The sequence below is a fragment of the Streptomyces sp. NPDC007025 genome (genome assembly GCF_042869455.1).
Lineage (GTDB): Bacteria > Actinomycetota > Actinomycetes > Streptomycetales > Streptomycetaceae > Streptomyces.
Genome location: NZ_JBIAFT010000004.1, coordinates 399714 through 440320, shown reverse-complemented (window position 1 = coordinate 440320; position 40607 = coordinate 399714). Strand labels below are relative to the sequence as shown.

General features: G+C 71.7%; 35 protein-coding genes and 1 pseudogene. 24 read left to right on the top strand and 12 right to left on the bottom strand.

What is annotated here, in order from left to right; translation table 11 throughout:
• Window positions 1–349 precede the first annotated feature (349 nt).
• On the top strand, window positions 350–979 hold the full coding sequence (locus tag ACFYMO_RS10735; RefSeq protein ID WP_366773202.1) for a GPP34 family phosphoprotein: 630 nt from the start codon (window positions 350–352) through the stop codon (window positions 977–979).
• A 98-nt stretch (window positions 980–1077) separates the two neighbouring features.
• Window positions 1078–2016 carry an oxygenase MpaB family protein gene (locus ACFYMO_RS10730; protein WP_388545607.1) on the top strand — a complete coding sequence of 313 codons (939 nt, stop codon included), beginning with the start codon at window positions 1078–1080 and terminating at the stop codon, window positions 2014–2016.
• Here the strand turns inward: ACFYMO_RS10730 and ACFYMO_RS10725 are convergent.
• The gene (locus ACFYMO_RS10725; RefSeq protein WP_388545604.1) at window positions 1998–3395 is read right to left on the bottom strand and encodes an MFS transporter; all 1398 of its coding nucleotides are present in this window, start codon (window positions 3393–3395) and stop codon (window positions 1998–2000) included. The genes ACFYMO_RS10730 and ACFYMO_RS10725 overlap by 19 nt on opposite strands.
• Before the next feature lie 103 nt (window positions 3396–3498).
• Between ACFYMO_RS10725 and ACFYMO_RS10720 the strand changes: the two genes are divergently transcribed.
• On the top strand, window positions 3499–4467 hold the full coding sequence (locus tag ACFYMO_RS10720; protein WP_366773205.1) for a LysR family transcriptional regulator: 969 nt from the start codon (window positions 3499–3501) through the stop codon (window positions 4465–4467).
• Window positions 4468–4509: 42 nt separating this feature from the next.
• Here the strand turns inward: ACFYMO_RS10720 and ACFYMO_RS10715 are convergent, their stop codons facing one another.
• Window positions 4510–5265, bottom strand: a complete 756-nt coding sequence (locus tag ACFYMO_RS10715) for an SDR family oxidoreductase (RefSeq protein ID WP_366773206.1) — start codon at window positions 5263–5265, stop codon at window positions 4510–4512.
• A gap of 218 nt (window positions 5266–5483) precedes the next feature.
• Here ACFYMO_RS10715 and ACFYMO_RS10710 point away from each other — a divergent pair, with 218 nt between their 5' ends.
• Together ACFYMO_RS10710 and putP are read left to right on the top strand one after the other, a co-directional pair.
• Window positions 5484–6131, top strand: coding sequence for a TetR/AcrR family transcriptional regulator (locus ACFYMO_RS10710; RefSeq protein ID WP_366773207.1), 648 nt, complete (start codon window positions 5484–5486; stop codon window positions 6129–6131).
• Window positions 6132–6376: 245 nt separating this feature from the next.
• Complete coding sequence (putP, locus tag ACFYMO_RS10705; protein WP_366773208.1) at window positions 6377–9958, top strand: sodium/proline symporter PutP; 3582 nt, start codon at window positions 6377–6379, stop codon at window positions 9956–9958.
• Between the two features lie 274 nt (window positions 9959–10232).
• Here the strand turns inward: putP and ACFYMO_RS10700 are convergent, their stop codons facing one another.
• The 3 genes from ACFYMO_RS10700 to ACFYMO_RS10690 form a co-directional block, all read right to left on the bottom strand.
• Entirely contained in the window at window positions 10233–10751 is a 519-nt protein-coding gene (locus ACFYMO_RS10700; RefSeq protein WP_366773209.1) for a hypothetical protein, read from the bottom strand.
• Between the two features lie 117 nt (window positions 10752–10868).
• Complete coding sequence (locus ACFYMO_RS10695) at window positions 10869–11219, bottom strand: hypothetical protein (protein WP_388545599.1); 351 nt, start codon at window positions 11217–11219, stop codon at window positions 10869–10871.
• Between the two features lie 192 nt (window positions 11220–11411).
• Window positions 11412–11885, bottom strand: coding sequence for a carboxymuconolactone decarboxylase family protein (locus tag ACFYMO_RS10690; protein ID WP_366773211.1), 474 nt, complete (start codon window positions 11883–11885; stop codon window positions 11412–11414).
• A 190-nt stretch (window positions 11886–12075) separates the two neighbouring features.
• On the opposite strand from ACFYMO_RS10690, the gene ACFYMO_RS10685 reads away from it, so the two are divergent.
• From ACFYMO_RS10685 to ACFYMO_RS10660, 6 genes and pseudogenes are all read left to right on the top strand, one after another.
• The gene (locus ACFYMO_RS10685) at window positions 12076–12495 is read left to right on the top strand and encodes a hypothetical protein (protein ID WP_366773212.1); all 420 of its coding nucleotides are present in this window, start codon (window positions 12076–12078) and stop codon (window positions 12493–12495) included.
• 143 nt (window positions 12496–12638) lie between these two features.
• Entirely contained in the window at window positions 12639–13790 is a 1152-nt protein-coding gene (locus ACFYMO_RS10680; RefSeq protein ID WP_366773213.1) for a PLP-dependent cysteine synthase family protein, read from the top strand.
• Window positions 13787–15049 (top strand): MFS transporter, encoded by a 1263-nt coding sequence (locus ACFYMO_RS10675; protein WP_366773214.1) that lies wholly within the window; start codon window positions 13787–13789, stop codon window positions 15047–15049. The genes ACFYMO_RS10680 and ACFYMO_RS10675 overlap by 4 nt, the downstream gene beginning before the upstream one ends.
• Window positions 15050–15426: 377 nt before the next feature.
• Window positions 15427–16419, top strand: coding sequence for a cytochrome c oxidase assembly protein (locus ACFYMO_RS10670; RefSeq protein WP_366773215.1), 993 nt, complete (start codon window positions 15427–15429; stop codon window positions 16417–16419).
• A gap of 69 nt (window positions 16420–16488) precedes the next feature.
• Complete coding sequence (locus ACFYMO_RS10665) at window positions 16489–17073, top strand: methyltransferase (protein WP_366773216.1); 585 nt, start codon at window positions 16489–16491, stop codon at window positions 17071–17073.
• A gap of 425 nt (window positions 17074–17498) precedes the next feature.
• A pseudogene (locus ACFYMO_RS10660) lies at window positions 17499–18000 on the top strand (hypothetical protein).
• A 123-nt stretch (window positions 18001–18123) separates the two neighbouring features.
• Here the strand turns inward: ACFYMO_RS10660 and ACFYMO_RS10655 are convergent.
• From ACFYMO_RS10655 to ACFYMO_RS10645, 3 genes are all read right to left on the bottom strand, one after another.
• Window positions 18124–18699: a hypothetical protein gene (locus ACFYMO_RS10655; RefSeq protein ID WP_366773217.1), complete on the bottom strand. Its 576-nt coding sequence runs from the start codon at window positions 18697–18699 to the stop codon at window positions 18124–18126.
• A 67-nt stretch (window positions 18700–18766) separates the two neighbouring features.
• Window positions 18767–19261: a cupin domain-containing protein gene (locus tag ACFYMO_RS10650; RefSeq protein ID WP_366773218.1), complete on the bottom strand. Its 495-nt coding sequence runs from the start codon at window positions 19259–19261 to the stop codon at window positions 18767–18769.
• Between the two features lie 52 nt (window positions 19262–19313).
• Window positions 19314–19685 carry a DUF4267 domain-containing protein gene (locus ACFYMO_RS10645; protein ID WP_366773219.1) on the bottom strand — a complete coding sequence of 124 codons (372 nt, stop codon included), beginning with the start codon at window positions 19683–19685 and terminating at the stop codon, window positions 19314–19316.
• A 141-nt stretch (window positions 19686–19826) separates the two neighbouring features.
• On the opposite strand from ACFYMO_RS10645, the gene ACFYMO_RS10640 reads away from it, so the two are divergent.
• On the top strand, window positions 19827–20717 hold the full coding sequence (locus ACFYMO_RS10640; protein WP_366773220.1) for a LysR family transcriptional regulator: 891 nt from the start codon (window positions 19827–19829) through the stop codon (window positions 20715–20717).
• Window positions 20718–21016: 299 nt separating this feature from the next.
• Here ACFYMO_RS10640 and ACFYMO_RS10635 read toward each other — a convergent pair whose 3' ends face one another.
• The gene (locus ACFYMO_RS10635) at window positions 21017–21298 is read right to left on the bottom strand and encodes a hypothetical protein (RefSeq protein ID WP_366773221.1); all 282 of its coding nucleotides are present in this window, start codon (window positions 21296–21298) and stop codon (window positions 21017–21019) included.
• Between the two features lie 289 nt (window positions 21299–21587).
• Between ACFYMO_RS10635 and ACFYMO_RS10630 the strand changes: the two genes are divergently transcribed.
• From ACFYMO_RS10630 to ACFYMO_RS10605, 6 genes are all read left to right on the top strand, one after another.
• The gene (locus tag ACFYMO_RS10630; RefSeq protein ID WP_388545590.1) at window positions 21588–22562 is read left to right on the top strand and encodes a hypothetical protein; all 975 of its coding nucleotides are present in this window, start codon (window positions 21588–21590) and stop codon (window positions 22560–22562) included.
• Window positions 22563–23718: 1156 nt separating this feature from the next.
• Window positions 23719–24243 carry a chloramphenicol phosphotransferase CPT gene (gene cpt / locus ACFYMO_RS10625; RefSeq protein ID WP_366773239.1) on the top strand — a complete coding sequence of 175 codons (525 nt, stop codon included), beginning with the start codon at window positions 23719–23721 and terminating at the stop codon, window positions 24241–24243.
• Between the two features lie 315 nt (window positions 24244–24558).
• Window positions 24559–25011: a hypothetical protein gene (locus ACFYMO_RS10620; protein WP_366773223.1), complete on the top strand. Its 453-nt coding sequence runs from the start codon at window positions 24559–24561 to the stop codon at window positions 25009–25011.
• 13 nt (window positions 25012–25024) lie between these two features.
• Window positions 25025–27253, top strand: coding sequence for a hypothetical protein (locus ACFYMO_RS10615; protein WP_388545587.1), 2229 nt, complete (start codon window positions 25025–25027; stop codon window positions 27251–27253).
• A gap of 18 nt (window positions 27254–27271) precedes the next feature.
• Complete coding sequence (locus tag ACFYMO_RS10610) at window positions 27272–28348, top strand: hypothetical protein (RefSeq protein WP_388545585.1); 1077 nt, start codon at window positions 27272–27274, stop codon at window positions 28346–28348.
• Window positions 28349–28813: 465 nt separating this feature from the next.
• Window positions 28814–31231 (top strand): HelD family protein, encoded by a 2418-nt coding sequence (locus ACFYMO_RS10605; RefSeq protein WP_388545582.1) that lies wholly within the window; start codon window positions 28814–28816, stop codon window positions 31229–31231.
• Window positions 31232–31605: 374 nt separating this feature from the next.
• Here ACFYMO_RS10605 and ACFYMO_RS10600 read toward each other — a convergent pair whose 3' ends face one another.
• Complete coding sequence (locus ACFYMO_RS10600; protein ID WP_019354305.1) at window positions 31606–31812, bottom strand: cold-shock protein; 207 nt, start codon at window positions 31810–31812, stop codon at window positions 31606–31608.
• A 306-nt stretch (window positions 31813–32118) separates the two neighbouring features.
• Between ACFYMO_RS10600 and ACFYMO_RS10595 the strand changes: the two genes are divergently transcribed.
• The gene (locus tag ACFYMO_RS10595; RefSeq protein WP_366773228.1) at window positions 32119–33555 is read left to right on the top strand and encodes an NAD-dependent malic enzyme; all 1437 of its coding nucleotides are present in this window, start codon (window positions 32119–32121) and stop codon (window positions 33553–33555) included.
• A gap of 425 nt (window positions 33556–33980) precedes the next feature.
• A complete protein-coding gene (locus tag ACFYMO_RS10590; RefSeq protein WP_016469244.1) occupies window positions 33981–34262 on the top strand; it encodes an HU family DNA-binding protein in 282 nt (93 codons plus the stop codon).
• A gap of 226 nt (window positions 34263–34488) precedes the next feature.
• On the opposite strand, the gene ACFYMO_RS10585 is transcribed toward ACFYMO_RS10590, so the two are convergent.
• A complete protein-coding gene (locus tag ACFYMO_RS10585; RefSeq protein ID WP_366773229.1) occupies window positions 34489–35226 on the bottom strand; it encodes an HAD family phosphatase in 738 nt (245 codons plus the stop codon).
• Between the two features lie 65 nt (window positions 35227–35291).
• Window positions 35292–36089, bottom strand: coding sequence for a GntR family transcriptional regulator (locus ACFYMO_RS10580; protein WP_366773230.1), 798 nt, complete (start codon window positions 36087–36089; stop codon window positions 35292–35294).
• A gap of 272 nt (window positions 36090–36361) precedes the next feature.
• Here ACFYMO_RS10580 and ACFYMO_RS10575 point away from each other — a divergent pair, with 272 nt between their 5' ends.
• From ACFYMO_RS10575 to ACFYMO_RS10560, 4 genes are read left to right on the top strand one after another with little or no spacing between them, the layout of a single operon-like run.
• Window positions 36362–37513: an extracellular solute-binding protein gene (locus ACFYMO_RS10575; RefSeq protein WP_366773231.1), complete on the top strand. Its 1152-nt coding sequence runs from the start codon at window positions 36362–36364 to the stop codon at window positions 37511–37513.
• Window positions 37513–38460, top strand: a complete 948-nt coding sequence (locus tag ACFYMO_RS10570; RefSeq protein WP_366773232.1) for an ABC transporter permease subunit — start codon at window positions 37513–37515, stop codon at window positions 38458–38460. The genes ACFYMO_RS10575 and ACFYMO_RS10570 overlap by 1 nt, the downstream gene beginning before the upstream one ends.
• A 14-nt stretch (window positions 38461–38474) precedes the next feature.
• Complete coding sequence (locus ACFYMO_RS10565) at window positions 38475–39320, top strand: ABC transporter permease (RefSeq protein ID WP_388545693.1); 846 nt, start codon at window positions 38475–38477, stop codon at window positions 39318–39320.
• Window positions 39317–40456: an ABC transporter ATP-binding protein gene (locus tag ACFYMO_RS10560; RefSeq protein WP_366773233.1), complete on the top strand. Its 1140-nt coding sequence runs from the start codon at window positions 39317–39319 to the stop codon at window positions 40454–40456. Before ACFYMO_RS10565 ends, ACFYMO_RS10560 begins: the two co-directional genes overlap by 4 nt.
• Window positions 40457–40607: the final 151 nt, after the last annotated feature.

The following is a 40607-nucleotide window of genomic DNA, read 5'->3' as shown; positions in this document are numbered from 1 at the left end:
GCCTCGCCTTCGTCGTCTCTGCGCGGCTGTCGCCGCGCGTGCGGGGGCTTCGCCACCCGCGGCCCCCTCTTCGCGGCGTGCGGGGTGCCCGGTGGGTGGGGATGTGCCCACGGAGGGCGTGGACCGCCTCGCCTTCGTCGTCTCTGCGCGGCTGTCGCCGCGCGTGCGGGGGCTTCGCCACCCGCGGCCCCCTCTTCGCGGCGTGCGGGGTGCCCGGTGGGGTGCGCGGCGTGCGGGTGGGGCGCTTCGCCGCTGATTCCTCGTGTTCGGTCTTTCCTTACGGCCCTGACCTGCTCTTTCCTCGCCTCCGGCAGCGTGCTGTGATGGGGGGATGCAACGGGTCGGGGTCATGGACAGTTTGCCGGCGCGGCTCTTCCTGCTCGCGTGCGAGGTGGAGAAGGAACAGCTCAAGTGGGGTGACCAGCTCGGGTACGCGATACGGGCCGGCACCCTCGCGGAGCTGGCGGCGCAAGGCTGCATCGTTGACGACAAGGGCAGGGTCCGGGCGGTGGGCGGCCACCGCACCGGCGACCCCGTGCTCGACGGTGCGCTCCGCGTCATCGCCGAGCATCCCCGCGCCCGCCGCTGGCACACCTGGGTGCAGCGGGAACGCCGCCAGACCTGCCTCGCCGTGGAGGAGCAGCTGGCCGCCGCCGGAGTGATCCGGGTCGAGAGCAGGGCGCTGCGCCGCAAGCGGATCACGGTGCGTGACCGGAGCGTGCCGGGAGCGCTGCGCGCGGAGGCCGTCGCGACGTTGACCGGCGGGGAGCCGGTGGCGCGGATCGAGCCGTCGCGGGCCGCGCTGGCCTCGTTCGCCGCGCTGGCCCGGCTCTGCCCGGAGCTGGGCCGGCGGGTGCGGCACCAGAATCGCCGCCGCCTCAAGGAGCTGACCGCGCGCGCGGGAGTCGCCGGGCCCGCGCTGAAGAAGGCGATGGACGCGCGAGCCGCGGCCAACAATGCGGGGGCCGCGGGGGGCTGATTCCGTCGCCCGGGGCATCTACCCTGGGCGCAGAGCCCTGCCCCGGCGCACAGCAGGCCCGCGGCCGGCGCACAGCAGGCCCGCGGAAGGAGTGCCGCATGGTCGCCCGCAGCGCACAACCGGCTCCGGAGCCCCTGGGCCCCTCGTCGCTGACCTGGAAGTACTTCGGGGACTGGCGCGGAGTGCTGCTGGCCCCGTGGGCCGGAGCGATGCAGAACATGCACCCGCAGCTCGGCGCGGGGGTGGCCGAGCACTCCCGGTTCTTCGAGGAGCGCTGGCAGCGGCTGTTCCGTTCGCTGTACCCCATCGGGGGCGTGGTCTACGACGGGCCACGTGCTGTGGAGACGGCCCGGCAGGTGCGCGGCTACCACCGCACCGTCCAGGGCACGGACGGCGCCGGCCGCCCGTACCATGCGCTCGACCCTGACACCTTCTACTGGGCGCACGCCAATTTCTTCGTGCTCACGCTGCTGGTCGCCGACCGGCTCGGTCCGGGCCTGACGGAAGCGGAGAAGCGGCAGCTGTTCGACGAGCATGTGCAGTGGTGGCGGCTGTACGGCATGAGCATGCGGCCCGTACCGACCGACTGGGAGGCGTTCCAGGCGTACTGGGCGCGGATGGCCGCGGAGGTGCTGGAGGACAACCGGCCCACCCGCGACGTGCTGGATCTGCGGATGCTCGCGAAACCGCCCGCGCTGCGGCTGCTGCCGGACGCGGTGTGGCGCCTGGTGCGGGGTCCGCAGGCGCGGGCCACGGTGTGGTTCACCGTCGGATTCTTCCCGCCCGCGGTCCGCCACCGCCTGGGCTACCGGTGGACCGACCGGGACGAGCGGCGGCTGCGCAGGATCGGGCGGCTCGTGCACCACGGCTGGAAGCTGGTCCCGCCCTCGCGCCGCTACCACCCCAGGGCGCGTGCGGGCTGGGAGCGGGAACGGGGCCGCAGGCCTCGCGGCGCGCCGCCGGTGGAGACGCCGGCCCGCAATCTGCCGCCGCCTCAGGAGCTCGATCTGCCCCAGCACTACGTTCCCCCGGTGTGAGCGGTCACCCGGGTGCGGCGAGCGGACACGGCCGGCAGGGTGGCGAGCGCCGTCGCCGCTGCCGCCGCCAGCAGAGGGACGCCGTAGGCCCAACCGGCGGAGCCGAGTGATTCCGCGGCCCGGCCCCCGGCGGCCGAGCCGGCGGCGATCCCGCCGAGCAGCGCGGTGACGGCGAGCGTCATGCCCTCGTTGAGCCGCCCGGCGAGCGTGAGCCGCTGGATCAGTGCCATGCCGGTGACCATCGTCGGCGCGGTCGCCATGCCTGCCACCAGGAGCGCCGCGGCCACCACGGGAAGCGGGGCGGTCAGCGCGGCGAGCAGCGGCAGGAGCGAGAGTGCGGCCATGGCGGCGGTGCAGCCGGCCAGTCGCCGCCGGTCGGAGCGGGCGGGCGGCAGGGTGCCGAACGCGAGCCCGGCGACGGCGGATCCGGCCGCCTGGCAGGCGAGGACGGCACCGCCCGCCGCCCGGTGCCCCTGCCCGTCCGCATAGGCGAGGGTGACCACCTCCAGCGCGCCGAACACGGCCCCGGTGGCGGCGAAGACGAGCAGCAGCGCCGGTATCCCGGGCCGTCGCAGCGGTGCGGATCCGGCCCGGTTCCGCACCCGGCCGGGCGGGGGTTCAGTCGAGCGCCGGCCCAGGAAGAGCAGCGTGCCGGTGAGCAGCAGCCCGCAGCCGGCCAGGGTGCCGGCCTCGGGGAAGAGCGCGGTGCACAGGAGGGTGGCGAGGACCGGCCCGAGCATGAAGCACAGTTCGTCGACGGCCTGTTCGAACGAGTTGGCGGTGTGCCGGGCGGCGGGGTCGCGGCGCAGCAGGTGCGCCCAGCGGGCGCGGGCCATGCCGCCGGTGTTGGGAGTGGTGGCGGTGGCGGCGTACGCGGCGAACAGTGTCCAGACCGGCGCCCGGGTGTGGACGCAGACCACGAGCGTCAGCGAGCCGAGCAGCGCGAGCAGAGTCGCCGGGAGAGCGGCCCGGGACTGCCCGTGGCGGTCGACGGCGCGTGCCACGAGCGGTCCGGACAGCGCGGTCGCCGCCAGGCCGGTCGCGGTGACGCTCCCGGCGAGCGCGTACGAGCCGTACGCGTCCGCGATCATCCACACGGCGCTGACGGTGAACATGCCCATGGGCAGCCGGGCGAGGACTCCGCCGAGCGTGAAGCCGGGGGCACCGGGGTGGGTGAACAGCCGGGCGTACGGGCCCGCGGGGCGCGGGGCCGCGCCGTCTGACGCTGCCGGGCCCTCGACTGGTGCCGGGCCGCCGGAGGGTGGCGGGCCGCCGTCGGTCCGTGCCGCGGAGGGCACGACCACCAGGGTGCCGCCGACGACGGTGTACCGCGGCCGGACCGGAGCGGGAGGACGAGGGGAGATGCGGGGGAGGGGCATGCGTCCAGCGTTGCCGCGGGCCACCGGTGCGGTCCAACACCTGTTGGCGACCCTTTCACGCATCTGTGTTGTGGATCGGGGGCCGTCCGCTTACCGTCTCCTGGTGCCCGACGACCTCTCCCCGCGCCGGCTGCGGGCGTTCGTGGCCGTTGCCGAGGAACTGCACTTCACCCGTGCCGCGGCCCGGCTGTACGTGGCCCAGCAGGCGCTCAGCCGCGATATCCGCGCGCTGGAGCGCGAGTTGGGTGCCGTGCTGTTCGTGCGCAGTACTCGGCAGGTGGAGCTCACGGCGGAGGGTGAGCGGCTGCTCCCGTACGCCCGCCGGACCCTGGCCGCCCACGACGAACTCGCCGCCGCCTTCGCTGGGGACGGTACGCGGGGCGGTCGGCCGCTGGCCGTCGATGTGGCGGCTCCGGTCTCCACCGGGCAGCGGGTGCTGGAGGCGGCACGCGAGGCGGCACCGGCCCTCGAGTTCGTCGCCCGCTACTACAGCGGGCTGACCGCGGCCGCCGCCGACATCCTCGCCGGCCGGCTCGATGTCGCCTTCGGCCGCGTCGCCGGGCTGCCGCCCGAGACCCTCTCCGGCCTGGAGCACGCCCTGGTGCGGTACGAGCGGACGGCCGTGCTGCTGCCGGAACAGCACCGGCTCGCCGGGCCGGCCGAGGTGCCGCTGGCGGAGCTGGCCGGCGAGACGCTGTACGCCGGTGCCGGGAACGACGGCACCGCCGAGTGGACCTCCTACGCGCGCGCCCTGTTCGCGGAGCGGGGCATCCGACTGGCCGCGCCCTTCCCGAAGATCGTAGGGGAGCGGGAGTTCGCCCGGGTGGTGCGGGCGAAGGGCTGGTCGGTGCTGGCGACATCGGTCTTCGTCGGAGTCGAGGGCATGGTCCTGCGGCCGCTGACCGCTCCGGTGCCGCTCTCCCCGGTGTCCATGGTGTGGCGCCGCGGGCTGCGGCACCCCGGCCTGACCGCCCTGCGGAAGGCGGCACGCGGGGAGGCGGCGGCCGGGGACTGGCTGCGGCGCCCTCCGGAGAGCTGGCTCCCGGTCCAGGACGAGGCCCTCCACCGCTGACCGACGCGTCGTTCCCCGGAGCGCCCGATCCCCCGTGCCGGGTCAGGCGTTGGCGCCCGCGTCCACCGTGAACACCGAGCCGGTGATGCCCGCGGCCTCCGGACCGGCCAGGTGGGCCACCATGGCGGCGATGCCTTCGGGGGCGCCGTAGCGGCCGAGCGCGGTCAGGGCGCGCTGTTCGTCGGCCCGGGAACCGTCCGCCGGGTTCATCTCGGTGTCGGTGGAGCCGGGCTGGATCAGGTTGGCGGTGATGTCGCGGGCTCCCAGATCACGGGCCAGCCCCCGGGTCAGGCCGCCGAGCGCGGACTTGGAGGCGGCGTAGAGCGTGATGCCGGGCCGCGGCACGCGCTCGGCCAGGTTGCTGCCGATCGTCACGACACGCCCTCCGGATGTCATGTGCGCGGTGGCGGCCTGGGCGGCGAGCAGTGCCGCGCGCACATGGATCGCCAGCGTGCGGTCGATCTCCTCCGGGGTGAGGTCCTCCAACGGGCCGTTCGGGAAGACGCCCGCGTTGTTGACGAGGATGTCCAGGCGGCCGAACTCCTGCACCGTGCGGTGCACGGCTGTCACCGGGTCGGTCGCCGATGCGCTGTCGGCCCGGACGGCGAGGGCCCGGCGTCCGGAGGCACGGAGGTCCGCGGCGACCCCGGCCGCCCGTTCCTTCGCGTCGACGTAGGTCAGCGCGACGTCCGCGCCGTCCGCCGCGAGGCGCCGGGCGACGGCCGCGCCTATGCCCCTGCTCCCGCCGGTGACCAGTGCTGCTCTGCCGCTGAGGGGGAGTGTCGATGCAGACGTCATGGCTGTCCTCGTTCCGGTGCGGAGGGTGGAGTCGGGCGCCCACCTTCTATGTAGCGAGCGCTACATAATTAAGCGACGAGTATCCTCGGTCGTCAAGACCTTTCGGTATCGAGCGCTAAACAAAGCCGCCGGTGCCACCGCGACCGGCGGTCGACGGCACGCAACGCCAGGACACGGCAGGACGACAGCGGCAGGACAACCGCAGGAAGGAGGCCGGGATGGCCACACGCGGACGGCCGCGCGCCTTCGACCGGGACGCCGCACTCGAACGGGCGATGCACGTCTTCTGGGAGCGCGGGTACGAAGCGACCACGATGGCCGACCTCACCGCGGCCATGGGCATCCGGCCGCCGAGCCTCTACGCCGCCTTCGGCTCCAAGGAGGGCCTCTTCCGGGAGACGGTCGCGCTCTACGGCCGCACCGAGGGCGCCGTCACCCGCCGGGCGCTGTCCGAGGCGCCCACGGCCCGCGAGGGAGTCCGGCAGGCGCTGCGCGGCAACGCCTGCGCGTACACCGCCTCCGGCAAGCCCCCCGGGTGCATGATCGTCCTCGCCGCCACCAACTGCACCCCCGAGAACGACAGCGTCCGCGCGCTGCTGGCCGCGGACCGCCGCGCGATGGAGGGCCGGATCCGGGAGCGGATGGACCGCGGGGTCGCCGAGGGCGACCTCCCGGCCGGGGCCGACACCCGTGCCCTGGCCGCCTTCTACGCGACCGTCCTGTTCGGCCTCTCTGTCCAGGCCAGGGACGGTGTTCCCCGCCAGGAGCTGCTCGGCGCCGTGGAAGCCGCCATGGCCGCCTGGGACACCCTGGCAGCCACCGGCGGAGCCCCCGAGCCGGCCCCGGACCGGGCGAGCACCCCGTAACCGGGCCGCGGCCGTCCGGGCGGAGCCGCGCCGCGACGGAGCCGCGCCACCGGACGGAGCCGTGCCGCGCCGCGACGGAGCCGTGCCGCGCCAGCTGAAGTGTGCCCACCGCCCCGGGCCGACACGCAGGCACCGACGCGAACTCCGGCGAAGGCCCCCGTTCGGTACATTGAGACGCCAGTGCGTGACCTGCCGGGCGTGCCGACGGCCGCCTCCGAGCTCATGAACCTCGCAGGCGAGGCAACGTGTTCCATCTGAGTGCGCCGATCGTGACCGTGTTCCTCGGCTACGTGGTCGCCGTGCTCGCCATCGGTGTCCGCGCCTACACCCGCACCCGCACCTTCGCCGACTTCGCCCTCGGCGGCCGCAGACTGAGCGCCTACGTCGCCGCGCTGTCCGCCGGGGCCAGCGACATGTCCGGCTGGCTGTTCCTCGCCCTGCCCGGTGCGGTCTACGCGGGCGGTCTCGGCGCCGCCTGGATCGCTGCCGGTCTGGCGGTCGGCACCTACCTCAACTGGCTGTTCGTCGCGCCCCGGCTGCGCACCTACACCGAGCGCGCCGAGAACGCGGTCAGCCTCTCGGCGTACCTGGAGGAGCGGTTCGAGGACCGCACCCGGACGCTCCGGATGGTCTCGGCCGCGGTCACCCTGGTGTTCTTCACCGTCTACGTCGCCAGCGGTCTGGTGGCCGGCGGGCTGCTGTCAAAGTACGTCTTCGACATCCGCTTCGGCCTCGGGGTGACCCTGACCGCCCTGGTGATCGCCATCTACTCCTGCCTCGGCGGCTTCCTCGCCGTGAGCCTGACACATGTGATGCAGGGCCTGCTGATGCTCTGCGCCCTGCTCGTGCTCCCGGCGGTCGGTGTCGCGGCCGTCGGCGGGTTCGGCGCGCTGGGCTCCACCCTCGGCGACAAGAAGGTGGGCCTGCTCGACATGGGGTCCGACGTCCACTACGCGGACGGCCAGTGGTCGGCGGGCGGAGGGCTCGGCGCCGTCGCGATCGTCTCGCTGCTCGCCTGGGGCCTCGGATACTTCGGCCAGCCGCACATCCTGGCCCGCTTCATGGGCATCCGCAGCATCCGCGCGGTGCCGGCGGCCCGCCGCATCGGCACCGGCTGGGTCGTCCTCGTCCTCGGCGGCGCCACCCTCGTCGGCCTGGTGGGCATCGCCGAACTCGACTCGCCGCTCTCCTCCCCGGACACGGTGTTCATCGTGCTGAGCCGCACGCTGCTCGACCCCTGGGTCGCCGGCGTGATGCTGGTCGCCGTGCTGGCCGCCGTGATGTCGACCGCGGACAGCCAGCTCCTCGTGTCGTCCGTGGCCCTGACGGAGGACTTCTACCGCGCGTTCCTCAACCGGCGCGCCTCCGACAAGGTGCTGGTGCGGGTCGGCCGCGCCGCGGTCTGCGTGGTGATCCTGGCGGCCTTCGCGATCGCGCTCCGCGGCGACGGACTGCTGAGCATCGTCGCCTACGCCTGGGCGGGCTTCGGGGCCGCCTTCGGCCCGGTCGTCCTCCTCTCGCTGTACTGGCCGCGGATGACCTGGGCGGGGGCCATGGCCGGGATCGTGTCGGGTGCCGCCACGGTGCTGCTGTGGAAGCGGATCAACCCCCTGCTCGGGCCGCTGGAGTCGGGTCTCTACGAGATGGTCCCGGGCGTGCTCGTCGCCACCTGTGCCGCACTGCTGTTCGGCAGGTTCGTCGGCCGGCCGCCCAGGCGCGCCTTCTGGCGGATGCCCGGCGGCGGGATGAGCCAGTTGATGCTCAGTCCGTTCCTCAACCACGCGCCGGCCGGCATCGCCGTGCTGGATTCGGACCTGCGCTACGTCTGGGTGAACGAGGCGCTGGACCGCCTGGTCCCGCTGGAGCGGCGACTGGGGCGGCAGATCAGCGAAGTGCTGCCCGGTCCGACGGCGGAGACGTTCGAGGCGACGATGCGCTCCGTCCTGGAGACCGGTGAGCCCGTCATGGACCACGAGTTCCGCGGCCCGCACTACCCGGACCCGTACCGCAAACGTGCGTTCTCCGCCTCCATCTTCGTGATGACGGACCGCCAGGGCCGGCACGTGGGGATCTGGTACATGCTCATCGACGTCACCGAGCGCTGGCAGGCCCAGGAGCGGCTGGCCCTGCTGAACGACGCCGCGGCCCGCATCGGCAGCACGCTGGACGTGACCCGCACGGCCCAGGAACTGGCCGAGGAGGCCGTACCGTCCCTCGCCGACTTCGTCGCCGTCGACGTGCTGGACTCGGTCATGAAGGGCGAGGAACCGGCACCAGGACCGGTCGGCATGACACCCGTGCTGCGCCGCGCGGGGCAGCAGTCGGTGCGCGAGGGCTGCCCGGAGGCGACCCGCGCCGTGGGCGAAGTGGTCCAGCGTGCCCCGTCCTCGCCCGTGACCCGCTGTCTGCTGGAGAGCAGGACCCTGGTGGACCGGACGCTGGACCCCGCCACCAGCCTCTGGGTGACCGAGGACGAGTCCCTCGGTGCCTCCATCCGGGCGTTCGGCTTCCGCTCGGTGGTGGTGATCCCGGTGCGGGCGCGCGGCGTCACCCTCGGCGTGGCGACGTTCGCCCGGCCCGCACACCGGGACCCCTTCGAGGCGGACGACGTGCGCCTCGCCGAGGAGATCGTCGCCCACGCCGCGGTGTGCGTCGACAACGCGCGCCGCTTCACCCGCGAGCGCACCGCGGCGCGTTCCATGCAGCGGTCCCTGCTGCCCCAGGAGCTGACGGCGGGGAACGCGCTGACCGTGGCGTCCTGGTACCTCCCGGCGGACGTCCCCAGCGGCGTGGGCGGTGACTGGTTCGACGTCATCCCGCTCTCCGGGGCCCGTGTCGCCCTGGTCATCGGGGACGTGGTCGGGCACGGCATCAACGCGGCGGCGACGATGGGCCGGCTGCGGACCGCGGTGCGCACCCTCGCCAACCTGGATCTCCCCCCGGACGAACTCCTCGCCCACCTGGACGACCTGGTCATCGGCCTCATGGGGGCGCACGGCAGCGAGGAGCCGTCCTCGGCCGAGGACGAGACCGCGGGCACCGCGTTCCTCGGGGCCACCTGTCTGTTCGCCGTCTACGACCCGGTCAGCAGGCGTTGCACACTCGCCCGGGCCGGCCACCTCCCACCCGTGATCGTCGGCCCGGACGGCGGCGTCGACATCGTGGAACTGCCCGTCGGACCGCCGCTCGGTCTCGGCTACCTCCCCTTCGAGTCCGCCGAGCGGGAGCTGCCCGAGGGCAGCCTCCTCGCCCTCTACACCGACGGCCTCATCGAGACCTACGACCGGGACATCGACATCGGGCTGGCCCGGCTGAGCGAAGCCCTCGCCGAGCCCGGGCCCACCCTGGAGACCATCGGCCGCAACGCCCTGGACGCCCTGCTGACCGGGCCACCCGTCGACGACGCGGCCCTGCTGCTGGCCCGCACCCGGGTACTGCCCGCGGACCGCGTCGTCTCCTGGGACCTGCCCAGCGACCCGGCCGCCGTCGGACGCGCCCGCGCCGCGGCCGGGGAACAGCTGACGCAGTGGGGCCTGGACGAACTGACCTTCACCACCGAACTCATCGTCAGCGAACTCGTCACCAACGCCATCCGCCACGCCACCGGCCCGGTCTGCCTCCGCCTGATCCTGGACCGCGGCCTGATCTGCGAGGTCTCCGACGCCAGCAGTACCTCCCCGCGGCTGCGCCACGCCCGCACCACCGACGAGGGCGGCCGTGGCCTGCTGCTGGTGGCCCAGCTCGCCCAACGCTGGGGCACTCGCCACACGACGACGGGCAAGATCATCTGGACGGAGCAGCCCGTCCCCGGCCCCGCGGAGGTGTAGGCGTCGCACGCCATCCACGCGAACTTGGTGCGCAGTGCGGTACGAGTATCCCTCTTCGTGGATGACCAGGTTCTTCACAAGGGGCGACGCCGCCGGGCCGGGCGGCGGGTGGTAGCGTCGGCGACCCGTTGACGGGGCTCGGGGGCGTCTGGTGAAAGTCCCGAACAGGGTGCGCAAGATCAGCAATGTTGTGCTGTGTCTGACTGCCGTGGCCGGGATTCGGTAGCGGCTCCGCTTCCGATGCCGGCCGCCTCAGCGGAGGCGCCGGGCGGCCTCAGTCGTCGGCGGCGACGATGAGCGTGACCCGCCGGGCCGAGCGGTCGACGAGGACGAACTCGTGGAAGCAGTCGTGCACGCGCCCCCAGTCGTGAATCGCTTCATCACCGAGCTCGCCGAGGTAGTGGATGCCCTCGGCCGCGGTCAGGCGGGCGACCACCTCCCGCTGCAACTCTGCTTCCAGCCCGGTGGGTACCTCCCCGTGCGGACCGACCCACTCCCGGAGGATCCGCACGGCCTTCGCCCGGCTGATGGGCTCGTACAGGTCGGGAGTGATCAACCGCAGCCAATAGGGCCCGTGCCGCACCCCGTCCGGAACCACTCCACCACCCGCATAGTCGTCCCGGAACTGCTCATGCTCCGTCAGCGCGGCAAGCAGGCTCCTGTCGTCCGCGGGCTCCACGCAGATGCGGAGCTGCTTGATGTCGACCCACCGGAACCCGTGCTCCTTCGGATCAGGGGCGTAGTGCCGAAAGTTGATGAGGAAGCTCTTCTCGTGAGCGAGCCCGTTGTCCACGGCGTCAGCGTAGAAGGCAGGGCGGGGACCTGTTGAATGGACCCATGTCCCCCACGGCACCGTCACCACCGCAGCGATCCGGTTCCGACTCCGGCCGCGCGGACCCGGAGCGGCTCCTCACCCGGTACGTGACGACCGGCTCAGCGGCCGCCAGGCCGGGGGCCAGGCCACATTCCGGTTGACCGGACCCAGCACCCCCAGACTGGCTCGTGCACACTCCAGGTACCGCCGCTGCGCTTCTCTGAACTCCACGTACGCCTCGTCCCACAGCTGCTCTTCCTCCGTGGGCACGCCGCGCGCCAAGTGCTCCAGTCGCCACAGGCAGTGGTTCAGCGTCTTGGAGGCGGTGTTCGTGTCGGCATCCCCCAGCAATTCGCAGGTCTCTCCCAGCGCCGAACGGCGGGCCTCAGCCGCGCCGAGCTCGGCGAGCACCTCGGCGGTGAGCTCCAGCGGTGCGGGCCCGGTCACCAGCCCGCGGCCCGCAGCTCCTCGAACTCCTCGACCCTGTCCACGGCGAAGTCCTCCTCGTGCCGTCCCATTCTGCCGCATCCGCCGGTCCGGACATCTTCGGTGAGCGCCCGGACCGTCGCCCGGTCACGCCCACGCCGCCGCCCCGGCCCGGAGCCCGCCGCCGGGCCCCGGGCCGGTCGTTGTCGCCGTTCAGTGCAACTGCCCCGGCTCGTAGCCGCCGGCCGGCTGCCGGGTGATGATGTTCAGCCGGTTCACGGCGTTCATGAAGGAGACCAGGACCACCAGCGCGGTGAGCTGCTCCTCGTCGTAGTGCTCGGTGGCCCGCGTCCACATCTCGTCACCGACGCCCGTGGCCGCGTCCGCGACCCGGGTCCCTTCCTCCGCCAGTTCCAGCGCGGCACGCTCGGCCTCCGTGAAGACCGTGGCCTCCCGCCACGCCGCGACCAGGTGCAGCCGCACCGGGGTCTCACCGGCGGCAGCGGCCTCCTTGGTGTGCACGTCGATGCAGGCGGCGCAGCCGTTGAGCTGGCTCACGCGCAGCGCCACCAGTTCCTGCGTCGCGGGCGGCAGCGCCGAGTCCTTGAGCGTCCTGCCTGCCGACATGAAGTGCTTCAGCGCCTTGCCGGCGGTCGGGTCGGCGAAGTAGTCCAGTCGTGCGTCCATGGTGTGCTCCTCTTCGGTCCTCAGTGGCTACACCTCCTGGGACGAGAGGGCCCGGCCCCCTGTGACACGGCCGCGTGTGACCCGCGTCGCACCACCGTCGGCGCCCTGGTTCCCCTGTGCGAGGTGGCATCGGAGTGTTCGGGCGACGCTGACGAGCACTTTATGCAGTAACTCGACTACTTTGTGCCACATGTCGGTGGGGATGACGCCCGGGAAGCCGCGGGGTCCGGTGCGGGCCGCGGTGCTGTTCGCCGTGGTGCTGCTCGGAGTCCTGCATGTCCTGGGTTGTGCGCACGGGGCCCAGGCGCCGACGGGTGCGCGGGCGGACTCCTTCTCCGCGACGGCGGGGGCTTCCCCGCAGGGCCGGACCGGCGCTCCCGCGCTGCGGTCCGCCGACGAGCATCGCCATGGTTCGGCGGAGTGCTCGGGGGTGGACGAGCCCGGGGTGGTGGGCCAGGGATCGCCGGTGCCCGGACCGCAGGACGAGCCCGCGGCGGCGACGGGAGCCGCGGTGCCGGTCGAGGTGCCGGCGACGAGCCGGTCCGACCGGCCGCGTGCGGGGCCGCGGGGTGAGCGGTTGCGCGCGATGCTGGGTGTGCGGCGGACCTGAGCGGCCCGACGCCGCACGGGCCGGGGTGGCCGGCGCTCATCGCCGCTGCCGGTGGCCGGTGCGGGCGTTGCCGAGCCATGCAGAGGTTCCGCATCCGACCAGCGTGTCCGCCGCAAGGGGCGGTCGCGCGAGGAGTAGTGCACATGAAAACGCTCGACGCTCCGCTGTCTCCGTCTCCCTCGGCCCGCTTGCTCACCCCTCCCGCGCTCGCGGCGCTCACTCCGGCCGGTCTGGTCGGCGGCACGCCGGTGCTGTGGGTCGGGGAGCCCTTCTGTGCCGTGGGGCGCGGGTTCTGGGCCAAGCTGGAGGGCCACAATCCCGGCGGCATCAAGGACCGCACCGCGCTGTTCATGGTGAGCCGCGCCCGCGAGCGCGGTGAACTGGCGCCGGGCGCACCGGTCATCGAGTCCTCCTCCGGCACGCTGGGGCTCGGGCTGGCGCTCGCCGGGCTCACCTACGGTCACCCGGTGGCCGTGGTCACCGACCCGGGCATGGAGCCGCTGATGCGGGGGCTGCTGACCGCCTACGGCGCCGAGGTGCATCTGGTGGACCGGCCGCATCCGGACGGCGGCTGGCAGCAGGCACGCCGGGAGAAGGTCGGGGAGTTGCTGGCCCGGCATCCCGGCGCGTGGTGCCCGGACCAATACCACAACCCGGACAACGTGGCGGCCTATGGCCCGCTGGCCCATGAGCTGGTCGCCCAACTCGGCCGGATCGACGTGCTGGTGGCCGGTGTGGGCACCGGCGGGCACTCCGCAGGGATCGGGCGGGCGCTGCGCGGATACTTCCCGCACCTGCGGGTGGTGGGGGTGGACGCGGTCGGCTCGACGGTCTTCGGCCAGCCGGCCGCGCCGCGGCTGATGCGGGGGCTGGGCTCCAGCATCCACCCGCGCAACGTGGACTACGCACTCTTCGACGAGGTCCACTGGGTCGCGCCGGGAGAGGCGGTGTGGGCGGCCCGGAAGCTGGCCGGGGCGAGGTACGCCAGCGGCGGGTGGAGTGTGGGCGCGGTCGCCCTGACCGCTCGCCACCTGGCCGCCTCGCTGCCTGCCGAGACACGTGTCGTCGCAATCTTCCCCGACGGGCCGCAGCGCTACATCGGCACCGTCTACGACGACGCATGGTGCCGAAGCCATCGACTGCTCGGCCATGAGCCGGCGTCACGGCCGCGGGAGATCGCCTGCCCGACGCAGGAGACGGTGACCTCCTGGACGTGCTGTCGGACGGTGGAGGACCCGCTCGCCGCCCCGAACCGGGAGACACCCGGCCAGGTCGCGGCGGAGGCCGTGCGATGAGGTCCCTGTGGCGTACGACGCGCTCGTTCCCGCCCGCCGCCCGGCTGCTGATGGCCAACCAGTTCGCCATCAACCTCGCGTTCTACATGCTCATGCCCTACCTGGCGATGCATCTCTCCGGTGACCTGGGCCTGGCCGCGTGGACGGTCGGGCTGGTGCTGGGCGTGCGGAACCTCTCGCAGCAGGGGATGTTCCTGATCGGCGGCAGCATCGCCGACCGGCTCGGCTGCAAGGCGCCGATCATGGCCGGATGTCTGCTGCGGACCGGCGGATTCGCGCTGCTGGGATGGGTGGATTCGCTCCCCGCCCTGATCGCCGCCTCGGCGGCGACCGGCCTTGCCGGGGCGCTGTTCAACCCGGCCGTGCGGGCGTATCTGGCGGCGGAGGCCGGCGCGCGGAGAGTGGAGGCGTTCGCCGCGTTCAACGTCCACTACCAGGGCGGGATGCTGCTGGGCCCACTGGCCGGACTGGCCCTCCTGGCGGCCGACTTCCGGGCCGTGTGCACGGCCGCCTCCCTCATCTTCGCCGCTCTCTCGCTGCTCCAGTGGCGGGCACTGCCCGCCCGCCGGCCCGCAGAGGGTGCGGGCGCGGACGGGGGAGTGCTGGGGCAGTGGCGACAGGTGGTGGCCAACCGTCCGTTCCTCCTGTTCGCGCTGGCGATGATCGGCTCCTCCGTGCTGACCTTCCAGGTCTACCTCGCCCTGCCCATGGCCGCGGACGCGGCCCTCGGCGCCCAGGGCACGAAAGCCACCAGCGGCCTGTTCGTCCTCTCCGCCGCCGTTGCCGCGGCCGGGCAGCTGCGGCTCACCGGCTGGGCCAGGAAGCGCTGGAGCACCTCGCAGGCCATGGTGCGCGGGCTGGCCACCATGGGCCTGGCCTTCCTCCCCCTCGCCCTGGCCCCCGGCGTGGACGGACCGTTCGCCACCGCGACGCAACTGGCGGCCCTGGCGGCGGCGGTGGCGCTACTGGCGGCCGGCAGCGCGGTGGTCTACCCGCTGGAGATGGACACCGTCGTCTCGCTGTCCGGCAACACACTGGTCGCCACGCACTACGGGCTCTACAACACCGTGGCCGGTCTCGGTATCACGCTGGGAAACCTCGCCACCGGAGCCCTGTGGGACTTCGCCACCGCCACCGACGCGCTCTGGCTCACCTGGACGGTCCTGGCCCTGACGGGTCTGGGCTGCGCGGGCGCGGTGGCCGGCCTGGCCCGCACCGGCCGCCTGCCCGCACCGGCCCTGCAGCCGGCGCGCGCGTAGCAACGGCCCCGTCCGGGCACTCCGCAGCGTGCCCGGACGGGGCCGTCCTCTCCTTCGGCCGCATCCGGTTGCCGCCGGTCACAGCACCGCTGTCGGTACTGACAACGGTCACCGGTGCAGCCTTTGCCCTCCGGCGGCCGAGTGGGCTCCACTACCCCTGCCGGTGCCCCGCTGCCCCACCGGAAGGCCCGCCATGAGCGGTCACGGTTTCCGGCCCCGACTCGGGCAGCGCACCCGGCGGCCACCCGGTCCGCCGTCCGGAAGGAACCCACCGACCCGTGCACCCCCGCGGGCCCCGCACCCATTGAGCACGTGAGCACGCACCGTGCCCTCCCCGCCCGGAGCGGCACTCCGCCGAAGAGAGGAAGCCCTCCACCATGACCGTCGCGGGCGCCTACCAGGGGCCGCCGGAGCTGACCTGGCACCGCATGCTCACCGACTGGCACACCGACCCCGCCCTGCTGACCGCCCTCGCACTGCTCACGGCCGCCTACCTGGTCGCCGTACGCCTCATCCGCCGCAGCGGCCGCCGATGGCCCTGGAGCCGCAGCGCCGCCTTCGCCGCGACCCTCGCCGGCCTGCTGCTGGTCACCGAGTCCTTCATCGGCACCTACGCCGACATCCTCTTCTGGGTCCGGGCCGTCCAGCTGACCGCCCTGTTCATGGTGGTCCCTCTGTTCCTCGCCCTGGTACGCCCCCTGACCCTCGTCGGCGCGCTCCTCCCCCCGGCCGGTGCCGCGCGGGCAAGCCGGGCCCTGCACAGCCGCCCCGCCCGCGTACTGGCCCACCCCGCCACCGGCGCCGTGCTGTTCATGGGCCTCCCCTGGGCGGTCTTCTTCACCGGCTGGCTGCCCGCCATGCTCCGCAGCCCCGCGGCGGACATCGCCTCAGGAGCCCTGCTGATCGCCGTCGGCTTCCTCTACTACTGGAGCCGCCTGCAACACGACCCCGTCCCCACCGCCTACTCACCCGTGGTCTCCCTCTTCCTCGCCTTCGCCGAGATCCTCCTCAACGCCGTGCTGGGCCTCTGCCTCATCTACGCCATGGGCGTCGGCATCGCCGCCGACCACTACGCGGCCCTCGACCGCCCCTGGGGCCGTCCGCTGAGCGAGGACATCCAGGTCGGCGGCGGTGCCTACTGGATCCTCGGACACGCCGTCGGCGTCCCCTTCCTGGCCCTGGTCTTCCGCCAGGCCCGCCGGCACGACCGCAGAACCGCCGCCGCGATCGACACCCGCCTGGCGGCACAGGTCCCCGAGGGAGCCTCCCCCGACCACATGCGGCCCTGGTGGGAGACCGACCCCGCAGTCGCCCACCTCGGCCTCAACACACCCTCCACCGGCGCCGCAGCGGGCACCGGACACCAGTGATCCCCGCATTCATGCCACACCCGCGTCGGCGGCGGCCGGGCCGCGCGGCCGACAGAAACGGAGAGCACAGTGACCTCCAGGACGAACATCCAGGCACTCACGACGGGGGCCGCGCTGGCCGGACTGACCGCGGCCGTACTGCGGCGCATGGAGCAGCAGTACTCCCACCGGGACACCCTCACACCGGGCACGGTCGCCGCGATGTACGGGCTCTACGGCAGTCACGCGGCCGCCATGGGCTGGGCCTGCCGCCGCCGCGTATGGCCGCTGCCGCTGTCTCCACGCCCTGCCCGCGCCCTCGGTGGCGCCCTGGCCGCGACCGGCGTGGCAGCGGCACTGGCGGGCGTACGCACCTTCAGTTCCACCGCGCAGCTCTCGGGGACCGCACCGGAAGCACTGCACACCACCGGGGTCTACCGCTACAGCCGCAACCCGCAGTACCTCGGCCTCCAACTCGCCGCCGCGGGGGCCGCCCTCGCGACCCGCTCGGGCTTCGCCGCACTGCTGACCGCGCAGACCTGGGCGGCCTACCGCCGCTGGATCCCCAGCGAGGAGGCGCACCTCCTCCGCGTCTTCGGCGCCCCCTACCGGCAGTACATCCGACGAACCGGACGCTTCGTTCCCGGAATGGGCCGCCGCGCCCCTTCCTCGTGACTACGGCGGCGCCGCCCCCGACACCGCATCCCGCAGAGCCTGCCCCTCCCTCCTGCCCTCGCCCGCCGCCCGCCGGGGCGGGCGGCGGGCGAGGGCCCGCCGTCGGACCGGACGGACCGCGGCAGCGAAGCGGGACTCCCGTCACGTCGTCGCTGTGCTCTGCTCCCGGGACGGGGCAGGACCTGCGGATCTCCTTCGAACTCACCACGCTCTACCCGGCCGTCAGCACTGCCGTCGGCCCCGACGTGCTGCTCGACCTGCGCGGGCCGGACCAGCCCGGCACCATCCGCTCCGCCGACCGCGGCGACCTCACGACCCTGGCCATGCCCACCGGGCCCGACTGCTCATCTCGAGCAGGAACCGACCACACATCCTGAGGAGGAACCGACCGCTCTTCCTGAGCGAGAACGATGAGGAACAACACCATGACCACCACTGCCACCAGCTCCGACGCGACCATGGCGGCCATCGGCCGAGCCGTCGAGGAAGGCCGAGCCGGCGACACCGCGTCCGCTCGCCGGAAGCTGCTGGACCTGTGGTCCACGATCGGCGTCATCGGCGACCCGCTGCACCCTCGCGCACCATCTGGCAGACCTCCACGAGGACCCGGCATCGGCCCTGGCCTGGGACATCCGCGCCCTGGACGGTGCCGACGCCGTCACCGAGCAGCGCGTTCAGCAGCACCACGCCGGTCTGCACCTCGCCGGCTTCTATCCGTCCCTGCACCTCAACCTCGCCGACGACTACCGCCGTCTCGGCTCCTTCGACGCGGCCACCGAGCACATCGCCGCGGCCGAGGAGCACGCCCACGCGCTCTCCCGGGACGCGTACGGTGCCGTCCTCCGCACCGCCCTCGACGAGGTGGCGGAGGCCATCCGCCGGCGCGACACCGCCAGGCGGGCCTCCGCCCCGGGGGCCGCCGCCTGACGCACGGGCAACCGCCCGTCCCGGCCGAGAGGTTCCGTGCCGGATGCGCGCTGCCGCACGAGACCGATGGCGCACGTCGCGCGACGACGTGCGCCGCGGTGCAGCAGCCCGGCCTGCCGAGCGTCAGGAGACGAAGTCGGTCAGTGTGCATCCGTCCACGAGTGCCTTCTCCTTCCGGTAGCCGCTCGGGATCGGAGTGTCCGGGTCGCAGTGGAGGGCGAGAAGTCCGGAGTCCTTGAGGTCGTTCCGGGTCGCACTCGTCCCGCTGGCCACGGCGAAGTCCTCGCCCAGGAGATAGCCGCCGCCGTGCTCCTCCGCCCGGGTCTGGAAGCTCTTCATGTCCGTGATGGTCATGAGCCGGACCGAGTTGCGCTTCAGGTTGAAGCACACGGCACGCTCCTCGATGCCCCACGCGGTACCGGCCTCCTCCGGGTTCGGGACAACGGCGTCCTCGTAGTCCTCGTCCTGCATGTGCAGGTCCGTGCACGTGGTGTACCGGCTGACGAAGGCCTCCACGTCCGCCATGGTGGCGGCGCTCGGACGGCCCTGCCTGCCGCCGTCCATGAGCCGTCCCCCGCTGCCGGCGGACAGCCCGTCCCCGTCGGCGGAAGAGCGGCCTTCCTGGTCACTGCCGCAGCCACTGACCACCGTCAGTGCCACGGCTGCCGCGCAGGCGGCCAGGGTGTATCGCACTCGCACACGTCTCCTCGTCTCTCCGTTTCTTCGTGTCTTTCCTGTCGCCGCGTCGATGCCCTGGTCCGGACGGTCAGCCGCGCATGGCGTCCCAGACCTCGCTCTGCCGGAAGTACGTGTCGTACAGCTCCTGCACGTCCAGCAGGCTCTCCGGCGGGACCTTGCCGTAGGCGACGCGCTCGAGGTGGCGGAAGTACTCGAAGCGCTCCACCCCCGGGGTGATCACGATGAGGATGTCCGCGCTCTCCCCGGGGGCCGCGGCGAAGGCGTGCGGCACGTTCGGCGGGACCACGACGAGGTCGCCCCGGCCCGCCGTGACGATCTGATCGCCCGAGAGGAGCTGTGCCGTGCCGTCCAGCAGGTAGAAGAGCTCGGCGGAGTCGGTGTGGTGGTGGGGAGCGGCGCCGTTCGCGCCTTCGGTGAGGGTGACCCGTTGGGTGGACAGCGCGCCGCCGGTGGCGCTGCTGTCCGCCAGCAGCCGGATGGTGGTCGGGGCCCGTCCGATGACCTCGGCGTCGGCCTCGCGTACGACGTGGGACTGGTCGAACTCCGGTGGTATGAGGGACATCTGCTCGCTTCCTGGGCGCTGTGAGGGTGGGCGGCCCCTGCCGCCGAGAGGGTCAGACCGCGAAGAGCAGCGCGGCGGAGACCAGGACGACCGCGGCCGTGGCCGCGTGGATGCCGAAGGCCGCGGCTTTCGTGCCGCCATTGCGCAGGACGATCACCGTGTCCCCCAGCGGGGTCAGCGAGATCACCAGCATGAACCAGGCCGCGGCTGCGGCGTCCGAGAACGCCAGCAGCGCGAGTCCGAGAAGACCCGAGACGAGGTCGCGCAGCCCCTTGACGGTCAGATACGCGGAGTCGCCGTCCTGCCGGGCCGGGACGCCGTAGCCGGCAGCCGCGGCCCGCGGCTGGAAGAAGAACCGCAGACCGATGAAGACGACGAAGAGATCGAGCGCCACGGCCAAGCCGTACGCGAGTGGTATGAGCACGTCCTTCTCCCCGGAGTGCGTCGAGTGGTGTCCCGTCGAGAAGGACGTGGCTCAGCATGCGGCGCGGAATCCGGATGAACAATCGCCGGTTCCACATGGTCTGATAACCCCGAAGTTATCGGTGGCGACGGGGGAACGCGGATGGAGCTGCGGGACATCGAGATCTTTCTGACCCTGGCCGAGGAGCTGCACTTCGGCCGGACCGCGGACCGCCTCCACGTGTCGCAGGCCCGGGTGAGCCAGTCCATCGCCAAGCAGGAGCGGCGGATCGGCGCACGGCTCTTCGCCCGCAGCAGCCGCCGGGTCGAACTGACCCCCATCGGAGCCCAGCTGCGCGAGGACCTGGGGGCGGGCTACCAGCGGATAGTCGAGGGGACCCGTGCGGCCACCGCCGCCGCCCGCGGCGCCACGAGCACGCTCACGCTCGGACTGCACGGCCCCCAGGCGCACGACCAGTCGCGCCTCATCGACCTGTTCCGCACCCGGCACCCCGAGATCGAACTCCGCATCCGGGAAATGAGCTTCACGGACCCCTTCGGCCCGCTCCGCGGCGGCTCCGTCGAGGTGGCGACCGCCTGGCTGCCCGTCCGCGAGCCGGACCTCACTGTCGGGCCGCCGGTCGTCACCGAACCCCTGCTGCTCATGGTCGCCACCGACCATCCGCTGGCCTGCCGCGCCGCGGTCGGTATGGAGGACCTGGCCGACTGGGCCCTGCCGCACCCGGCGCTACCGGTCCCCGAGTACTGGCTGCGGACGCTCGTGCCCGCCCACACGCCCGGCGGCCGCCCCATCCGGCGCGGCCCGAAGGTCTCCACCTTCCAGGAGGTCGCCGCCGTGGTCGCGGCGGGTGAGGCGATCAGCCTGGTGCACGGTGACGCCGCCCGCTATTACCGGTGGCCCGGCCTGCGGTATCTCCATCCGTACGACGCCCCGACGGCGAGCTGGGCCCTGATCTGGCCCACGGCCCGGGAGTCGGTTCCCGTCCGCGAACTCGCCCGTGCGGCACGGGATGTGGGACCTCGCGAGGGGTGAGCCGACAGCGGCCGACACCTGGAGTCCCAGCGCGCCGTCCGCCTGGTCGGGGCCCGGCTGATCCCCCTCCAGCAGAAAGTCGACGACCGCCTGGCGGGCCGCCTTTCCGCTGGCCAGCGTGCCGTGCTGGAGGGCGAGGGGCACGGACGAGGGGATCAGCGCGGCGGAGGCGCGGTGGACCGTGCCGTCGCCCCACACCTGGTAACGGCAGGGCACACCGCTGCCGTCCCGGATCAGCCGGCCGTCGGTGTGGGTGCGGAAGGAGTGGTCGGCGGACCGTACGACGCCGTCCACCAGCGTCATGGACTCGGCGGTGCGCTGCCGGATGCCCACGACCTGCGGTGCCGGGCCAGCAGCTGGGTGAGCAGCTTCTGCCGGAACGCCTCCGCGTCCTCGTGCAGGTCCTTGTCGCCGCCGAGCGCGACGACATCAGCCGAGGTGAGACGGCGGACCTCGGTCCCCTCCTCCAGACACAGATGGCGGGGCAGCAGGTCGTGCACGCCGGGCATGGTCGCGGCCAGCGCGGTGAGCTTGCGGTGCGGCAGGGGCAGCGGCGCGCCCGGACGCCGTTGAGGATGCACGCCGCGTCGACCGACCCCTGGAAGGGGTGCCCAGCGTCAGCACGCCCCGGGATTCGGCGGCGAGTTCGCTGTCGCCGCCGAGCGCGAGCGCGGCGTGGGTGACCAGACCGCCCATCGAGTGCCACGGAGCGGGCGGGAGCTCCAGGCGCACAGCGCACAGTGGGCTGCTCGGGAGGGTGGTCTCCTCGGGTTGCCCGACGCTCGCGGACCTCCTGCGCGGCACCCCGGCCGCAGCGTTCCTGCCGGTCAGATGCATGATGAGGTGGACATGTGAAGGAAGGGGCGGGGAATGGTGCAATCGGCGGTGGAAGGGGAGAGAGAGGCTCCTCGGCGGTCGGAGCGCGTCGGCGGCGCAGGCTGGACGGCTGCGTGGCTGACCGGCGCCGTGGCCCTGGCGGCGGAGGGAGTCCTCGCGCTGGTCCTCTACTTCCTGGCGGGCCTGCGGGACGAGTACTATTTCGCCGCCGGCGTCCCGGCCTATGTCGGATATCTCTTCTTCTCCGTGGTCGCCATGGTGCTGCTCGGCCTGGCGGGGTTGATCTGCTCGGCCGCGGTCGTCCTGCCGGTCGTGCAGCTGTCGCGCTGGTCGGCCCGCAGGAAGGGGCGGACGGAGACGGCGCGCTGGTGCCTGGCGGTGTGCGGCGCCGTCGCCGCGGCGGCCGCGCTGTGCATCGGGGTGCCGACGGCGCTGCTCGGGGGCGGTTGGACCGTGCTCCCGCTGGTTCTTCTGGTGGCCTTCCTCGGCCTGGCCCCCGCCGCCCTGAGCAGCCGCGGGGTGACCGTGCTGCGTGGCACCGGTGCCCGGTTCGGGCTGGCCGCGGCAGTCCTCGGCTGCGGACTGGCGCTGTCGGCTGTGGTCTTCGTCGGCGGCCTGGCGGCCTACGGGACCGGTCTGATCCAGGAGTACGAGCCGCCGCGGCTCACCGCGACGCAGCTCGCCGGGACCTGGAGCGACGACCAGGGCGGCACCCTCACCCTCCGGGCCGACGGCACCGCGGTGGCGGAAGAGCTGGGAGTCCGGGGCGGGGAGACGGAGACCGCTGGGGACGGCCACGAGCACTGCGACGGCTCCGGCTCGTGGGAGAAGGGCGCATCCCCGTCCGGAACCTCGCAGCTCGACCTCGACCTCGACGTCGGCGACTGCATGGCGGGCAGCAGCTGGCAGTTCGGCGGTACCGAGGAAGAACCCACCCTCTTTCACTGGATCGGCGACCCCGATTCCCTCAAGCGGCACATACTGCATCGCGGGGCGCCGGCACAGTAGTTCCCGCGGGCTGCGGGTGCCGATCCGGGACAGGAGGAGCGCGGCACGGCGCGGGGACCGGAGGCGGCCGGCCGAGCCCCACGGCCCGGTCGCGGAGAGCAGCCGTGGCAGCAGGCAGACCAGCTGCTCGGCGGCAGCGGCCCTCAGCGGACCGCTGAGGGCCGCTGTGGGCCACTGAGAGCCTCGGCGGGCCGCCGGAACGCGTCCCGGCGCGTTCCGCGGGACGCGCCGGGACGGGGCTTCGGGAGCAGATCAGCTGCATGGCGCTCGGGCATCCCCGTGTGCCCTCTCCGTGCCTCCACGCCTCATCTGTGCGCCCCCGCACGGCACTTCCGTGGCCCCGCTTCCGTTGGTCCCTGCGCGACAAGGGGCGCCTCGCCTCTCGGCACCCCTCTGCCCGCCGCTGCCTCAAGGACCTATGGCCGTCTTCCTGATCCCACCGGCCCGCCACGGCGCGTCGGACACGCGCGACCTCCGCTCCCGCCGCACGGCACGGCAGACCGGCACCGGCACCAGCCCCGGTGCCAGTACCGGCGCCGGTACCGGCACCGGCAAGCCGAGGAGGCCGCGATGACCAGTCACCTTCCTCCCGTCACACTGGTCGGAGCCCCGGAACGCGGTGTCTGGCGACTCGGCAGGCCGAACCCCTGCGGTACAACCGGGTCGAGCCGGAGACCACCAGCGGCTCGTGTGCGGGAAGGTTCAGCCTCTTCAGCTACGGGATGCTCTACACCTGCAGCGAAACCACCGGCTGCTACGCGGAGGCCCTGGCGCCCTTCCGCGTCCATCCGCGGATGCGCCGGCTGATGGCCCAGGACGGGCTGTCCGAGGGCGGCGGGCGGATGCGGCCGGGGCATCTGCCGTCGAGTTGGCGGAACGAACGGATCCTCGTGCGGCTCCGGCCGCCCACTTGCCGGAGCCCTCCGGCAAGTGGGCGGCCTGCGCGGCTTCGCCGTACGGCGCGCGGAAAGCGCGGGCCACACGGACCGGGGAACGGCGAGGAACACGCTCAAGGGAGACAGCCGCGTTCGAGGCACGGCCGGCCCACCGCAGCACCACCGGCCCCGTCCCCGGCCTGCCGCTTCCCGGCCCGGTGCGGAAACCCCGTTGCGCCCACCCGGAGGACGCCCTCTACCGTGGCGCGGTGACAACCCATGTGATCGTGCTCAACGGCGGCTCCAGCTCCGGCAAGTCGGAGCTCACCAGAAGTCTGCAGGCCATCCTGCCGGAGCCCTGGCTCGGTCTCGGGGTCGACGACCTGATCGAGGCCATGCCCGCATCGCTGCGCACCGGGGACGCCGGCATCGAACTCGCGGAGGACGGCGGAGTGAGCGTCGGGCCGCAGTTCCGGGAACTGGAGGCCGCGTGGATGGCAGGCGTCGCGGCGATGGCCCGAGCGGGAGCCCACGTCGTCATCGACGAGGTCTTCCTCGGCGGCGCCGCCTCGCAGCAGCGGTGGCGGCAGGCTCTTCGCGGTCTGGAGGTGCTGTGGGTCGGCGTCCGCTGCGAGAGCGCGGTCGCCGCGGCACGGGAACGGGCCCGCGGCGACCGCGTCCGCGGAATGGCCGCCTCCCAGGCAGACCTGGTGCACCGGGGCGTGCACTACGACCTCCAGGTCGACACCACCCGCACCCCCTCGGCGGAGTGCGCCCGCACCATCGCGAGCCACGTCCACCGCTGACCGCTCGGCGGAACTCGGCGGACTGCCCTTCCGGGCCCGGAGCACGAGTAATCCGGCGGCACCGTCCGGAAGCAGGGGCCGGTCGCTGCCGGCCGCCGCAGGAGCAGGGCAAGATGCGGCGATCCGGACATCCTTCACTCTCCGCATGCTCTGGTAGCGTTCGGTAACAGTGACTGTTAGCTTTGGGGAACGTTTACCGGACGGCCGCACGACGATCCGGCCCCTCCGCACAACAGACCCTGAGCAAGGAGGGTGCCCCGCCGTGCCCGGACAGGCAGCAGGCCGTCCGCATGCACAAGGAGGGGGAGCGGGGCCATGGGGGGCAACGCAGCGTCGGACGAGAATCCCAGCCCGGGAATGAAACCGGGCGGTCACCTGCCGCAGGATACCGATCTCGTCCATTCCGAGTCGAAGAAGAAGGCCGCAGCCCGCTATCTCGCGGAGACCCTGGGGCCGGAGACGCACAAGGCGGGCTCGAAAGCCGACGGGGACACCGAGACTCTCACCGGCAATCCGGAGAGCCCGACCGGGCGCGGGAAGCTCCACGGCTGGGAGGTGTGGACCGGAATCCGCCATCGGCTCACGACCTGGCGCAAGCACCACAAGCACCTCACCCGGAGCCTCTCCCACGAGCGCGAGGCACTGATGGACGCCAACACGATCCTCACCGGCATGGACATCGCCACCCGTGACGCCTTCGGTTCCGCGACGCCCAGGCTCCAGCCAGGGCTCGACAAGCGGCCCGGAAGCAGTCTCGACAACCTCTGAGGGGCGGAGCGCCATGGCGATCTCGTACGACGACATCGTGAACGCGGACTTCAGCGACCTGGAGACCGCCGCCAAGTCCTGGGAAGGGATGGGCAAGAGGTTCGGAACCCTGGGCGGTCACTACAGGGACCACGTCCGTGCCGCGGTGGACGCGGACAGTTGGCAGGGCGAGGGCGCGAAGATGTTCGGCAAATGGGGCGGGAAGACAGCCGAGGAGTACGACCAGGCCGAGCAAGAAGCCCGAGGAGTGGGCGCCCTCTTCCGGCTCGCCCACGCGACCTTCGAGTCTCACAAGAAGGCCGTGGAGAAGGCCAGGGACGACGCTCAAGCCGCGGGCATGGACGTGAATTCACACGGCCACTGCACGATGAACCTCGACAAGGTCGAGGCCAAGAAGGGCAAGAAGGTCGCCGATCAGTACCGTGGCGACAAGCAGGCTCAAACGGTCGTGGAAGAAAAATGGGATGGGGCGATAAAGAAGGCTGTCCGTGAGGCCCAGGAAGCGGACGCAGCCATGAAGAAAAGATTCATGGCAGACCCGAAAGAACCCGAGAAAGGATTGCCTGGCGGGTTTAACGGCGCCATCGGCGAGGAGGCGGTGAAGCGCACTGCGAAGCGAGTCGCCAACACCTACAACAGCCTCAAGAACGGTGAAGTTCCACCGCGCCGGGAGCTACAGGAAGCAAGCATCCTCGCCCGCGGCCTCGACGAGGACCCCGAGTTCAGTCGGACGCTCATCAACTCTGTCGGAGGCCCGGAAGGACTCGTCAAGGTGCATAACCGTCTCGACGATCTGGCGTACGTTTCCGACCCGGAGCACAAGAAATCCTATCTTTCCCTGGATAGAGGCCTTGCGGCGAACCTTGCTTCCGCAACCAAGAATCCTGAGTCATCCTTCTACAAAGACTTCAAGGATAAGATGGAAAAGGTCGGCTTGAAAAAATACGACCTGAAGTTGGTGACCAAGAATCCCGATGATGCTCCGGGGCCCGGACCTGTACGTGGATACCAGAGCCTTGTCTCTTTGATGCAGCGCGGCGACGACAACTATGGTAAGCAGTTTCTGACTGATACTGCTGATGCCATCCGTAAAGCAGAGGATGAGGGGCAGAGTGGTGATCCGGACGTTTGGGACCTCAAGGGAAACTTCGACGGGAAGAAGTATGCCCATTTCGCCAACGATCCCTACGACGGAGTTCTTGAGGTGATGTCGAGGCAGCCCGAGGTATCGACTGAATATCTTGACCCCGGAAAGGTGATGGATAAGGGAGATAATCTCTACTATCTACTGAACGACCGGGACTGGAAAAACGTCGAAATGGGTCCGGTGGGGCCCGACGGTCACGACCCCGACGGGGAGACCAGCCACTCTCGGCGGGGCCTTGCCCACGCTCTGGAAGCCGGTGCCACCGGCGAGCTGCCGCAGGATGTCAAGGAACCGGCTCGACTTCACCCCTTGCATACAGGAGCCGAGGCTAGGGTTATGAACGGAGTGATTCACTCCCTGGCTCCTGGCCAGGGCGCAGGGGGTATTCATCATAATCTTCAGGAGCCCGTAGCGAATGCTTTGGCCGATTATGCTTCCGATACCCACAGAACGCTTTACGGCGCAGACGATATACGCAATGAAACCGGCGCAAGAGGGTCAGAAGGCGATGCATTTTTGTCGGCTGAGCCCAATAAGCTTGTTCAGCTCATGAGAGGGGTCTCTGAATCACCTGACGGCTATGCAAAGATATTTGATGCAGAGCGTGCGCAAATCAATCAAAGTATAGATGAGTTGCCGAACGGTTTGGCGGCAGATCATGAAGACGTCAAAGATGTAATGCGGCGAGCCGGTGCTGGAATGGGTGCAATGGAGGCGATCAAGGAAGATATCACCGGTGATGAAGCAAGTGAAAAATTGGATGATATTCAATGGAAGGCGAAGATTAAGTATCACGTTATCGGTGGGTTTTTGACTCCGATTCCTGGTGGTCGGGGAGATCCGTTGCAGCGCTTCGTTGATACATGGGCGTGGCAGGATGCCAGCGATCAGAGTGCAGAGGTGAAAAGAGAGCTCAACGAAAAGAACACCGAGCAGTGGCTTTCCTCGGACTTTCAAATACGAAATATGGTGAACCGCTGGGCGGTATCCTCCGGAATTAATGCAGAAGATTCTTCGGTGACGAATCTGAAATCGGGAGATGCAATGGAAGGGCGCAATGCTGCGCGCGATGAGGCATCTCAATTTCTCGAATAGCATGATGGAGGCCGGTCATTGCGGCGTAAATCTCTGATGGTGGTTTCCTGTATTGTTTTCTGCTGCCTCCTTGTCGGAGCTTTTCTGGTCATTCAGCAGAAGAGGAAAGAGCGCTTCGAGGGGATATGCAACGGTGTGGTGCAAAGGGACGCTGTTCAGGTGGCCGCTGGTGGTCGGGAGGTCGAGGCTGTCGACAGCGGAGCACGTGAATCCGCGGAATCTGATGGGTTGCCGGTAAAATGTGAGGCCGACACGAAAGATAAATCCCGGCATATTGAATTCTCTGTAGGGTCGTCTGCTTACGCGATTCAAATTCTCGGTCAAACCCTTCAAGAGAACTTGTTTATAGCGGATGTGTCTTCGCCTATGGGTGGAGGGTGGACGGGTACGCTGACCGTGCAGGATCCGATCACTGCGCATGCTACTGTTGTGCTCAAATGCAGCTCTGGGCGGCAAGAATACCTGCTTGTCAGTGTGAAATCTTTGCTTGTTGATACGGATACCCATTTCTCCGAAAATAAGAGTGAGAGACTCGGATTGGCGCAGGCGGTTGCTTCTGTGAGCAAGGAAGCGAACAAGCAATGGAAGTGCGGTGCCCAGTTGGGTAAAAAGATCCGTCGAGCGCCTGCTGACGCGATCAGAAGCCGTGCCAAGCCGTTGGCCGAAGCGACGGGTACTTGCCGCAGTATGCGGAAACTGACTCCGGTGGCGAAGACATGGGGAATCACGAAGGCCATCAGCACGGAGTCGACCGGCGAGGCTCCGGCTCAGGACTGTCTTCTCGTCGACACCAAAGGGCAGCAGGTTTACCGCTTGTCAGCACTGACCGGACCGCTTGCTGAAGGATATCGGGAATCCGGGAGCACCTTGGCAAAGGTCCCAGGAAAGGCCGGACGTGAAAAGCGAGGGGGCTGGGCCTGGGCCAGTGCGAAGTGCCCTGACGGGCAGTCCCCGGCGCTTTTCACCGCTGCCAGCACGGGGCTCGGTGAAGACGACCGCCTGAAGGTGAGTGCGGATTTCGAGCGGGAGCTGCTCAAGGCGTTCGGGTCGGACATGGCTGCGTTGCACGGTTGTGAGAAGCCCACTCTTCCGTGAGGCCCTTGCGTGAGGTCCTTCCGTGAGGCGGCCTCTCCAACGCGGCCCCGCGTGCGGCGTATGCCGGGTGGCTGAGGCCGGTCTTGTCCTCGGTCCCGCCACAATCGCTCGACCGGCCGTGGAGTCGGCGGGAGAGCGAGGTCGGGCAACGTCGAGAGGGTTCCGGTGCCACCGGTGCCGCACCTTGTGCGCGTCCTCGCCCCGATGTGCCGGGGTGCAAGAGGTGCGAGCCGGGGCAGGTCGAGCGGCGGGGTGCGGGGGAGGCCGGGGTCTGCCGGAGCGCTGCCGACGGGTCCGCCGCGGGCCGCGACGCACTCCGCGGACGGCCACGGCAGACGGCCCGAGACCGGGAGGCCCCGGATGCCGTAGGGCGACCCGGGTGCTGCGACCGGGCGCCGCGCTCCGCGATGTGGAATCGCGTACGGTGGACGGCTGCCCTAAGGAGAGCAGAAGGGGGCCGCCGCGGTGAACGCGCAGCACAGAGCGGAGCCGGAGACCGTACGTGACCGCGAGGTCGACGCGGAGCAACAGCACCTCGACCGGGTGTACCGGAGGCTGGCGGAGAAGATCCACGAGGCCGAGTTCCTGATGGACGACGCCGCCAAGCGCGCCCAGGTGGGCACCCCGGGCGCCCTGGCCGAGCGGGATGCGCAGGTCTTCCGCGCGGGAATCCATCTCAACCGGCTCAACAGCGAGTTCGAGGACTTCCTCTTCGGCCGGATCGATCTGCTGGAGGGCCGGACCGGGGAGCGGGGCCCGGACGGCGCCTACACCTCGGTGGAGCCCGCCGAGGGGGCCGTGCGCGCGGTGGACGGCGAGCAGCGGGCCGACATCGCGGAGACCCTGCACATCGGGCGGCTCGGGGTGCTGGACGCCGACTACTCGCCGCTGGTCATCGACTGGCGGGCGCCTGCGGCGGGCCCCTTCTACCGCTCCACCCCCGTTGCTCCGGGCCGGGTCGTGCGCCGGCGTGTCATCCGCAGCAAGGGCCGGCGGGTGCTCGGCGTCGAGGACGATCTGCTGCGCCCCGAGCTCACCGCCCGGCTGGACGGCGCGCCGCTGGCCGTGATCGGCGACGGGGCGCTGATGGCCGCGCTGGGGCAGGCCCGCAGCCATGCGATGCGGGACATCGTCTCCTCCATCCAGGCCGAGCAGGACGAGGTCATCCGCGCGCCCGCGGCGTCGGTCACCGAGGTGGCGGGCGGCCCGGGCACCGGTAAGACGGCGGTGGCCCTGCACCGCGCCGCCTATCTGCTGTACCAGGACAGGCGCCGTTACGCGGGCGGCATCCTGATCGTGTCCCCGACCCCGCTGCTGGTCTCGTACACGGAGGGTGTGTTGCCCTCGCTCGGCGAGGAGGGCCAGGTCGCGATCCGGGCGCTGGGCTCGCTGGCCGAGGAGACGGCGGGTGTGGCGGCGACGACGTACGACGAGCAGCGCGTCGCCCGCGTCAAGGGGTCGGCACGCATGGTGAAGGTGCTGCGCAAGGCGGCCCGCGGGGCGCTCGAGCTGGGATTGCGTGCGCCGGTGCCGGATCGGCTGCGGGTCGTCGCCTTCGGCGGCCGTCTGGAACTGGACGCGGCGGAACTGGCCGCCGTGCGCCGGCAGGTCCTCGGCGGCACCGCGCCGGTGAACCTCATGCGGCCCCGCGCGCGGAAGCTGCTGCTGGACGCACTGTGGGACAAGTCCGGGGCGCAGCGGCGCCACGAGGATCCGGAGCTGGCCGCCGAGGCCCGGCAGGGGTTCGACGAGGACATCGCCTCCGAGGACGTGTTCACCGACTTCCTCGACGCCTGGTGGCCCGAGTTGGGCCCCCGCGAGGTGCTGGCGGCCATGGCCGACGAGGCGCGGCTGGGCCGTTGGGCGCGGCGGGTGCTGCGGCCCGCGGAGGCGCGGACGTTGGCGCGCTCCCTCGCCGAGCGCCTCACCGCGCAGGGGGAGGGCGCGCTGTCGGTGCACGACATCGCACTGCTGGACGAGCTGCGCACGCTGCTGGGCGCCCCCGCCCGCCCCAAGAAGCGTGAGGTGGACCCGGTGGAGCAGCTCACCGGGCTGGAGGAGCTGACCACCGCGGCCGACCGGGACGGGGGCCGGTGGCGGGACCGCGGGGGCGGCCGGCTGCCGTCGGAGCGCGCCGAGTACGCGCACGTCATCGTGGACGAGGCGCAGGACCTCACTCCCATGCAGTGGCGGATGGTGGGCCGCCGCGGCCGGCACGCCACGTGGACGGTCGTCGGCGACCCGGCCCAGTCCTCCTGGACCGACCCGGACGAGGCGGCAGCGGCGCGGGACGAGGTGCTCGGCAAGCGGCCCCGGCGCCGCTTCGAACTGACCGTCAACTACCGCAACCCCGCCGAGCTGGCCGTCCTCGCCGACCGGGTGCTGGCGCTGGCCATGCCCGGGACGGCGCCGCCGCGCGCCGTGCGCTCCACCGGTGTGGCCCCCGAGTTCGCCGTCACAGGCACTGCCGCGGAGATCGCGGGGCAGGCCGCAGGCGACTCCGCGGGCGACGGCGCGGATGGCGTCCCGGGCGACGGAACGGGCGATGGCCTGGGCGCGGCGGTGCGGGAGAGTGCCGCACGGCTGCTGGCGGAGGTCGAGGGCACCGTCGGGGTCGTGGTCGCGATGCGGCGGCGGGAGGAGGCACGCGAGTGGCTCGCGGGACTGGGGGAGCGGGTGGTCGCGCTCGGGAGTCTCGAGGCCAAGGGGCTGGAGTACGACGCAGCGCTCGTCGTCTCACCGGCGGAGATCGCGGACGAGTCGCCCGCCGGATTGCGTGTGCTGTACGTGGCGCTCACCCGGGCGACGCAGCGGCTGCTGGTGCTGAGCGGGGAGGCGGACCTCCCCGACGAGGTGGGGGTGCCCGACCTGCTGCGGGACTGATCCGCGCGGGTCGGCGTGACGTGCGGAAGGGCTCCGGAATCGGTACGTGCAAGGGGAATCGCCGCGGCGGGTCGTTTGTTAGCCTGGGTGTGGCACCGGCCCGATCCATGCCCCCGGGCCCAACCATAGGCGCTCAGAGCGCCCACTTGCCGCGAGGCGAGCTGGCGGGTCGGTGTCATTGAACGTGGAACGAAGAGGGCTCCCGTCGTCAGGACGGGAGCCCTCTTCGCTGTGCGGACGCCCTCGGCGGCGCGGTCCGCGGGTGGTGAGCCGCCGCCGGCCGGGACGCGGCCGGCATCGGCGGAGGCCGGCAGCGTTCTCCGCGGTCGGCCGCGGCCGACCGCTGTGGCCGACGGTGTGGTCGGTCCGCCGGGTCAGCCGACCACGCGGACGCCGTCGGCCTGCGGGCCCTTGCGGCCCTGGGTGATCTCGAACTCGACGCGCTGCGCGTCCTCCAGGCTGCGGTACCCCTCACTGTCGATCGAGCTGTAGTGCACGAAGACGTCCGGTCCGCCGCCTTCCTGTGCGATGAAGCCGTAGCCCTTCTCGGCGTTGAACCACTTGACCGTGCCCTGAGCCATGTTTCCGGGTCTCCTGTGATGCAGAGGCAGTGTGCGGGCCGATCTTAAGTCGGTTTCGGTCCGTTTCAGAGGAATTGGAGCCGTTTCTCTTCCCGTTCTCTTCCGGGGAATCATGGAGTCCGTCCCCGGCCACCTGGGTGACAATCTCTCGTATGGTGGAATACGCTTTCCGGAACAAGGGATGCGTTACCACGTACCGGGGGGTAGGTGGGACGATCTGTTGACGTGGCGCGCCGCAGGCCGTAAGAAATGCGGCCCCCGCGCGCACGCGCACAACGTGACAAGGGAAAGCAGAGGAAGTCGGCAATGGCGCCAAGCGTCTCCTACTCGATGACGGTCCGCCTGGAGGTCCCCGCAGGCGGGACGGCGGTCAGTCAGCTCACCACGGTCGTGGAGTCCTCCGGAGGCTCGGTCACCGGCCTCGACGTGACGGCCTCGGGCCACGAGCGGCTGCGGATCGACGTGACGATCGCGGCCAGTTCCACCGCGCACGCCGACGAGATCGTGGCCGAGCTGCGCACCATCGAGGGTGTCGCCATCGGCAAGGTCTCGGACCGCACCTTCCTGATGCACCTCGGCGGCAAGATCGAGATGTCCGCCAAGCACCCCATTCGCAACCGCGACGACCTGTCGATGATCTACACCCCGGGCGTGGCCCGGGTCTGCACGCAGATCGCCGAGCACCCCGAGGACGCGCGGCGTCTGACGATCAAGCGCAACAGCGTCGCCGTCGTCACCGACGGCTCCGCCGTGCTGGGCCTGGGCAACATCGGCCCGCAGGCGGCGCTTCCGGTGATGGAGGGCAAGGCGGCCCTCTTCAAACGGTTCGCCGGGATCGACGCCTGGCCGATCTGCCTGGACACCCAGGACACCGACACGATCGTGGAGGTCGTCAAGGCCCTGGCGCCCGGCTTCGCCGGGATCAACCTGGAGGACATCTCCGCGCCGCGCTGCTTCGAGATCGAGGCGCGGCTGCGGGAGGCCGTCGACATCCCCGTCTTCCACGACGACCAGCACGGAACCGCCATCGTGGTGCTCTCGGCGCTCTACAACGCGCTGCGCGTGGTGGGCAAGCGGATCGAGGACGTCCGCGTCGTGATGTCCGGTGCGGGCGCCGCCGGTACGGCGATCCTGAAGCTGCTGCTGGAGGCGGGCGTCAAGCACGCCGTCGTCGCGGACATCCACGGTGTCGTCCACGCGGGCCGCGAGGACCTCGCGGACGCCGAGGAGGGCTCGCCGATGCGGTGGGTCGCCGACAACACCAACCCCGAGGGGCACACCGGCACCCTCAAGGAGGTCGTGGTCGGCGCGGACGTCTTCATCGGCGTCTCCGCGCCCAACGTCCTGGACGGCGACGATATCGCCAGGATGGCCGACGGCGCCATCGTGTTCGCGCTCGCCAACCCGGACCCGGAGGTCGACCCGGCGGCGGCCCGCGAGTCGGCCGCCGTGGTGGCCACCGGACGGTCGGACTTCCCCAACCAGATCAACAACGTGCTGGTCTTCCCCGGCGTCTTCCGCGGCCTCCTGGACGCCCAGTCCCGCACCGTGGACGACGCGATGATGCTGGCCGCCGCGCGGGCGCTGGCCGACGTCGTCGGCGAGGACGAGCTGAACCCGAACTACATCATCCCCAGCGTCTTCAACGAGAAGGTCTCCGGCGCCGTCGCCGGCGCGGTCCGCGACGCCGCGCTGAGCGAGGGCGAGGCGAAGGCCGCCAAGGAGCCGGCGCAGGCCGGCTGAGGTCTCCGTCCGGCCACGCCCCACCGGAGGTGCCGGAGTGCCGGCTCGGCGGTCGCGCCGCGGCCCCGTGTGGCCTTCCGCACGCGCGGCACGCCGCGTAGGCCGCGGGGGCACCGGCGCGTCGGGCGGGGGTTCACTCGGGCGGGCCCCTTAGGGTTGCGGGCAGCCAGAGGCCAAGACACGTCAGCACGCGCGAGGGCGCCGGATGACGCCGGATTGGCTTTCCCGCCGCAGGTAGGGGCAGGATGCATTCCCAAGGACTTCGTCCGAGGGGGAGACCCCGAAACGGACCTTGTCCAGGGGGATACCCCCACGGGGCGCGCGGGCCCGAAGGCGGACCCGGGTCCGGGGACTGTCGGAGGGCCCTGGCAGCATCGGCTTCGATCTCACGCCTCATCGGCAAGAAGAACACGGGAGTACGAATTATGAACCGCAGTGAGCTGGTGGCCGCTCTGTCCGAGCGTGCCGAGGTGACCCGTAAGGACGCCGACGCGATCCTGTCGGCGTTCGCCGAGACCGTCGGCGAGGTCGTCGCCAAGGGCGACGAGAAGGTCACCATCCCCGGCTTCCTCACCTTCGAGCGCACCCACCGGGCGGCGCGGACCGCGCGCAACCCGCAGACCGGTGACCCGATCCAGATCCCGGCCGGGTACAGCGTCAAGGTGTCGGCGGGCTCCAAGCTCAAGGAAGCGGCGAAGGGCAAGTAAGCCCTGAGGCACTGAAGCAGAGGGCGGCCCCCCATTCGGGGGGCCGCCCTTCGTGCGCCGGAGGCGCAGGCGGAAGCGCGGATCCGAGGGCCCCGGACCGCGGGCACCTGTCTCGGGACCGCGCCGCCGGAGCCGGTATCGCCCCCGAGCCGGCACTGCCCCCGAGCGGCACCGCACCCGGCGGGTCCGGGTGCCGTGCGGCTGCGGCGCCCGGACCGGACCGGAGTCAGCCGCCGTACTCGCCGAAGGCGAGCGGCAGCGCCGCCAGGTCGACCTCCTGGAGGGAGGGCAGCAGCAGGGTGCCGGGGGCCTCCTCGATGCCGTCCACGGTCGGGACGGCGATCACCCGGCAGCCCGCGGCGCGGGCGGAGGCGGCGCCGGTGGGGGTGTCCTCCAGGGCCAGGCACGCGGTCGCCGGGACCCCCAGGAGGCGGGCGGCGGCCAGGTAGGGGTCCGGGTGCGGCTTGCCGCGGGGGGTCTCGCCGTGTGCGACGGAGCAGGTGAAGCGGTGCGGTCCCAGGGTGGCCAGCACCAGATCGGCGATCGGCCGTTCGGACGCCGTGACGAGCGCCACCGGGACGCCCATGCCCCGGGCGCTGTCCAGCAGCGCCAGCGCTCCCGGCTGCACCGTCACCCCGGCGCGCACCCGCGCCGTGAACGCGGCGTCCAGCCGGGCCTGCGCGGCCTCGGCGGCCAGTCCGGTGCGCCGGGCCACGAGGGCGGCGGCGCCGTCCAGCGGCTGGCCCGCGAAGGGGGCGAGGGCGGCCGCACCGGCGTCGGCGCCGTGCTCGGCCAGCAGCTCGGCGAGGGTCGCCAGCCAGTCGCGTTCGGTGTCGACGAGGGTGCCGTCCATGTCGCAGAGCAGGGCGGCGGGCGTCCGGCCGGTTCCCGGCAGGGCGCGGGGGGAGACGGACGCGGTGGCGCCTCCCGGTGGCAGGCCGGGGGAGGGCGGGGGAGTGGGCAATGCGGGCTCGCACTTCGTCGGTGGGTGGAGGGTGCCGGCGTGCGGGTGCGCGTCGGCGGGTCGGGTCACGCGCGGGTGCGCGCCAGCGGGTTGGTCTGGGTGGAGTTGCGGACGGTGAAGACGACCGAGCCGGGGCGGTAGCGGTCGTCGGAGGTCTCCACGGGGCGGCCGTCGGCCGTCGTGGTGGTGCGGCGCACCCGCAGCAGCGGGCTGCCCCGGCGCACGCCCAGGTGCTCCGCGTCGGCGGTCCCGGCGGCGACCGCGTCGATGTGGTGCTCGCCGTGTGCGAAGACGAGCCCGCTGTCGTCGTGGAGCCGCTGGGTGACCGACTCGCAGTCGGCCGGCAGCGCGTCGACGGCGGTGCCGATCCACTCCGCGTAGACGGTGCGCTCCAGCAGCACGGGCTCCCCGTCCAGGGTGCGGACCCGGAGCACGCGCAGCACCGGAGCGCCGTGCGGCACCTGGAGCAGTCCGGCCTCCTCGGGGCGTGCGGTGTCCCAGTCGGAGGTCACCACCAGTCCGCCCGCGGTCCGGCCGCCGGCGCGTGCCCACTGGGCGAAGCTGCGCAGCTCGGTGAAGGTCTGGCTGGGCGTGGTGGACAGCACCACGCGACGGGCGCCCTGCCGGGAGCCGATCAGGCCCTCGGCGAGCAGCGCGGAGACGGCCTGCCGGACGGTGCCGCGGGAGGCGCCGTGCGCGGTGGCGAGTTCCGCTTCCGAGGGGAGGGTCGCGCCGACGGGGTAGTGCCCGTCGGCGATGGCGCGGCGCAGCTCGTCGGCGATCCGCTCGTGCCGTGCGCCGCCGCGCTGCGACGACGTGCGACCGGTGGTCCTGCGGTGGCCACCGCGGGCGGACTCGGACATGGGGCGACTCCCTCGACGTGCTGCGCTCACTGGCTGCGCGGGCTCCGCCAGATCATGCCATCTGTGCGCAACAGTGCGCACATCAAGTGGGCGGGGCAGATGCGTATAACCGCAGTTCGCAGCGCTAAACCTGTTCGTAAATAACGCTTTGAGCTGGGGGTTTGATGGGTGTCTGGGCTTTGCGCGGCGGGGTGCGTACTGCTAGCTTGCCCACGCTCAATGAATCGAGCTTGTCCATACAGGTGACGGGCGCGAACCCCAGGAGTGGAAACGTGAAGGCAGACCATCTCAGCCGTAGGAGCCGCCTGTTGACCGCCGCGGCAGCGGTCGTCACTCTCTCCGCCGCGGCAACCGGCTGCGGCTCGGCACCGGCACAGGGCTCGGACAGCGAGGCGAGCAAGGCCCGCTCGGCCGCGGACCTGGGCGGCATGGACAAGCTGGTGGCGGCGGCGAAGAAGGAGGGCGAGCTGAACGTCTACGCCCTCGCGCCGACCTGGTCCAACTACGGCCAGATGATCAAGACCTTCGAGAAGAAGTACGGCATCGAGGTCCACAACGAGGACCCGGGCGGCAGCAGCCAGGGCGCGCTGAACGCCGCGGCCAAGCGCAAGGGCCAGGACCGCGCCGTCGACGCACTCGACCTGGGCACCGCGTTCATGCAGCAGGCCAAGACCAAGAAGCTGCTGGCCCCCTACAAGGTCAAGGGCTGGGACGCGATACCCGATTCGCAGAAGCAGTCCGACGGCTCCTTCATGAACAACTACGGCGGCTACATCTCCCTCGGCTGCGACGCCAAGGCCGTCAAGAAGTGCCCCAAGAGCTTCAAGGACCTGCTGAAGCCGGAGTACAAGAACAAGGTCGCCCTCAACGGCAACCCGAACGAGTCCTCCTCGGCCTTCTCCTCCGTCATCGCCGCCTCGCTCGCCAACGGCGGCGGCTTCGACGACGTGCAGCCCGGCCTCGACTTCTTCGAGAAGCTCAAGAAGAGCGGCAACTACGTGCCCGTCGAGTCCACCAAGGCCACCATCCAGAAGGGCGAGACGCCCATCTCCATCGACTGGGACTACCTCAACCTCGGCTACGGCGAGGAACTGAAGTCCAAGGGCGTGGACTGGAAGGTCAACGTGCCCACCGACGGCCAGTACTCGCAGTACTACAACCAGGGCGTCAACAAGTACGCGCCCCACCCGGCGGCCGCCCGGCTGTGGCTGGAGTTCCTCTACAGCCCCGAGGGCCAGAACATCTGGCTCAGGGGCTACTCGCGGCCCGCGCTGCTGGAGAAGATGACCGAGGACGGCACCGTCGACAAGAAGGCCGCCGCCAAGCTCCCCGAGGTCGAGGGCACGCCGAAGTTCCCCACGCACGCCCAGGAGGCCGAGGCGCAGAAGACCATCAGCGAGGGCTGGGGCGCGGCGGTCAGCTGATGGCTGTGACGACCCCCGCCTCCGCGGCCGACACCGCCGCCCCCGCGACCGGACGGCAGTCCGGCGCCACCCCGCCCGCGTCGGCGCGCCGCCGCGCGGGCGGCGGCGCCCGGCGCTGGCGCTGGCCCGCCGTCGTACCGTTCTTCGCCTTCATGGCCGTCTGCTTCGGCCTGCCCGCCTGCACCCTGGCCTACAACGCGTTCACCGTCGTCGACCCGGCCACCGGCGCCGACCACTACAGCCTGGAGAACGTACGCCACTCGCTGTCCGGCGCCTACGCCACCGGACTGGCAGGCAGCGTCAAACTCTCCCTGCTCAGCGCGGTGTTGGCCACCGTCCTGGGCACCGTCATCGGACAGGCGCTGCTCAGCTCCCGGAACGGGGCGCTGCGCAAGGCCGCCGTCTCGGCGTCCGGCGTCTTCGCCAACTTCAGCGGAGCACCGCTCGCCTTCGCCTTCATCGCCACCCTCGGCACCACCGGAACCGTGACCCGGCTGCTGCACCTGAAGAGCACCGGGTTCAGCCTCTACACCTTCACCGGACTGGTGCTGGCCTACCTGTACTTCATGGTGCCGCTGATGGTCGTCACAGTGCTGCCCGCACTCGACGGCGTCCGCACCCAATGGCGGGAGGCCGCCGCCTCCTGCGGCGCGACCAAGGCGCAGTTCTGGCGGCACGTGGGCCTGCCGGTGCTGATGCCCTCGCTGCTGGGCGGAGCCGTGCTGATGTTCGGCACCGCCTTCGCCTCGCACGCCACCGCCGCCGTGATGACGGGCAGCTCGGTACCCCTGATCACCATCCAGATCGCCAACGCGCTGTCCGGCAACGTCCTGGCCGGGCAGGAGAACCTCGCGCTCGCCATGAGCCTCAACATGGTGGTGATCGCGCTGCTCGTGATGGCCGTACAGATCCCGCTGCAACGACGGAGCAACCGATGGCTGGGCTGACCGCCACCCCCCGTATGCGCCGGGTGCGCAACCGCCCCTACGGCAGCTTCCTGGTCCTGCTGCTGGCCGCGCTCTACTTCCTCGTCCCCGTCGCCGCCTCCCTCTGGTTCACCGTCGACGACCCCGGCAAGGGTGTCACCTTCGGCGCGTACGCCCGGGGCCTGCGGGACGAGGGCATGGCCAGCAGCCTCGGCCTGTCGATCCGGCTCGGGCTGGCGACGGTCGCGCTCGGGCTGCTGCTGATGGTGCCCACCATGGTCGTCGTCGCGCTGCGGCTGCCCAGGCTGCGCCGCGTCGTCGAGGTGCTGTGCATGGTGCCGCTCATCATGCCGCCCGTCGCCCTCGTGGCCGGGGTCAGCACGGTGCTCTCCTGGGAGCAGGACCTGGCCGACACCCCGCTGTGGGCCACCTTCCAGGCGCTGCACAACAAGAGCTTCCCGCTGGTCCTCGTCCTCGTCTACACCGTCATGTCGCTGCCGTTCCTCTACCGTTCGCTGGACGGCGGACTGCGCGGCACCGACCTCAGGACGCTGGTCGAAGCCTCCCGCAGCCTGGGCGCCTCCCGGCTGGGCACGCTGTGCCGGGTCGTGGTCCCCAACCTGCGGCCCGCCATCGTCAGCGGCGCCGTCCTCAGCCTGGCCATGGTGCTGGGCGAGTACACCGTGGCGAGCGTGCTCGGATTCGAACCGTTCTCCGTGTGGATGGTGCACGTCGGCGACTACGAGGCCCAGCTCTCCGTCGCCGCCGCCATGCTCAGCCTGCTCATCACCTGGGGCCTGCTGCTCCTGCTCACCAACCTCGCCGGCGGACGCACCCGCAACCGGAACCGGACCGGCAACCGGAGGAAGACGACCGTATGACCACCACCGCGAGCACCGCGACCACCGCGAGCACCGCCGGGGCCGCATCCGGCACGGCGGCCACCCCCGAGGACCGGCCCGGCGGCGTCGGCCTGCGGCTGCGCGGACTGCAGCGCACCTTCGGCGCCACCACCGCGCTGGACGGGCTCGACCTGGACATCGCCCCCGGCGAACTGGTGGCCCTGCTGGGCCCGTCCGGCTGCGGCAAGACCACAGCGCTCCGCATCATCGCCGGATTCGAGAGCGCCGACCGGGGCGAGCTGCTCATCGGCGGCGAGGACGTGACCGCCGTGCCCGCCAACCGGCGGGACATCGGCATGGTCTTCCAGTCCTACAGCCTCTTCCCCACCATGACGGCCGCCGAGAACGTCGCCTACGGGCTGCGCGTCCGCAAGGCCCCCAAGGCGGAGCGGGCGGCGCGCGCCACCGAACTGCTGGAACTGGTCGGACTGCCGGGCCGCGAGAAGCACTACCCGCACCAGCTCTCCGGCGGCCAGCAGCAGCGCGTCGCACTCGCCCGAGCGCTGGCCATCCGCCCCCGGATCCTGCTGCTGGACGAACCGCTGTCCGCGCTGGACGCCAAGGTGCGGCTGCAACTGCGCGAGGAGATCCGCCGGCTCCAGCTCGAACTGGGCATCACCACCGTCTTCGTCACCCACGACCAGGAGGAGGCGCTGTCGATGGCCGACCGCGTCGCGGTGATGCGGGACGGCCGCCTGGAGCAGTGCGCCCCGCCGAACGAGCTCTACGAGCGGCCCGCGACGCCGTTCGTCGCCGAGTTCGTCGGCACGATGAACCGGCTGCCCGGCGTCGTCCGCGACCCCGGCACCGTCGAGGTGCTCGGACGGCGGCTCCCGGTGCACGGAGAGTGCCCCGGCACCGGCCGCGAAGTGGACGTCCTGCTGCGCCCCGAGGGGCTGAAGGTGCACACCGGCACCGGGGCGAAGGGCGAACCGGCGACCGTCCGGGTGGCCACCTTCCTCGGCGGCGTCACCCGCCTCCTGCTCACCACCGACTCCGGGGCCGAGGCCAAGGCCGACCTGCCGAGCTGGGAGGCGGAGACCCTCACCCCCGGAGCCCGCTGCACCCTCACCCCGCACGACAACCCCGTCCTGGTGGAGGAGGTCGCCCGCTGACGGGTGGTGGCCGGCGCTGACGGCTGGGGCACCGCTTGCGAGCCCGGGCCCGTCGTACGGGGGACGACGGGCCCGGGCGGTGCTTCGTCCCGGACAGACCCCTACGGCGTCCGGGGCCCGTACCCCTGGCCGGGAGCCGCCGAGGGCGCTC

Bases quoted from the DNA above. Each gene is read 5' to 3' on its own strand.
- ACFYMO_RS10570 (WP_366773232.1), top strand. From the start codon at position 37,513: ATGGCTGTGACGACCCCCGCCTCCGCGGCCGACACCGCCGCCCCCGCG.
- ACFYMO_RS10560 (WP_366773233.1), top strand. From the start codon at position 39,317: ATGACCACCACCGCGAGCACCGCGACCACCGCGAGCACCGCCGGGGCC.
- ACFYMO_RS10640 (WP_366773220.1), top strand. From the start codon at position 19,827: ATGGAGCTGCGGGACATCGAGATCTTTCTGACCCTGGCCGAGGAGCTG.
- ACFYMO_RS10735 (WP_366773202.1), top strand. From the start codon at position 350: ATGGACAGTTTGCCGGCGCGGCTCTTCCTGCTCGCGTGCGAGGTGGAG.
- ACFYMO_RS10620 (WP_366773223.1), top strand. From the start codon at position 24,559: ATGGGGGGCAACGCAGCGTCGGACGAGAATCCCAGCCCGGGAATGAAA.
- ACFYMO_RS10680 (WP_366773213.1), top strand. From the start codon at position 12,639: ATGAAAACGCTCGACGCTCCGCTGTCTCCGTCTCCCTCGGCCCGCTTG.
- ACFYMO_RS10690 (WP_366773211.1), bottom strand. From the start codon at position 11,885: ATGGACGCACGACTGGACTACTTCGCCGACCCGACCGCCGGCAAGGCG.
- ACFYMO_RS10590 (WP_016469244.1), top strand. From the start codon at position 33,981: ATGAACCGCAGTGAGCTGGTGGCCGCTCTGTCCGAGCGTGCCGAGGTG.
- ACFYMO_RS10685 (WP_366773212.1), top strand. From the start codon at position 12,076: ATGTCGGTGGGGATGACGCCCGGGAAGCCGCGGGGTCCGGTGCGGGCC.
- ACFYMO_RS10710 (WP_366773207.1), top strand. From the start codon at position 5,484: ATGGCCACACGCGGACGGCCGCGCGCCTTCGACCGGGACGCCGCACTC.
- ACFYMO_RS10670 (WP_366773215.1), top strand. From the start codon at position 15,427: ATGACCGTCGCGGGCGCCTACCAGGGGCCGCCGGAGCTGACCTGGCAC.
- ACFYMO_RS10725 (WP_388545604.1), bottom strand. From the start codon at position 3,395: ATGCCCCTCCCCCGCATCTCCCCTCGTCCTCCCGCTCCGGTCCGGCCG.
- ACFYMO_RS10650 (WP_366773218.1), bottom strand. From the start codon at position 19,261: ATGTCCCTCATACCACCGGAGTTCGACCAGTCCCACGTCGTACGCGAG.
- ACFYMO_RS10715 (WP_366773206.1), bottom strand. From the start codon at position 5,265: ATGACGTCTGCATCGACACTCCCCCTCAGCGGCAGAGCAGCACTGGTC.
- ACFYMO_RS10630 (WP_388545590.1), top strand. From the start codon at position 21,588: ATGGTGCAATCGGCGGTGGAAGGGGAGAGAGAGGCTCCTCGGCGGTCG.
- ACFYMO_RS10580 (WP_366773230.1), bottom strand. From the start codon at position 36,089: ATGTCCGAGTCCGCCCGCGGTGGCCACCGCAGGACCACCGGTCGCACG.
- ACFYMO_RS10615 (WP_388545587.1), top strand. From the start codon at position 25,025: ATGGCGATCTCGTACGACGACATCGTGAACGCGGACTTCAGCGACCTG.
- ACFYMO_RS10600 (WP_019354305.1), bottom strand. From the start codon at position 31,812: ATGGCTCAGGGCACGGTCAAGTGGTTCAACGCCGAGAAGGGCTACGGC.
- ACFYMO_RS10565 (WP_388545693.1), top strand. From the start codon at position 38,475: ATGCGCCGGGTGCGCAACCGCCCCTACGGCAGCTTCCTGGTCCTGCTG.
- ACFYMO_RS10730 (WP_388545607.1), top strand. From the start codon at position 1,078: ATGGTCGCCCGCAGCGCACAACCGGCTCCGGAGCCCCTGGGCCCCTCG.
- ACFYMO_RS10675 (WP_366773214.1), top strand. From the start codon at position 13,787: ATGAGGTCCCTGTGGCGTACGACGCGCTCGTTCCCGCCCGCCGCCCGG.
- ACFYMO_RS10595 (WP_366773228.1), top strand. From the start codon at position 32,119: ATGGCGCCAAGCGTCTCCTACTCGATGACGGTCCGCCTGGAGGTCCCC.